General features: G+C 67.4%; 54 protein-coding genes, 1 tRNA gene and 1 pseudogene (1 of these 56 only partly in view). 25 read left to right on the forward strand and 31 right to left on the reverse strand.

What is annotated here, in order from left to right; genetic code table 11:
- Positions 1–480: 480 nt before the first annotated feature.
- Positions 481–1,752 (reverse strand): tyrosine--tRNA ligase, encoded by a 1,272-nt coding sequence (tyrS, locus tag ABTX24_RS13315; protein WP_350840194.1) that lies wholly within the window; start codon positions 1,750–1,752, stop codon positions 481–483.
- A gap of 134 nt (positions 1,753–1,886) precedes the next feature.
- Here tyrS and ABTX24_RS13320 point away from each other — a divergent pair, with 134 nt between their 5' ends.
- Positions 1,887–3,347 carry a serine/threonine-protein kinase gene (locus ABTX24_RS13320; RefSeq protein WP_350840196.1) on the forward strand — a complete coding sequence of 487 codons (1,461 nt, stop codon included), beginning with the start codon at positions 1,887–1,889 and terminating at the stop codon, positions 3,345–3,347.
- Between the two features lie 23 nt (positions 3,348–3,370).
- On the opposite strand, the gene ABTX24_RS13325 is transcribed toward ABTX24_RS13320, so the two are convergent.
- From ABTX24_RS13325 to ABTX24_RS13335, 3 genes are all read right to left on the reverse strand, one after another.
- Positions 3,371–5,716: a diguanylate cyclase gene (locus tag ABTX24_RS13325; RefSeq protein ID WP_350840198.1), complete on the reverse strand. Its 2,346-nt coding sequence runs from the start codon at positions 5,714–5,716 to the stop codon at positions 3,371–3,373.
- 77 nt (positions 5,717–5,793) lie between these two features.
- On the reverse strand, positions 5,794–6,171 hold the full coding sequence (locus ABTX24_RS13330; protein ID WP_160028548.1) for a response regulator: 378 nt from the start codon (positions 6,169–6,171) through the stop codon (positions 5,794–5,796).
- Positions 6,168–9,041, reverse strand: a complete 2,874-nt coding sequence (locus ABTX24_RS13335; protein ID WP_350840200.1) for an ATP-binding protein — start codon at positions 9,039–9,041, stop codon at positions 6,168–6,170. The genes ABTX24_RS13330 and ABTX24_RS13335 overlap by 4 nt, the downstream gene beginning before the upstream one ends.
- Before the next feature lie 209 nt (positions 9,042–9,250).
- Here ABTX24_RS13335 and ABTX24_RS13340 point away from each other — a divergent pair, with 209 nt between their 5' ends.
- Both ABTX24_RS13340 and ABTX24_RS13345 read left to right on the forward strand, forming a co-directional pair.
- On the forward strand, positions 9,251–11,329 hold the full coding sequence (locus tag ABTX24_RS13340; protein WP_160028544.1) for a glycosyltransferase family 2 protein: 2,079 nt from the start codon (positions 9,251–9,253) through the stop codon (positions 11,327–11,329).
- Entirely contained in the window at positions 11,316–12,149 is an 834-nt protein-coding gene (locus ABTX24_RS13345) for an EAL domain-containing protein (protein WP_160028542.1), read from the forward strand. The genes ABTX24_RS13340 and ABTX24_RS13345 overlap by 14 nt, the downstream gene beginning before the upstream one ends.
- A gap of 63 nt (positions 12,150–12,212) precedes the next feature.
- Here the strand turns inward: ABTX24_RS13345 and ABTX24_RS13350 are convergent, their stop codons facing one another.
- Genes ABTX24_RS13350 through ABTX24_RS13405 form a run of 12 tightly spaced genes read right to left on the reverse strand, consistent with a single transcriptional unit; the run spans position 12,213 to position 18,414 of the window.
- Positions 12,213–12,548: a gas vesicle protein K gene (locus tag ABTX24_RS13350; protein ID WP_350840202.1), complete on the reverse strand. Its 336-nt coding sequence runs from the start codon at positions 12,546–12,548 to the stop codon at positions 12,213–12,215.
- Entirely contained in the window at positions 12,545–13,204 is a 660-nt protein-coding gene (locus ABTX24_RS13355; RefSeq protein ID WP_350840204.1) for a GvpL/GvpF family gas vesicle protein, read from the reverse strand. Before ABTX24_RS13355 ends, ABTX24_RS13350 begins: the two co-directional genes overlap by 4 nt.
- Positions 13,201–13,398, reverse strand: coding sequence for a gas vesicle protein GvpJ (gene gvpJ / locus ABTX24_RS13360; protein WP_160028538.1), 198 nt, complete (start codon positions 13,396–13,398; stop codon positions 13,201–13,203). Before gvpJ (ABTX24_RS13360) ends, ABTX24_RS13355 begins: the two co-directional genes overlap by 4 nt.
- Positions 13,395–14,198 (reverse strand): GvpL/GvpF family gas vesicle protein, encoded by an 804-nt coding sequence (locus ABTX24_RS13365; protein ID WP_350840206.1) that lies wholly within the window; start codon positions 14,196–14,198, stop codon positions 13,395–13,397. Before ABTX24_RS13365 ends, gvpJ (ABTX24_RS13360) begins: the two co-directional genes overlap by 4 nt.
- Complete coding sequence (locus tag ABTX24_RS13370; protein ID WP_350712773.1) at positions 14,185–14,547, reverse strand: gas vesicle protein; 363 nt, start codon at positions 14,545–14,547, stop codon at positions 14,185–14,187. Before ABTX24_RS13370 ends, ABTX24_RS13365 begins: the two co-directional genes overlap by 14 nt.
- Positions 14,544–14,816: a gas vesicle protein GvpO gene (locus ABTX24_RS13375; RefSeq protein WP_350840208.1), complete on the reverse strand. Its 273-nt coding sequence runs from the start codon at positions 14,814–14,816 to the stop codon at positions 14,544–14,546. Before ABTX24_RS13375 ends, ABTX24_RS13370 begins: the two co-directional genes overlap by 4 nt.
- Entirely contained in the window at positions 14,809–15,045 is a 237-nt protein-coding gene (locus ABTX24_RS13380; protein ID WP_350840210.1) for a gas vesicle protein GvpG, read from the reverse strand. The genes ABTX24_RS13375 and ABTX24_RS13380 overlap by 8 nt, the downstream gene beginning before the upstream one ends.
- Entirely contained in the window at positions 15,036–15,785 is a 750-nt protein-coding gene (locus tag ABTX24_RS13385; RefSeq protein WP_160028528.1) for a GvpL/GvpF family gas vesicle protein, read from the reverse strand. Before ABTX24_RS13385 ends, ABTX24_RS13380 begins: the two co-directional genes overlap by 10 nt.
- Before the next feature lie 2 nt (positions 15,786–15,787).
- A complete protein-coding gene (gene gvpJ, locus ABTX24_RS13390) occupies positions 15,788–16,240 on the reverse strand; it encodes a gas vesicle protein GvpJ (RefSeq protein WP_160028526.1) in 453 nt (150 codons plus the stop codon).
- A gap of 3 nt (positions 16,241–16,243) precedes the next feature.
- Entirely contained in the window at positions 16,244–16,495 is a 252-nt protein-coding gene (locus tag ABTX24_RS13395) for a hypothetical protein (protein ID WP_160028524.1), read from the reverse strand.
- Between the two features lie 2 nt (positions 16,496–16,497).
- Entirely contained in the window at positions 16,498–17,772 is a 1,275-nt protein-coding gene (locus ABTX24_RS13400; protein WP_201451277.1) for an SRPBCC family protein, read from the reverse strand.
- A 3-nt stretch (positions 17,773–17,775) separates the two neighbouring features.
- A complete protein-coding gene (locus ABTX24_RS13405) occupies positions 17,776–18,414 on the reverse strand; it encodes a hypothetical protein (protein ID WP_350840213.1) in 639 nt (212 codons plus the stop codon).
- A 133-nt stretch (positions 18,415–18,547) separates the two neighbouring features.
- Here ABTX24_RS13405 and ABTX24_RS13410 point away from each other — a divergent pair, with 133 nt between their 5' ends.
- A complete protein-coding gene (locus ABTX24_RS13410; protein ID WP_350840215.1) occupies positions 18,548–19,816 on the forward strand; it encodes an RsbRD N-terminal domain-containing protein in 1,269 nt (422 codons plus the stop codon).
- Between the two features lie 88 nt (positions 19,817–19,904).
- A complete protein-coding gene (locus ABTX24_RS13415; RefSeq protein ID WP_350840216.1) occupies positions 19,905–21,905 on the forward strand; it encodes a fatty acid desaturase in 2,001 nt (666 codons plus the stop codon).
- 77 nt (positions 21,906–21,982) lie between these two features.
- Here the strand turns inward: ABTX24_RS13415 and ABTX24_RS13420 are convergent, their stop codons facing one another.
- The gene (locus ABTX24_RS13420) at positions 21,983–22,312 is read right to left on the reverse strand and encodes a hypothetical protein (protein WP_350840218.1); all 330 of its coding nucleotides are present in this window, start codon (positions 22,310–22,312) and stop codon (positions 21,983–21,985) included.
- A 104-nt stretch (positions 22,313–22,416) separates the two neighbouring features.
- Between ABTX24_RS13420 and ABTX24_RS13425 the strand changes: the two genes are divergently transcribed.
- The 3 genes from ABTX24_RS13425 to ABTX24_RS13435 all read left to right on the forward strand — a co-directional run bounded on the left by ABTX24_RS13425 (position 22,417) and on the right by ABTX24_RS13435 (position 24,257).
- The gene (locus ABTX24_RS13425) at positions 22,417–22,839 is read left to right on the forward strand and encodes a hypothetical protein (RefSeq protein WP_160028514.1); all 423 of its coding nucleotides are present in this window, start codon (positions 22,417–22,419) and stop codon (positions 22,837–22,839) included.
- A gap of 480 nt (positions 22,840–23,319) precedes the next feature.
- On the forward strand, positions 23,320–24,024 hold the full coding sequence (locus ABTX24_RS13430; RefSeq protein WP_350840220.1) for a hypothetical protein: 705 nt from the start codon (positions 23,320–23,322) through the stop codon (positions 24,022–24,024).
- Between the two features lie 32 nt (positions 24,025–24,056).
- Positions 24,057–24,257 (forward strand): hypothetical protein, encoded by a 201-nt coding sequence (locus ABTX24_RS13435; RefSeq protein ID WP_350840222.1) that lies wholly within the window; start codon positions 24,057–24,059, stop codon positions 24,255–24,257.
- A 16-nt stretch (positions 24,258–24,273) separates the two neighbouring features.
- Here the strand turns inward: ABTX24_RS13435 and ABTX24_RS13440 are convergent, their stop codons facing one another.
- The 3 genes from ABTX24_RS13440 to ABTX24_RS13450 are packed head-to-tail and all read right to left on the reverse strand — an operon-like array spanning position 24,274 to position 29,937.
- A complete protein-coding gene (locus tag ABTX24_RS13440) occupies positions 24,274–25,056 on the reverse strand; it encodes a GIY-YIG nuclease family protein (protein WP_350840224.1) in 783 nt (260 codons plus the stop codon).
- On the reverse strand, positions 25,043–25,189 hold the full coding sequence (locus tag ABTX24_RS13445; protein WP_350840226.1) for a hypothetical protein: 147 nt from the start codon (positions 25,187–25,189) through the stop codon (positions 25,043–25,045). The genes ABTX24_RS13440 and ABTX24_RS13445 overlap by 14 nt, the downstream gene beginning before the upstream one ends.
- Complete coding sequence (locus ABTX24_RS13450; protein ID WP_502890783.1) at positions 25,186–29,937, reverse strand: DEAD/DEAH box helicase; 4,752 nt, start codon at positions 29,935–29,937, stop codon at positions 25,186–25,188. The genes ABTX24_RS13445 and ABTX24_RS13450 overlap by 4 nt, the downstream gene beginning before the upstream one ends.
- A 433-nt stretch (positions 29,938–30,370) precedes the next feature.
- Between ABTX24_RS13450 and ABTX24_RS13455 the strand changes: the two genes are divergently transcribed.
- Positions 30,371–31,654 carry a hypothetical protein gene (locus ABTX24_RS13455; RefSeq protein WP_350840230.1) on the forward strand — a complete coding sequence of 428 codons (1,284 nt, stop codon included), beginning with the start codon at positions 30,371–30,373 and terminating at the stop codon, positions 31,652–31,654.
- A 75-nt stretch (positions 31,655–31,729) separates the two neighbouring features.
- On the opposite strand, the gene ABTX24_RS13460 is transcribed toward ABTX24_RS13455, so the two are convergent.
- The 3 genes from ABTX24_RS13460 to ABTX24_RS13470 form a co-directional block, all read right to left on the reverse strand.
- The gene (locus ABTX24_RS13460) at positions 31,730–32,080 is read right to left on the reverse strand and encodes a hypothetical protein (protein ID WP_350840232.1); all 351 of its coding nucleotides are present in this window, start codon (positions 32,078–32,080) and stop codon (positions 31,730–31,732) included.
- On the reverse strand, positions 32,077–33,618 hold the full coding sequence (locus ABTX24_RS13465; RefSeq protein ID WP_350840234.1) for a helix-turn-helix domain-containing protein: 1,542 nt from the start codon (positions 33,616–33,618) through the stop codon (positions 32,077–32,079). Before ABTX24_RS13465 ends, ABTX24_RS13460 begins: the two co-directional genes overlap by 4 nt.
- 102 nt (positions 33,619–33,720) lie before the next feature.
- Positions 33,721–34,068, reverse strand: coding sequence for a GntR family transcriptional regulator (locus ABTX24_RS13470; RefSeq protein WP_350840236.1), 348 nt, complete (start codon positions 34,066–34,068; stop codon positions 33,721–33,723).
- A 120-nt stretch (positions 34,069–34,188) separates the two neighbouring features.
- Here ABTX24_RS13470 and ABTX24_RS13475 point away from each other — a divergent pair, with 120 nt between their 5' ends.
- The 14 genes and pseudogenes from ABTX24_RS13475 (at position 34,189) to ABTX24_RS13540 (ending at position 44,585) form a co-directional block, all read left to right on the forward strand.
- On the forward strand, positions 34,189–34,407 hold the full coding sequence (locus ABTX24_RS13475) for a DUF6284 family protein (RefSeq protein ID WP_350840238.1): 219 nt from the start codon (positions 34,189–34,191) through the stop codon (positions 34,405–34,407).
- Between the two features lie 16 nt (positions 34,408–34,423).
- Complete coding sequence (locus ABTX24_RS13480; RefSeq protein ID WP_350840240.1) at positions 34,424–34,636, forward strand: hypothetical protein; 213 nt, start codon at positions 34,424–34,426, stop codon at positions 34,634–34,636.
- A complete protein-coding gene (locus ABTX24_RS13485) occupies positions 34,633–34,998 on the forward strand; it encodes a hypothetical protein (RefSeq protein ID WP_350840242.1) in 366 nt (121 codons plus the stop codon). The genes ABTX24_RS13480 and ABTX24_RS13485 overlap by 4 nt, the downstream gene beginning before the upstream one ends.
- Position 34,999: 1 nt before the next feature.
- A complete protein-coding gene (locus ABTX24_RS13490; RefSeq protein WP_350840244.1) occupies positions 35,000–35,437 on the forward strand; it encodes a hypothetical protein in 438 nt (145 codons plus the stop codon).
- The gene (locus ABTX24_RS13495) at positions 35,434–35,682 is read left to right on the forward strand and encodes a hypothetical protein (protein ID WP_350840246.1); all 249 of its coding nucleotides are present in this window, start codon (positions 35,434–35,436) and stop codon (positions 35,680–35,682) included. Before ABTX24_RS13490 ends, ABTX24_RS13495 begins: the two co-directional genes overlap by 4 nt.
- The gene (locus ABTX24_RS13500) at positions 35,679–35,915 is read left to right on the forward strand and encodes a hypothetical protein (RefSeq protein ID WP_350840248.1); all 237 of its coding nucleotides are present in this window, start codon (positions 35,679–35,681) and stop codon (positions 35,913–35,915) included. Before ABTX24_RS13495 ends, ABTX24_RS13500 begins: the two co-directional genes overlap by 4 nt.
- A 1-nt stretch (position 35,916) precedes the next feature.
- The gene (locus ABTX24_RS13505; RefSeq protein ID WP_350840249.1) at positions 35,917–38,094 is read left to right on the forward strand and encodes a cell division protein FtsK; all 2,178 of its coding nucleotides are present in this window, start codon (positions 35,917–35,919) and stop codon (positions 38,092–38,094) included.
- A 267-nt stretch (positions 38,095–38,361) separates the two neighbouring features.
- Entirely contained in the window at positions 38,362–39,462 is a 1,101-nt protein-coding gene (locus ABTX24_RS13510) for a helix-turn-helix domain-containing protein (protein WP_350840251.1), read from the forward strand.
- Positions 39,459–39,674: pseudogene (locus ABTX24_RS13515) on the forward strand (WhiB family transcriptional regulator); the annotation flags it as partial. The gene ABTX24_RS13510 and the pseudogene ABTX24_RS13515, both read left to right, overlap by 4 nt.
- Before the next feature lie 273 nt (positions 39,675–39,947).
- Positions 39,948–40,937, forward strand: a complete 990-nt coding sequence (locus ABTX24_RS13520) for a bifunctional DNA primase/polymerase (protein ID WP_350840253.1) — start codon at positions 39,948–39,950, stop codon at positions 40,935–40,937.
- Positions 40,934–42,667 (forward strand): hypothetical protein, encoded by a 1,734-nt coding sequence (locus ABTX24_RS13525; RefSeq protein ID WP_350840255.1) that lies wholly within the window; start codon positions 40,934–40,936, stop codon positions 42,665–42,667. The genes ABTX24_RS13520 and ABTX24_RS13525 overlap by 4 nt, the downstream gene beginning before the upstream one ends.
- Positions 42,668–42,860: 193 nt before the next feature.
- The gene (locus tag ABTX24_RS13530; RefSeq protein ID WP_350840257.1) at positions 42,861–43,067 is read left to right on the forward strand and encodes a helix-turn-helix transcriptional regulator; all 207 of its coding nucleotides are present in this window, start codon (positions 42,861–42,863) and stop codon (positions 43,065–43,067) included.
- Positions 43,064–44,470: a tyrosine-type recombinase/integrase gene (locus ABTX24_RS13535; RefSeq protein ID WP_350840259.1), complete on the forward strand. Its 1,407-nt coding sequence runs from the start codon at positions 43,064–43,066 to the stop codon at positions 44,468–44,470. The genes ABTX24_RS13530 and ABTX24_RS13535 overlap by 4 nt, the downstream gene beginning before the upstream one ends.
- 41 nt (positions 44,471–44,511) lie before the next feature.
- Positions 44,512–44,585, forward strand: a tRNA-Ile gene (locus tag ABTX24_RS13540).
- A 124-nt stretch (positions 44,586–44,709) separates the two neighbouring features.
- On the opposite strand, the gene ABTX24_RS13545 is transcribed toward ABTX24_RS13540, so the two are convergent.
- The 6 genes from ABTX24_RS13545 to ABTX24_RS13570 form a co-directional block, all read right to left on the reverse strand.
- Entirely contained in the window at positions 44,710–46,257 is a 1,548-nt protein-coding gene (locus tag ABTX24_RS13545) for a restriction endonuclease (RefSeq protein WP_350840261.1), read from the reverse strand.
- 264 nt (positions 46,258–46,521) lie between these two features.
- Positions 46,522–47,484, reverse strand: coding sequence for a GNAT family N-acetyltransferase (locus ABTX24_RS13550; RefSeq protein WP_160028512.1), 963 nt, complete (start codon positions 47,482–47,484; stop codon positions 46,522–46,524).
- An 89-nt stretch (positions 47,485–47,573) separates the two neighbouring features.
- Complete coding sequence (locus tag ABTX24_RS13555; RefSeq protein ID WP_350840263.1) at positions 47,574–49,850, reverse strand: transglycosylase domain-containing protein; 2,277 nt, start codon at positions 49,848–49,850, stop codon at positions 47,574–47,576.
- A 185-nt stretch (positions 49,851–50,035) separates the two neighbouring features.
- Positions 50,036–50,461 (reverse strand): ribonuclease domain-containing protein, encoded by a 426-nt coding sequence (locus tag ABTX24_RS13560; protein WP_160028510.1) that lies wholly within the window; start codon positions 50,459–50,461, stop codon positions 50,036–50,038.
- Between the two features lie 110 nt (positions 50,462–50,571).
- Positions 50,572–51,225, reverse strand: coding sequence for a response regulator (locus ABTX24_RS13565; protein ID WP_350840265.1), 654 nt, complete (start codon positions 51,223–51,225; stop codon positions 50,572–50,574).
- Entirely contained in the window at positions 51,222–52,505 is a 1,284-nt protein-coding gene (locus ABTX24_RS13570) for a sensor histidine kinase (RefSeq protein WP_350840267.1), read from the reverse strand. Before ABTX24_RS13570 ends, ABTX24_RS13565 begins: the two co-directional genes overlap by 4 nt.
- Before the next feature lie 118 nt (positions 52,506–52,623).
- Here ABTX24_RS13570 and ABTX24_RS13575 point away from each other — a divergent pair, with 118 nt between their 5' ends.
- Both ABTX24_RS13575 and ABTX24_RS13580 read left to right on the forward strand, forming a co-directional pair.
- A complete protein-coding gene (locus ABTX24_RS13575; RefSeq protein WP_350840269.1) occupies positions 52,624–53,196 on the forward strand; it encodes a GAP family protein in 573 nt (190 codons plus the stop codon).
- Entirely contained in the window at positions 53,196–53,375 is a 180-nt protein-coding gene (locus ABTX24_RS13580; RefSeq protein ID WP_350840271.1) for a hypothetical protein, read from the forward strand. The genes ABTX24_RS13575 and ABTX24_RS13580 overlap by 1 nt, the downstream gene beginning before the upstream one ends.
- A gap of 3 nt (positions 53,376–53,378) precedes the next feature.
- Here ABTX24_RS13580 and ABTX24_RS13585 read toward each other — a convergent pair whose 3' ends face one another.
- Together ABTX24_RS13585 and ABTX24_RS13590 are read right to left on the reverse strand one after the other, a co-directional pair.
- Positions 53,379–54,221: a hypothetical protein gene (locus tag ABTX24_RS13585; RefSeq protein WP_350840273.1), complete on the reverse strand. Its 843-nt coding sequence runs from the start codon at positions 54,219–54,221 to the stop codon at positions 53,379–53,381.
- A 31-nt stretch (positions 54,222–54,252) separates the two neighbouring features.
- On the reverse strand, positions 54,253–56,493 hold the 3' portion of the coding sequence (locus ABTX24_RS13590) for a family 78 glycoside hydrolase catalytic domain (protein ID WP_350840275.1). Its footprint extends 528 nt past the window's final position; the window shows 2,241 of its 2,769 coding nt (coding positions 529–2,769); its start codon lies off the right edge, out of view; its stop codon occupies positions 54,253–54,255.

Here is a 56,493-nt window from a genome sequence, read left to right on the forward strand (position 1 = left end):
TCTCGCGTTTCCTTGCCAGCTCCAGAAGCCTTTCTTCCGGTCCTGCCCCGCAGACTTTATCAGAGCCACTCTCGCTTTACCAACTCGGCGCTTTCACGCTTTCCGCTGGATTAGCAGTTGTGTTTCTGCCTTGTCCTGGAGGACTTTATCGGATCTCGCTTTGTTGTCCAATTCGGCGAATTCTCGCTCTTATCGGATAAAGACGATATCCACGCCGACACAGCACAAGACAATCAAACTGCGGTTCGTCACGGTCTTGATGCCTGATCCGAAGACCTGACTGAGACTCTGAACCGAGCTGAAGCTCGAGAATGTTGGCGGCCGACTCAGGGGCCGGAAACCCGCTCGAAGACTCGAACTTGCTTCCCGCCGCACCCCGGCGACCAGATGAACATTACGCCTCAGTGACGCGCTTGCCAAATCGAGGAACGCCCCCGGGAAGGCGGTCACCTTCGCGGGGGCGTTCTCGCAGGTCAGAGGCTACTTGAAGCGCACGCCGGCGAACTTCTTCTTGCCCCTGCGCAGGACGACCCAGCCGTCACCGAGCAACTCTTTTTCGCCGAGCGCGCTCTCGGCGTCCTCGACGCGGACGTTGTTGACGTACGCCCCACCCTCGGAGATCGTCCGGCGGGCCTCCCCCTTGGAGGAGACGAGGCCGGCGGCGACGAAGAGGTCGACGTACGTCGGCAGCTCCTCACCCCGCTCCAGCTCGACGGCACCGGCCTCCGTGATCGCGGCGGCCAGCGTCGTACTGCTCAGAGTGGCCAGGTCGCCACCGCCGAAGAGCGCGGCTGCGGCCTGCTTGGCCTGCTCGGTCTCCCCCGCCCCGTGGACGAGAGTCGTCATGTGATCGGCGAGTGCCTTCTGGGCCACCCGCAGGAACGGCTTCTCGGCGTGCTGCGCCTCCAGGGTCTCGATCTCCTCGTGGGACAGGAAGGTGAAAACGCGGAGCATCTCCCCCACCTTGGCGTCCTCGACGTTGAGCCAGAACTGATGGAAGGCGTAGGGCGACATCATCGTCGGGTCGAGCCAGAGGGCGCCGCCCTCGGTCTTGCCGTACTTGGTGCCGTCGGCCTTGGTGATCAGCGGAGTGGTGAAGGCGTGGACGGTCTCGCCGGTGACCCGGCGGACCAGCTCGACACCGCCGGTGATGTTGCCCCACTGGTCCGAGCCGCCGAACTGAAGACTCACGCCGTGCGTACGGAAGAGGTTCAGGTAGTCCATCGACTGCAGGAGGATGTAGGAGAACTCGGTGTAGGAGATGCCGTCCTCAAGACGCTTCTTCACCGTGTCACGCGCGAGCATCCGGTTGACCGGGAAGTGCTTGCCGATGTCACGGAGGAAGTCGATCACCGACAACGACGCCGTCCAGTCGGCGTTGTTGACCATCGTCGCGGCGGTCTCGCCCTCGAAGGAGACGAACCGCTCGATCTGGCTGCGCACCTTCCCGACCCATTCCTTGACGGTCTCGGGTGAGTTGAGGGTGCGCTCCCCCGAGTCGCGCGGGTCACCGATCATGCCGGTGGCGCCGCCGACCAGTACGTAGGGCGTGTGGCCGGCCTGCTGCAGGCGCATCGCCATGGTGATCTGGAGAAGGTTGCCCATGTGCAGGCTCGGCGCGGTGGGGTCGAACCCGATATAGAACTTCACACTCCCGCCGGCGAGCGCTTCTCGGAGCGCGTCGCGGTCCGTCGAGTCGGCGATGAGGCCTCGCCACTCGAGGTCGTCGAGGAGTGTGGGATCGATGGACACGTGGTGCCTTTCTCAGATCGTTCTCAGATGGTGTTTCCGGGGCCCGGAACGGGCTGTCCCGGAAGCAAGGGTAGTAGGCGATACCCCCTAGAGTTGACCACTGGCGTTCGCGACGAGATTTTGAGGGGACCTGGGTGATCGCAGGGAGGTACCGGCTCGAGAGGGAGCTCGGCCGGGGAGCGATGGGAGCCGTCTGGCTGGCCACCGACGAAGTTCTGGGGCGTTCGGTCGCACTCAAACAGCTGATCGCACTCGACGGCGTATCGGATGCCGCCGTCGAACGCGAGGCGCAGCTCGCCGCACGACTGGTCCACCCGAACGTCGTCGCCGTCTTCGACCTGGTGCGCGACGACGACAAGCCCTGGCTGGTGATGGAGTACGTCGAGGGCAAGACCCTCGCCCACATGGTGCGCGACGACGGCCCCCTGCCCGTCGAGGACGCCGCGAGGCTGATCGGTCAGATCGCCTCGGCTCTGCGCTCGGCCCATGCCGCCGGCATCGTCCACCGGGACGTGAAGCCCGCCAACATCGTGGTCGGCCGTGCCGAGCGCGCCAAGCTGACCGACTTCGGGATCGCGCGCGGCGTCGACTCCCAGACCACCCAGACCGGACAGGTCACCGGCTCGCCGGCGTACCTGGCTCCGGAGATCGCCACCGGTGGGCGGGCCACCCCGGCCAGCGACATGTGGTCGCTGGGGGCCACGCTCTTCCAGGCGCTCACCGGCGAGCCTCCCTACGGGATCGGCGACAACGCGCTGGCGACGCTGTATCGGGTCGTGCACGAGGACCCGCCGCGTACGCCGCTGGCCGGCCGGCTCGCGCCGCTGCTGGAGCACACGATGGCCTACGACCCCGCCGAGCGGTGGTCGGCCGAGGACGTCGTCGACTTCCTGGCCGGGCGGTTGGCAGCCGAGAAGCTGGAGCCGGTGGCGCTGCGTACGCAGACGCTCGCCGCGGTCGCGGCACCCGCGCCTGCGCCTGCCGCGCCTTCGGGACTGGCACAGTCGACGAGCACCCCGACGCGGCGCCGCTGGTGGCCGATCGCGCTCGTCGCCGCTACGGCATTGGTGCTGGTGGTCGGCGGAGCCCTGTGGGCCAACCGCGGCGACGAGCCGAGCGCGAAGCCGAATCCGGTCGCGTCCGGATCACCGCTGTCGGAGACGACCGACAAGGCCACCGACGACGCGGACGACCAGGAGTCGGAGGAGGCCTCCGAGAAGCCGTCGCCCAGCGAGACGGCCAGCGAGTCTCCGAGCGAGAGCCCCTCGGCCAGCGAGACCGCCGGCCCGACCGCCGAGGGGATCGACGCCTTCATCCGCAGCTATCTCGCCACCGCGCCCGCGAACCCCGACAGCGCCTTCGGCTCGATGCTGACCCCGGCGTTCCAGGCGAGCAGCGGAGGCATCGAGGGCTACCGCGCCTGGTGGACCACCGTCGCGAGCACCAGCGTCGTCTCGGTCTCCCCCAGCGTCGACCCGCTCAAGGTGACCTACACCTACAAGTACACGATGAAGGACGGCCGCCAAGAGGGCAGCACGGTGACCTTGGGGCTCGTCTACGCCGACGGGAAATACCTCATCGACAGCGAGGGCTGAGCACGCCGGCGACCGGAGGAGCCTCAGGCGCTGCCGGTGGCCAGCAGGTGCGCGCTGGCCGGGAGCATCGCGGCGTCGCCTTCGAGGGCGCGGGCACAGACCACGGCGCTTTCGGTCAGGCGATCCAGGTGGAGTGGGTCGGTGCAGGTCTTGACGCTGGTCCACAGGGGCCCTTCGATCGGCAGGACCCGGACGTCGCGGAAGCCGGCCAACCGTAGCTCGGTCGCGATCTCGTCCGGTGAGTGGAAGTACGCCGTGGTGAAACCGAGCTTCGGGTCGTACCCGCCGTGGGCCAAGGTGTTGATGGCGAGATCGAGCCGTTCGGCGTCCTGCTCGGCACGCGTGGCGTAGGCGAGCAAGGCCGCGTGCCGGCTGACGACGGAGGCGGCGAGCGTGCCGCCCGGCCGCAGCACCCGCCGAGCTTCGCGCAGAGCCTGGACCCGCTCTGTCCGGGTGAGCAGGTGGTAGAGCGGGCCGAGCAGGAGCACCGCGTCCGCGGAGTCGTTGGGCTCGTCGAGGTGGCGGGCGTCGCCGAGCGCCGCTGTGAAGGCCGATCCGTCGCTGAGTGCCTCCACGACGTGCTCGGGGACGACGTCGATGAGATGCACCTCGTTCCCGGCCTCTGTCAGCCATCGCGCGTGGACGCCCGTGCCCCCGCCGACGTCGAGGATCCGCGCCGGTGCCGGCGGCAGCACCCAGCTGAGGAGCTCATGGGTTCGGAGACGTTCCAGCCGACCATGGCCGGTGATCTCGAGCCTCTCGCGTTCGACCATCGTGGCGTAGTAGTCCCGGACTGCCGGGTCGACGGGCAGCGGCGCCTCGACATCCGCTTCGGGCGCAGGCGCCTGCGGATGGCCTTCTCGGTCTGCGATGCTCACCCGCCCGCGACCGGAGCGCTTGGCTTCGTACAGTGCGGCGTCTGCGGCCCTGAGCAAGGTGTCGAGCGTGTCGCCGTGACCATCGAGCTCCGCAACGCCGGCGCTGACTTCGATGGTCAGCGGACGCTGCGGTGCCTCCGGCGGGCTGATGACAAGGGCTGATGAGCCGAGGACGCTTCTCAGCCGCAGCCCTGCGTCAGCGGCCGACATCCCGAACGCCAGCAGCGCGACCTCGTCGCCGCCGAACCGAGCCACCACGTCCTCACCACGGAACTCCTTGGTCAGATGGTCGGTCAGACGGACCAGCGCCTGGTCTCCCACAGCGTGGCCATGGGTGTCGTTGATGCTCTTGAAGTGGTCGATGTCGAGCATGGCGAGCGACAACCGCTGATTGTGTCGGCGCGCCAGAGCGCACAGCCGATGGAAGTCGCTCTCAAAGCGGCGCCGGTTGGCCACGCCGGTGAGTGGGTCGGTGTCGGTGAGGCGCCGGTACATCTCGGCGCGCTCGAGCCGGTTGCGGATCCTGGCCCGTAGCTCGTTGGGGTTGAACGGCTTGGGCACATAGTCGTCGGCCCCGGCGGCGAAGACGGCGTCGACTGCCGCGGGGCCGGTGCGCGCGGTCAGGAACAGGACCGGCAGGGCGGACCAGTGCGGGTCGGTGCGGATGGTGCGACACAGCTCCATGCCGTCCAGGTGCGGCATGTCGACGTCGAGCACGACGAGGTCGGGTCGTTCACGATCGAGGGTCCCCCAGAAGGTGCGCGGGTCTTCGAGGGTGCTCACCTCGACCGGTTCGGTGGCCAGGGTCTCGCGCAGCAGGGCCAGGTTGAGGGGGTCGTCATCGACCGCGAGTACGTGGAGGCGGTCCTCACGCCGCTGGCCGAGCAGCGAGGTGACGGCGTCGATCGGTGCGGCGGCGGGACCGTTCCGAGGCAGTACCAGGTGGGCACCCGCGGTCGCGGCACGGAGCCGGTCCTCCACGGATGCCGTCTCCGCCAGGGCGACGACGGGGACGGCAGGGCGCGCCGTGCCGCAGCGCTGGATGAGCGCCTCGGCGTCGGGGACTTCCAGGTCGACGATTGCCGCCTCGATGTTCTCCTCGGCCCTGTCATCGGTCACGGCTAGGCCACGCGAGGTCGCGACCGAACCCATCCTGGCTGCCGCCGATGGAGCGGCATGGATCGCCAGGAGCCGACCGGTCGGGTGTGGCTCGGACGCGGAGGACGACTCCGTGTCGGCGGCGGCCAGCCCGCTGCGCAGCTCGGCGACGTGGCGGAACACCCGGCGGGGGTCGACTCGTGCTTGGCCGGCGAATGCGTCCTCGAGCGCTCTGGCCGGATCGGTGGCGTCCGGCAGCCCGACCGTTCCGGCCGTTCCTGCGATCCGATGGGCGGCGCGCTCGGCCTGCCGCCTGGTCTCCTCATCGAGGGCTCCCCCCTCGAGGCCGCGGACGGCGGCCTCGATCGTCGCGAGGTTCTCCGCGAGGGTCACCCGGGCTCGTACGGCGATCTCACCCAGTCGAGCGCGCGCCTGGCTGAAGGCTGACGGGGACGGATCCGACTGAGGGGTCACTGGTCCCACCCCAGAAGCTCTGCCACCTGGTCGGACAGGGTGAGCGGGTCGAAGGGCTTGCTCAGTACGCCTGCGACTCCGAGGGCCTCCCAGCGTCGTCGCTCGCTGGGCTGCACCTTGGCGGTCAGCAGCACGACCGGGACGTGGCGCGTGCGGGTGTCAGCTTGGAGCCGCGCGAACGTCGTGGGGCCGTCCATCCTGGGCATCATGACGTCGAGCAGGACGGCATCGGGCGGATCGGACGCGCATCGGTCGAGCGCCTGCAGCCCCGTCGAGGCGACCTCCACCTCCCAGCCGCCGACCAGTTCGAGGCTTGCCTGGGCCACCTCGCGGATTGCGTCGTCATCGTCGACGACCAGCACGCGGCGACTCATGAGGCCGCTCCTGCCACCACCGTTGCGAGCAACTTCATCACCTGCTGCTCAACCTCCTCCGGGTTGCTCTTCGCCTTGGTGAGGAACTCAGTCGGCCCCAGCCGCAGGCGCTCCTTGTCGTGCTCATCGACGTCCAGCGCCGTGTAGACCACCACCGGCACCTGACACAGGCGAGGGTCTTGGCGGAGCCAGCCCACGAGCGAGAAGCCGTCGCTGTCGGGCAGCAGCAGATCGAGAAGCAGCAGGTCGGGTACGAGGTCGCGTCCGAGCCGCAACGCATCGCGGGCAGTGTGCGCCGGCACCGCCAGCACGCCGTGCTCGGCAAACAGGGTGGTGAGCACATGGGCGAGCGACTGGTCGTCCTCGACAACGAGCACGCAGGGCTGGGATCTATCGCCTGAGATGGCCTCTCTCAAGGCGGTCAGCAATGTCGTGAGGTCGAGCGGCTTGCTCAGCCAGGCGGCCACGTCCAGCGGGGAGGTGCTGGGTGGAGTGCTCGGCGGGGACCCGCTGACGATGAGCACCGGGACGTGACCGGTCCGGGAGTCCGCTCGCAGCTGGGCGATGGCGGTCCAGCCGTCGATGCCGGGGAGGGCAAGGTCCATGAGCACGGCGGCCGGGGCCACTTCGGCTGCCCGCGCAACCGCCTCCTCGCCCGACGCGACGCCGACCACGGCGTACCCGTGAGAACGAAGCATCTCACCGATCACGGCACGAGCCTGCGGATCGTCCTCGCACACCAGCACGGTGGGCATCGCCGACCGCTCCTCGGGAGACGGCTCGATGGCCACGGCGGGATCCGCAGCGGGCAGAGTGAAGTAGAAGGTGGCGCCCTGGCCCGGCTCGCTGTGCGCCCAGATGCGCCCACCGTGCTGTTCGACCAGTCCACGGCAGATGGCCAGTCCCAGACCTGAGCCCTCCTTCTCGCGGGTGTCGGAGGCGTCGACCTGCGCGAACCGACCGAAGATTGCCTCGAGCTGGTCAGGTGGGATGCCAGGGCCCTCATCACTGATGCTGAACAGCAGCTCTTGGTCCTGCTCCGCGACTCCCACCCGGACCGCGCCCCCGGGAGGGGAGAACCTGATCGCGTTGCTCAGCAGGTTGGTGAGGGTCTGCACGATCCGGTCGGGATCGGCGTCGGCGCTTCCGGTGATGTCCTCGACCTGCACCTGAATCTGTGCTTGCTGTGCGAGGCCACGCATCTCTGCCACCGCCCGGTCGACCACGTCCGCCGCGGCAACGGTCCGCCGCTCGAGCGTCACCTTGCCGGCCGCGATGCGCTCGACGTCCAGGATGTCGTTGATCAGCCTGATCAGCCGGTCTGTGGACTCCACCGCGATCTGCACCATGCGCTGCACCTTGGGTGGCGTCCCCTCCAGTAGCCCGCCCTGAAGCAGTCCGAGCGCGCCGCGCAGCGACGTCAGGGGGGTGCGCAACTCATGGCTCACCACCGAGACGAACTCGTCCTTCATCCGCTCGATCGTCCGGCGTTCGGTGACGTCGCGGAAGATGAGTACGCCACCGGCGACACCACTCTCGCCACGGGCCGGCGCGACGGTGAGCTCCACGGCGAAGCCGGTGCCGTCCGCCCGCTGGTAGGTCGCATTCGTCACGGTGCGGACCCCCTCGTCCTGCAACGCAGCCGCGACCGGGTCACCGGCGGTGGCGATCGGCTCGCCGGCCTCGTTGGTCGCCCCGGTCACCTCGTTGAACCGGGCGCCTGCCAGCTCGGTGGGAGAACGACCGAGCAGCGCGCCTGCCGCTGGGTTCGCGAACGTCACCCGGCCCGACCTGTCGAGCCCGACGATGCCCTCGCCCGCACTGTCGAGGATCGACTGGTGGCGCATGGTGAGCTGCTCCAGGTCATGGGTCCGCTGCGCGACCAGCCGCTCCAGGCCGCGGGTCAGCCGGACGTTCTCCGCCAGCGTCAGCAGCTGCCGCAGGACCAGAAGCGCCGCAACCGTGACCAGGAGCAGAGCCAGGACCCAGTCCCCGAAGCGGTCCGGGTTGCTGGCCCTCACGACCAGCACGACAACGACCGGCACGTACGGCAGCAGCTCGGGAAGCAGGGTCCGCCGGGACGGTTCACCGACAGCGTCCTCACTGGGCGGGACCAGTGCCGCCAGGGCCAGCAGCATGTACCCGATCGTCCAGCCCAGGTCCAGGCCGCTTCCGGCCGCCTCCCGGCCGTGCAGTGCCAGATAGCCGATACCCGTGTCGGCGCATGCGATCGACACGAACGCGGCACCGACCAGCAGCATCGGGAGGCGTTGTGCCCCAGTGGCCCGGGTGGCCAAGGTGACGGCGATCGTGATGATCAGGATGTCGGTCAACGGGTAGTACAGATACACGAACAGATAGATCCAGGTGACCTCGCCGAGCTGTGCGACGAGCGGCCCGACGAGCAGGATCCAACTGATGAACAGCAGCGCCGCACCCATGATCAGTCCGTCTACGATCGCGCGCACCCGCGCCGCGGCGGAGAGTGGGCGGACCGGCAGGGAGAGCATCGCGGCGAGGGCGAACGGCACCACCGCCACGTAGAAGACGTCGGCGGGGCCCGGGAAGGTCTGGGCCTCAGGTGCCAGGACCTGGTAGTAGAACCAGATGGCGTTGCCGGCCGCGTAGCACGTCGCTGCGACACCGAGCAGCCACCACGGCAGCCGCCTCCCGGCCGTTGCCTCCCTCGCGGCGCCGAAACAGGCGACGGCCGCGACCGCCGAGAAGACCACGAAACTGCCATCGGACGCCGCTCGGATCGTGATCCGACTGCCGAGACCCACTGCCCCGAACACGGCCAGCGCCGCCGCCGCAACCGCGAAGACGATGCACGCGTTCCGGAACCGCGACCACGACCCAGCCCGAGACATCATGGACCCCCCACTCACGTCCAGTTCGACAAAGGGCAAAACATTCGTCTCCCGGATGCCATCTTGGCACGATCTCCACCAATATGCCTCTGGGCTGAGAAATCGGCCGCAGACAACGGCAAGTGACGCTATTCGGAAGCGAAGGGCTGCATGTCGGCGATTTCGCACCTAGCATGGTGTGTTCAAGCCGACAACGAGGGAGTCTCGGGATGAGTGGATCGACGTCGCCCGGTGGCAGCCGGCCGAGGCGCGCCTCCCACGCCGGGCCTCCGCAGATCGCACGAGTCGGGGCGTCGGCCGCCACCGTAGAACCCGGCGGCAGCCTCGCTGGATGGGCGTTCCTGCTCGGGGCACCCCGACCCGAGCGACGCCGGTCTCAGCTGCTGGCGCACGTGGGCGGCCTGACGGCGATCGGCGCGCTGTTGGTCTACCTCACGTGGCGAGCGGCGTTCACCATCCCCGCAAGCGGATGGGACCGGACGGCCGCGTGGCTGCTCGTGGTCTTCGAGGGGCTTCCCCTCCTGGGGCTGCTCGTCCGCCTGGTGACGCTGTGGAACGTGGACAGTCGCGCCCCGCGCCCGGTGACCGACCTCCCCGAGGGCATGCGCGTCGCGGTGCTCATCCCGACGTACAACGAGCCGGTGGAGGTGATCGCGCCGACGATCGCGGCCGCATGCGCTCTCGAGCCTGCCCATGAGACCTGGGTGCTGGACGACGGCGAGCGCGACTGGGTCCGACTGTTGTGTGAGGAGTACGGCGCCCGCTACGTACGTCGCCAGGTGCACGACCACGCAAAGGCGGGCAACCTCAACCATGCCCTCGACCTCATGGCGAGGGAGGCTGAGGACGGGCGGGACGTCGACGTCATCGCGGTCCTGGACTGCGATCACGTGCCGCTTCCGACCTTCCTCACCGCGACGCTGGGATGGTTCGACGACCCGGACATCGCGCTGGTGCAGGGGCCGCAGACGTTCTACAACTCCGGCGCGTTCGACGACGACGGGGTCACCGGCGAGCAGGGCATCTTCTTCCACGTGCTGATGGCGTCCCGCAACAAGGACGGCGCGGGGCCGTTCTGGTGCGGGTCCACATCGCTGCTGCGCACCCGTGCGCTGCGTGAGATCGGCGGCATCGCCACCGACACCATCGTGGAGGACATGCACACGACGCTCGGCCTCATCCGGGTCGGATGGAAGACCGTCTACCATCACCAGACGCTTGCCGTGGGGCTGGCACCGCAGACCCCCGAGCAGTACCTGCTGCAGCGGCGTCGCTGGGGTCTCGGCGCGATGCAGGTCCTCGCCAAGGAGCGACTCTGGGCGGCCAAACGGTGGATGTCGTGGCGCAACTACTACGAGTACCTCAGCGGCACGCTGTGGTGGCTCGAGGGCGTCGCCACCGTCGTCATCTTCGTCATCCCGGCTGCCATCCTGCTCAGTGGTGCCCAGACGTCCACCGCCGGGCCGGGCACCTTCGCCGCGGTCTTCCTCACCATGCTCGTGCTCCGGTTGTGGGGCGTCCGCCAGCTGTTCCGGCACCACCTGCACCTACCGAGCGCCTTCGCGCTGCGGATCTTCCGGATACCCGTCGGCATCTCCTGCCTGTGGTGGCTGCTCACCCGCCGTACCCTCGAGTTCGCAGTCACTCCCAAGGCCGGTGCCGAGCAGCGGGCCCGCGGACGAGTCCCGAGAGTGGTCATCGTGCTGATCGTCGCGGTCTTCGCAGTCCTGGGCTACTCACTGGCCGGTGCCCTCGGGCTCGTCCCGTGGCGCGCGACGGATGGCGCGACCGTGGCCTCCGCAGCCTGGCTCCTGCTCGCGGGGATCGGACTGGTGCTCGGCGCGATACGAGTCCTCTCACCGGCGTACGCGACCACCCGCCGCGACGCACACCGCATCGCGCTCCGCGCACCGGTCTCCATCGACGGCACCGACGGCGAGCTGATCGACATCTCGGTCGGCGGCGCCGCCGTACGCCTGCCCTCCCGCACCATGCCGATCTCCGACGGCGCCGAGCTCGTGCTGCCCCGGGCAGCTCCGGTGCGCATGCGCGTGGTCCGACGCAGCGACCTCCCGGGCGACGCCGGGTCGGTCGTGGCTCTTCGGGTGGCAGACGACGACTGGGCTGCCCTCCGCACCATGTCGCTGTGGCTGTTCCACACCCCGACCGGCGTCATCAACGGCATCCCACCCGGCGTCCCTGCCGTGGCCGCCATGAGACGAAGCCACCGGTCGCGAGCCCTCGGCCACCTGATCGCAGAACGCGAGGATGCCCATGTCCGTTCATGACACCAGCGGGACACCGGACCGCAACCCCGGCGAGACCGACCTCCAGTCATCCATCACCCATGCCATCGCCCATGCCATCGAGCACGATCAGCTCGTGCTGCACTACCAGCCGATCCTGGACCTGCGAACCGACTCCGTCCACGCCTACGAGGCGCTGGTGCGGTGGAACCGCCCCGACGTCGCACTCGTCCCACCTGCCGAGTTCATCCCCGTCGCGGAGACATCTGATCTGATCTGTCGGGTCGGCGCCTGGGTGATCGACCGCGCCGCCCGCCAGCTCGCGGACTGGAACAACGACACCGGAAACCGGCGGCTGGTCGTCGCGGTCAACATCTCGGGGCGCCACATCAACACCCCACGGATCCGAGACGACGTGGCGGCGGCCCTCCAGGCACACGACATCGACCCCGGCCAGCTCGTACTCGAGATCACCGAGACCGTCCACATCGACGAACACGCCATGGACCACCTGAACGAGCTGCGAGGACTCGGCGTCGGGCTCAGCCTGGATGACGTCGGCACCGGCCACAACACCATCGACCAGGTCTCCCGGCTCCCGCTGGACAGCATCAAGATCGACTTGACCTACATCGACCCGACCACACCCGCACTCCGCGAGACGCTGCAACAGCTGGTCGATGTCGCGCACTCGCTCGGCCTCGCAGTCTGCGGCGAATGCGTCGAACGCGATGACCAGCTGGCCCTGCTCCGATCGTTGGGGGTGGAGGCCGCCCAGGGCTACCTCCTCGGTCGCCCCACCACCGCCCAGGAACTCGACGGTCGACTCTCGCCACAGGAACCACCGCCGCACGTCCGATGACGTAGCGGGGTACGCCGGAGATCACCACCGGCGGGCGAGCCACCGAGCGGCGAGAGTTGATCCTCAGAGGAGCTTGCCCAACGGGCCCAGGTCGATGTTGAGATCCTCCGCCGTGAGCCCGAAGTGGTCACGCAGCTCGGTCATCTTCTCGTCCAGCAGCATCAGGGTCTGCCCCAGCCGCTCGATGTCCTCCTCGCTCAGGCCTCCCGCATCCATCCGTCGGATCGCCTGACGCTCCATCAGCTGGCGGAGCAGTTCCACCAGGGTGAGCACGAGCTGTACGAGCCCCTTCTCGACGGACTCGGGGTCGGCGTCGATCCGCCGGCTCAGCGCCGACGGCAGGTCCCGCTCGTCATCGAGGTCCAGTGGCCAGGGAGCTCGGTCTTCCGGATCCGTCACGCGCCGACCTCCTGACAGAAGCTGAAGGGGGGCCAGGGGCCGGTGACGGTCGCACCGGCCCGGCTCGTGGCCCACCGCTCGACGGCCGCCAGGACCTCCTCCACGACCTCGTCGGCCACCAGGACGGACAGCCGCGCCTCGCTCGGGCGGACCTGTGGCAGCGGCGTGATCTCCGAGGCGTACGGAGCGAGCAACGCCTTCAGCTCGGCGGTCTCGTGATCGTGCGATCTCACCTCGGCGGCGCGCCGGCGAAGATAGTCCGTGCCCGTCTGCTCCGCGTTGTCGGTGCTGTCGGTGCTGTCGGTGCTGTCGGCGGCACCGCTCGGTAACGGCAGGTGCACGATGCACTCGCTGCGCCCCGCGACCGCGGTGAGCCTCTCGGTCCATGCGCTCTCGTGCTCCGCAGCGAGCTGCTCGAGCTCCGTCTCGTCGCTCACGACCGTCCCGAAACGGACCGGAAGAACGGGAAACCGGGTCCACAGCTGGTGGAGTATCCGCCCGTACGCGAAGACCTCGTGGGTCGATCGCTCGGGTGCCTGGGTGCGCGGTTCGACGAAGACCGTCACCTCGCCGTATCGGTGCGCCCGCAGCGGCGTACCTTCCGTGGCGGCGGTGCTGTCGGCGTCGCCGGCGGCGACGGCGTAGAGCAGCATCATGACTGCCTCCCGGCTCCGGGCAGCTGGATCCTGTGCGCGGGGGCGATGACCAGGCGCAGGCCGACGTAGACGAGGTCGACGCCGGCCAGCGACAGCACCAGGTCGCCGCCCACCACGACGCCGCCGTCGATCAGCCGGTCGACGAGGTCGACGAGCGAGGTCTCGTCGAGTGCGGGAGAACGCTCGAGCGTCATGACACCAGTCCGGTCAGGTCGTCGTCGTGCGGCTCTTCCGCACCGACGAAGCTGTAGGGCGGCCACGGCCCGGTCACCTCGATACGCATGCCGGCTGTGGCGACCAGCTGGTTGTGGAGCTCTTCGGCAAGGCCGAGGAACCGGTGCTCCTCGTCCCGCGCCACGAGGTAGGCACTGTTGAGCAGCATCGGCTCGTCGCGGCCGGTGACGGCAGCGTCGAGCGGGGCGCGTACGACGCTCGCGGCCGCGCTGCGAGCCAGCGTCTCGTGCGTCTGCGTCACTGCGGCCTCGCGCCGTCCTCGTTCGGTGTTGCGGGCATCCTGTTGCGACCGGCGCCGTTCGAGGTACTCACGGCCGCTGCGCGGCGACGGCTCCTCCGGCGCGGCAGGGGCCGATGTCGGAAAGATCTGGAGCGACCACTCGACGCGACCTGCCACGAGCTCCCAGACGTGTTCGAGGCGGGCGCGACTCGACTCCAGCGCGTCGATCAGCGCCTCTTCGCTCGGGTAGATCCCGGGTAGCTGCAGCGGCAGCACGTCCCCGTGCTCGACCAGGTGCTGGAGCACCTCGTGGTGGGCTGCGGCGACGGGCGTGACCCAGTGAGTGTCCTCCCCGTGCTCTGCCCAGGCGCGCTCACCGAAGGACGCCTCGGGCAGATCGCTGACCACGATCTCGAGGTCGTGGAACGCGCAGGTCCGTACCTTCGCATCCGCGATGCCGCGGTCGGGGAGGGAAGGCGTCCCATCGCCCCGAACCAGTCCGTACGCGTGGACGACTGTGGTCGGCTCAGCGGCGCTCACGGCTCGTCTCACCTTCCACGATCTCGGTCTCACCGCCGACACTGCGCTCGAGCGCCTCGAGGCGCCGGCGGAGGTCGAGCTCTTCGTTCTTCTTCTCCTCGTCCTCGAGGTTGCTGACGAACGGGTCGCCCTCCCACCAGTTGATGCCCATCTCTCGCGCGCGGTCGACGGAGGCGACCATGAGCCGCACCTTGATGGTCAGCAGCTCGATGTCGAGCAGCCTGACCTGGATGTCGCCGACGATGACGATGCCCTTGTCGAGGACGCGCTCGAGTACGTCGGCGAGGCTCTGCGACGACGCTTGCGGGCGGTTGTTCACGAAGACGGGCGTGCGCTGTGTCTCGGTCATCGATCCTCCACCTGGGCTCGGGTGTAGCGGTGGGTACGGCGATAGCCCGTGAGCTCACCGTCCTCCCCGACCGTCACCTCGTACGACGCCAGGACATCAGTGGTCTCCGGCACACGCTCGAGCTCGAGGATCTCCGCGGTGACGACCCAGCCGTCGTCGTCGCGGCGGATCGCCGTGACGCCCTCGGCGGGACATCCCACGAGCGCCTCGAGCTCTTCGAGCACCTGCTCGGCGATCGAGGACAGCGTGGGTTTGTTGGACTCATTCATGCCAGCCTCCGGCGATCAGGCGCTGCACCAGATCCCCCTCGAGATCGGCAGCCTCCTCCTCGGTCAACAGGCCCGCCTCCCGGCGGGCGTCGACGTCCTCGAGAGCGGCTTGGATCGTGGCCGGGTCGAAGTACTGGCTCTCGGCCTCGTCGCGGATCTGTTCCGCCACCCAGACCACACCGCGCACGGGCGCGATGGGCAGGGTCAGCAGCTGCGTGATCAGGCCCATGCGAGCTCCTCCGACGAGGCGGCTTCGAGAAATGCGTACGGCGGCTGCGGACCGACGTACCGAAGCGACGCCAGTGGTGCCAGGTCCTCGCGCAGCGTGGTCACCGTCGCGTCGACCTCGCTCTGTCGGTCACGCTCGACCAGCAGGAAGACCTCCGCCGCCTGCAGCGCACCGCGGACCTCGCCGAGGGAGACCGCGCGGGCGGTCGGGGCCAGCCGATCGACGACGCCGTCACCGACGCCGGCCCGAAGCGCGTCGAGCGCGGCCGCGATGGCCTCGCCCAGGCGTACTTCCGCGGAGTGCCGCTCCTGCGGGCTCGCTCGCTGTACGTGGTCGCGCAGCGCGACGAGGTCCTGGTCCCGGCGCAGCACCTCCCTGAGCGCTTCGGGCTCGATCAGGTCGACCGAGACGGTGAGCTGCAGCAGACCGTCGAACCGTTCCAGCAACGGGCGGATCTCGTCAGCGCGGCTCTCGATCAGCTCGTGGCGCACGGTGTCGTCATCCGGCATCTCCACACCGAACTGCATCGGCAGCACCGTCCCGAGCGCGGCCACCGCCTCGAGCGTATGGGCATGTGCCAGCAGGTCCTCGCGCAGCACGCGCGAGTCGGCGTCCACGTCGCTGACGAGCACCCGAAGGCCGTCGCCGTCGATCTGGCGCAGTGGACGTCTCGACCGTCCCGTCCGGTCCGAGGGGATCGTGACCGATGTGTCCGTGACTCCGTAGATGTGGACAGGCACGGTCAGTCCTCCTTCTCCTTGGTCTGTCTGGACGTGCTCTTACGGGTGCGACGAGCGGGCTGCTTGCGACCCTCGTCCTTCTCCTCGTCAGCGTTCTCGTCGGAGTCCTCGTCGTCGCTCGACAGGATGCTCCCGAGCTTCTCCTTGGCCCCTTCGATGGCTCCCGACGTCTTGCCCTTGGCCCCGGACTCCGTCACGCCTTGGATGAGCTCCGGGATGCCGTGGGTCTGGGTATCGGTGAGATCCAGACGATTGACCGCCTCGGCGAAGCGGAGGTACGTGTCCACGCTGGCGATGACGATGCGCGCGTCGATCGTCAGCAGCTCGATGCCGACGAGCGAGACGCGTACGTAGATGTCGATCACCAGACCCTTGTCGAGGATCGTGTCGATGACGTCGGCGAGGCTGCTCGGAGCCGGACGGTCGAGGTACCGGTTCTGCTGGGTGATGGTCATGACTCAGTCGCTTTCTTTCGGTGTCCCCGCGGGCACGGGCTGCTCGGCACGCTCGAGGAGGTGCCTGCGGATGTAGCTCCGGTTGGCGCCGAGCGACGCCGCCAGGCGTGACTTCCCGCTGCCCACGAAGTAGCCGATGCACCAGTCGAGCTGCTGCAAGGCGTCCTCCGCGGCGGTTCGGTATCGGTCGACCTCCTCCATGAGGTGCTCGACCTCACGCTCGAGCTCCTGGACCTGGCTGTCGTCAGCGGCCATGCTCACGCCCCCTTGGCGGAGGAGCGGGAAGACGTACGCTTGCTCGCGCTCTGCTTGCTGGCGCTCTGCTTCCTCGGGCTCCGCTTGGTCGCGCTCTGCTTCGTCGGGCGCTGCGCGCTCGTGGTCTTCTTCGCGGCTGTCTTCTTGGCCGTGGTCTTCCTGGCCGTCGTCGTCTTCTTCGCTGCAGTCTTCTTCGCTGCAGTCTTCTTGGCCGGGGGCTTGTCACCGGACTGACCGTTCCCGGAAGAGCTGTTTCCAGAACTCTTGCCGGACGACCCGCTGCCGGACGACGACTTCTCGGAACCGCGCGAGCTGCTCGACGTACGGCTGTTCGCCTTGCTGCTCTTCTCCTGGTTCTTCTCCTGGCTCTTCTCCGAGCCTTCGTCCGCGCCGTCGTCCACGACCTGCTTGTCATGGATCTCGCCGGTCCAACCGTCGATCTCGTCGCGATGGAGAAGGGTGTGGTTGGCGACGTGACGCCGGAAGTGCTTCATCTCCAGACGCACCCGGCGACCCTGAGCACGCCAGAGGTTTCCGGTGTGCTCGAAGAGGCCCTTCGGGTGGTACTCGAGCGAGACCAGGATCCGGGTCAGGTTCGGCGCGAGCTCGTGGAAGGTGACGGCGCCGTCGACGCGCCCCTTCTCGCTCTGGCTGGTCCACACGATGTGCTCGTTCGGGACCTGGTCGAGGATGGTGGCCTTCCAGGTGCGGTGGGACCAGAACACCTGGGCCTGCCAGGTGATGACCTCGTCCTCCTCCTGCGTGACGTTCTCGACCTTCTTCATGAAGGTCGGGAACTCCTCGAACTGAGTCCACTGCTCGTAGGCGACGTCCCGGCTCACGGGTACGTCGATCGACTCGACGATGTTCGTCACCTTGAGCTTCTTGCCGGTGGGCTGCTCGCTCTTGCCGAGATTCCCGGCGACCTGGCCGACGGTGTCCTTGACCTGGGTAGCCGTCTCCTTGACCTGGGCAGCGGTGTCCTTCACCTTGCCGACCGGGGCCGTGACCTTGTCAGCGGCCGCCTTCGCGCCCGCCTTCACGGTCGAACCGGCCTTGGACGGCTTCACATCGCCCTTCGTGGGAAAGCTGTCGGCGAAGCCGGTCAGCCGATCGGTGATCCCTTCGACACCGTTGCCGATCTTGTCCAGGCTCCGCTTGCCGAAGGCTCGACCGAGGCCCACGGCCTCGTGTCTCAGCCGGTCGATCGGCAGCTGCGACAGAAGGCCCGAGTCCACCTTGTCCGTAGCCGCGTTCTTGCGAATCTGATCCGTCATGACTCAGGCACCTCCGGTCGGCGCACCTGCGCGACGACGACGGGAGCTACGCGCGCCTCGGCGCGGCTTCTCCTCTTCGTCCTCGTCCTGCTGGTCCGTCTCGTCGTACTCGTCTTCGGGCTCTTCCTCCGGTTCTTCCGCTTCCTCGTCGTACTCGTCTTCGGGCTCTTCCTCCGGTTCTTCCGCTTCTTCGTCGTACTCGTCCTCGGGCTCTTCCTCCGCGTCCTCGGCTTCCTCGTCGTACTCGTCCTCGGGCTCTTCGTCCGGTTCGTCCTGAGCCTCGTCTACGGGCTCTTCGTCCTCCGGAACCTCATCGGTGTCCTCGTCGGATGACGACGCGCCCCAGAGCGTGCTCTGCTCACGCAACCGATCGCTGAGCTTGTCGATCTGGCCCGCGGCCGCGGCGACCGCGGCTGCCTTGCCGGCCTGAACGAGCTTTCCGCTGACCTGCTGCCCGAGCTTCTGAACGTCGGACGAGCCACCGAGGCTCTGCGTACCGATCTTCAGCATCTCGAGGCTGCGTTCGCGAACGGCGCTGTTGCTGAGCGCCGACGCAACGACCACAGCGAGTCGCAGTTTCTTGAATCTCCCGAGCACATAGCCAGCCGCTACAGCGGCTCCCACGCGCGTGGTGACAGACATGTTCGTGCTCCCTCCTCGGGTGGCCCTCCAACCACCCACGTACCCCCGGTGGTACCCGTAGCGCCGCGGGACATACCTCTCATCTGCGGGTTCGTGCCGCGGGATGGCAAGGAACCGTGGATAGTCTCCGAACATGGGCACGAGCACGGGACAGCAGGAAGACCTGCCCGAGTCGGTCGTCGTCGAGCTGCGCCGCACCGCTGCCGAGCTGCTGGGACACGTCGCGTCGTACGCCGATGACATGCTCGCCCACATCCTCGAGCGGATCCCGGAGGCGAGCGCGGATGACGAGCTCCGCGGGCTGACGCTGGGATCGTGCTCCTCGAATCTCGAGGCCGCGCTGTCGATGGTGCGGCACGGTATCGACGTGAGTGCCGCCTCGGCGCCGGTCACCGCGCTCGAGCATGCGCGTGCGATGGCCGGCCGGGGCTACAGCGTCGATGTGATGCTGCGCTTCTACCGGATCGGCCATGCCTACTTCAGCGAACGAATCCTGACCGGGCTCGCCGACTCGGTGAAGGATCCGGCCCTCGCCCTCGCGGTGGTCGCACACCTGCAGCACTACGCCTTCGCCTACGTCGACCGCATCTCCAGCGAGGTCGCCGCAGAGTACGTCGCTGAGCTCGACCGGATCCAGACCCAGGCCCGTGCGGCCCGGACGGACGCGGTCCGCACGTTGATCGCCGGCGGACGGATCGACCTGCGCCGTGCGGAGCGCACGTTGTCCCACCGGCTCACCGGATGGCAGACGGCCTTCGTCTGCTGGACCGATGGCGACGACGTCGATCTGGCGCGCGTCGGTGAGACGGTCGGCGCCCACTTCGGATCACCTCATCCCCTGCTCGTCCCGGACGGCGCTCGGGCGTTGTGGGGCTGGGTCTCCACGACGGGAGCTCCTGGCATCGCACCGGCGGACCTCAGGCCCCTGGCCGGGAGAGTCCCGGACACGGTCCGGGTCACGCTCGGCACGCCGGGATCCGGTGCCGCTGGCTTCCGCGACTCCCATGTCCAGGCACAACGCGGCCGTCGGATCATCGAGCTCGCGGGTCGCGGAGCAGCGGTCACGACGTACGCCGAGGTAGCGCTCGCGGACACCATGAGCGGCGACCTGGAACTGACTCGCGCCTTCGTCACGACCGAGCTCGGCGGGCTGGCGGTCACCGGGCGTCGGGAGGAGGAAGAACGGCGGGCGCTGCTCGCGGTGCTCGACGCACAGGGTGGGCTGGCGGCCGCGGCCGACGAGCTCGGCGTACACCGCAACACCGTGCTGCAGCGGGTTCGCCGGGGTGAAGAACGGCGTGGGCGTCCTGCGACCGAGCGCGTTGCCGAACTGCATGCTGCGTTGCGCTTGGTGAGCGTCCTGGGCTCACACGTGCTCTCTCCGGAGCACGACCAGGTCTGACCGGATCCGGCTGGGATGTGCTGCGCGCACATCGTCATGGGCTCGGCACCTCTCGCGGGGTGCGGCTCGCGGTTCGTACGTTTCGAGCATGTCAACAACGACGGAGCCCGCATCCACTCGTCACGCGCTTCCCGACCCGGGCGAGAAGGTCCCGACGATCTCCTGGCCCATCGTCGGCATCTTCTCCGGCGCGATCGCGCTCTTCACGGTCTCGACCTGGGCGGCGTTGGCCGAGCGCCTTCCGGTCCCGGTGACGGTCCTGCTCAGTGCGGCAGCGATCTTCGTGCTGTTCACCGTGCTTCACGATGCCGCGCACTACTCGATCAGCACCCATCGCTGGGTCAACGTCGCCTTCGGCCGGGTCGCGATGTTCTTCGTGTCGCCGCTGATCTCGTTCAGGTCGTTCGCGTTCATCCACATCGAGCACCACCGCAACACCAACGACGACGACAACGACCCCGACCACTTCGTCAGTGGCGCTCCGTGGTGGCAGGTGCCATTCCGGTTCCCGCTGATGGACGTGCCGTACCTCTCCTTCCTGGTGCGCAACGTTCGGCGGCGTCCGCGGGCGGAGGTGGTGGAGACCTCGTTTCTGCTGGTGATGAGCGTCGTGGTGATCGTGACGGCCGGTTTCACCGGACAGCTGTGGACGCTGGCGGTGCTGTACCTGATCCCCGAGCGGGTCGCGATGTTCGTTCTGGCGTGGTGGTTCGACTGGTTGCCGCACCACGACCTCGAGGACACCCAGCAGGAGAACCGCTACCGCGCCACCCGCAACCGCGTCGGCTCGGAGTGGGTCCTGACTCCTCTGCTCCTCTCGCAGAACTATCACCTCGTCCACCACCTGCATCCCTCGATCCCGTTCTACCGCTACGTCGCGGCCTGGAGACGCAACGAAGAGGCCTACCTCGAACGCGATGCCGCGATCGGGACGGTCTTCGGCCATCAGCTCGACGCGGACGAGTACCGCGAATGGAAGACGCTGAACGGCAAGATGGCCCGGCTCCTCCCGGTGCGGATGCCGAAGCGATCCTCTGCCCGTGCCGCGGAGTTCCACCCGGTTCAGGTCGCCGGCGTCGACCGGCTGACCAATGACAGCGTGCTGATCCGCTTCGCCGTGCCCGACGAGCTGCGCGAGAAGTTCTCCTTCGAACCCGGTCAGCACCTCGCCGTCCGCACCGACCTCGGCGGAGAGGGCGTACGTCGCAACTACTCCATCTGCTCCTCGGCCACCTCCGACACACTGGCGATCGCCGTCAAGCACATCCCTGGCGGTGCCTTCTCCACCTTCGCGATGGAGCAGCTCCGAGCCGGCGACACCCTTGAGCTGATGACACCGACCGGTTCGTTCGGGACAGCGGTCGACCCGCTGGCCACGAAGAGCTATGTGGCGATCGCCGCCGGCAGCGGCATCACCCCCGTCCTCTCGATCCTGCAGACCACCCTCGCCGTCGAGACCGAGAGCCGCTTCACCCTGATCTACGGCAACCAGGACGCGGACAGCACGATGTTCCGCGACGAGCTCGACGACCTCGAGACGCGGTACGCCGATCGGCTTCGGATCATCCACGTACGCTCCCGCGACCCGCGGCACCCTGCCCCGCTCCGCGGTCGCATCGACCGCGCGAAGCTCGAACGGTGGATCGGCTCCGACCTGCCCGCGGCGTCGGTGGACGAGTGGTTCCTGTGCGGACCGGTCGAGATGGTGACCGACCTGCGCGACCTGCTCCTCGAGCGCGGCGCCGAGCCGGACCACGTCCACGTCGAGCTCTTCCACGGCTACGCCAAACCCCGGGTCGCTGATGGCTTCGCCCCGGCCACGGTCACCGTCGGCCTGCGCGGCCGACAGCACGAGGTTTCCCTCACCGCCGGCGACACCGTGCTCGAGGCCGCGTTGAAGGCCGGGCTGGACGCGCCGTACGCCTGCCTCGGTGGAGCCTGCGGCACCTGCAAGGCGAAGGTGACGCTGGGGTCGGTGGCGATGGAGCAGAACTTCGCTCTGTCCTCGGCCGAGGTCGACACCGGTCACGTTCTCACCTGCCAGTCTCGCCCAACCACCCCGGCGGTCACCGTCGACTACGACCACTGAGCCGACAGCTGGGCCCCGCGGCTAGCTGCCGTTGCGTACGGCGCCGTAGAAGTCGCTCAGGCGAGTAATCAGCTCTTCTACCGCATCTGGGCTGGGTCCGGCGGCAGGTACGTCGAGGACCAAGTCGCGAAGATGTCGAACAGGCCGCCGATCAGGCCGATCGCGATCCCGTGATAGCGCTCGGTCGGGACCTCGGGATTGGAGGAAGCGCGCAGCGCCGTTGGTGGTCGATCTCCCTCGTCGTCGCCGCGGCGTTGGCGCTGGTGGTCGGCGGTTCGTCCATAGATCGGATCGCATTCCACGAACTCGGCTACACCCGGTGACTCGGTACGGCCCGGTCGCGAACAGGTACGGGGAACGTACGGGTTCTGCAGACGCCGCAGACCCGCAAGATTTCGTTGAGTCATCGCTAGGGGGTCTCCCCTGAGGCTGCCTGCACAGGCATCGTGAGCGCCATTCACGAGCGATGAACCGACATCCCACTTCTCCGGCAACAGAAAGCACTTCGCTCATGAAACCAAGTCTGATGCGACGAGTCTCTGCCGCTGCCGCGGCCATCGGAGCGGCAACCGCCGTGCTCGGCCTCACCACCGCAGCACCGTCGATGGCAGACAGCTACGGCACGTGCCCTTACCCGAACGTCTGCTTCTACGACGACCAGCCATACACCGGTACATACTTCCGCCGCTATCAGGACGTGACCGATTACTATCAGTCGGTGCCGATTCGCTCCGGGCGAATCCGAGTCTGGAACACGCGCAATGACGACGTCGCGTTCGTCCGAGTCAGGAACACGAGTACTGGCGCCATCTACACGTGGTGCATGATCCCCAACAGCGGGCTCGACCTCAACAACAACTCGATCCCCACGGGTATCAAGATCCGCCCCAGGTCCGACTGCCCTAGCCCCGGCCTATACCCCGGCGAGTACTAGGAACCTCTCCCCCGGTGCGTTCTCGCCCTCTGTGCTGTCAGCGGAGGGCGAGTGCCACTGACCTGCTGACGATGTGCCGACATCGCGCGCGAACGCCGGGGCTGCGGCACGTTTTTCTGTAAGCCCGGCAATGGGCGAACCGGTCTGGGACTGCCAACGCACGTGGTGTCCTAAAACTCGGAACTGCCATGCCCGCTAGGATCTGCGCGGGCCGTTAGCTCAGTCGGTTAGAGCAGAGGACTCATAATGCCGAAAGCGCCTCATGTCGCGGGCGGCGGTCTGACCCGGATTCTGATTCAGTGACGGCTGTTTCTCCTGTTCAGAGAACGATTGATTCTGTCCAGATCGAACGATTGTTCGACATATGTCGCGACGTGGCTACGTACTATTCGCGTACGTGGCGTGCCTCCGGTCGTTTCGCTCCTGGCCGCCCTACGCTCCCCGGCGTTGATCGATTGACACCTAGGAGTCAACGCCACCTTGGACGCCAGTGCGCTCGTCGCAGCGCTGGAGGCGACTTGGTCTGCCATCCAGCTGCGACACCCTGATATCCCCGACGTCGTCGTCACCCTCGGCGCGGGCAGCATCGGCGTACCCGCCGGCGCCCTCAAGCTCGGACACTTCGCGGCCGAGCGCTGGATCGCGTACGACAACAAGGACCCGGTCGGCCTGGCCGAGCTGTTCGTCGGCGGCGAAGGTCTCCGCCGCGGTGCTGAACCAGTGCTCGCCACACTCCTCCACGAGGCTGCCCACGGCGTCGCTCACGTACGCGGCATCAAGGACACCAGCCGGCAGGGCCGCTACCACAACACCCACTTCAAGCTCCTCGGCGAGGAGCTCGGGCTCACGATCACACAGGCACCGACGATCGGCTGGTCCAGCACAGAGCTCGCTCCAGGCACCGCGGTTGAGTACGTCGAGGAGATCGAGGCGCTCGCTTCGGCCATCGTCGCGTTCCGCAACACCGAAGGCGCTGCGACGGTCGGGCCGACTGGCGGCGGGAAGCGTGGGCCGCCAGGTGGAAACGGCGGTGGTGGCGGTTCGCGGCGGCCGAAGAACGGTCTCGTCCTCGTCTGCGAGTGCTCCCCCGGCCGCCGGATCCGGGCGTCGGCCGCCGTCGTCGAGCGCGGACCGATCACCTGCGGCGTCTGCAGCGCCGACTTCATCGAGTCTTCAGCGGCGTAAGGCTGTCGGTGCTCAGCGCCATGATGGAGGTCATGAGCGACTACATCATCGACGCATCGATCGACCACGAGACAAGCAAGGTCTACGCCGTGAACGTCTCAACTCCGGACGGCAAGCACGTCGGCCGCTGGGAGGAGCCTCACGCCGGACCGGTCGTTGCCGATTTCAAGGACAAGGACGAGGTCCGCCGGGTCGTCGACGAGATCCGCGCGATTCGATTCCACCTATCGTGATCGCCTGACTATGGGGTCATTCCTCGCCGATCTGGAACTGGTTGACCTCTTCGACGCTGAGACCCATCGATCGAGCCACACGGTCGAGAAACTTGGTTGAGGTCACGAACCATTCGCTCCCACCGCGACGAGCACGACTCCCGGGGTGGTCAGCATCACGAAGCCACGCGTGGAACGCGCGCTCTGCCAGGGCCGAGTTCTCCACCGGGTAGATACGCAGCAGGATCGGGTCTTCGGGCAGCGCGGTCAGACGCCCTTGCGAGCCAGCACGGAAATACGCGTCGACCGAGGAATGTCCGACTTTCAGCAATGTGCGCCCGGTGGCTGGGTCGTACGGGTGCCGCAGATAGTGCGGCAGTGTGTACACGTAGATACCCGGCGTGTTGTTTTCCTCTGCCTGCTTGCTGATCTCCGCCGCATGCTCGACCTCTTCGGCTTGGGCCGACCGGTCCTCAGCACGGGACATGATCAGTTCTTCCTGCGCGACCAGCGCCTCACGAAGCTGGGGGCTGAGGTCCAGGCCCTTGAGCCAGGCCCGCACTTTCCGGCCCGCCGCTTGGGCGACGCTCGGCGAGGTCGGCACCTCACCATCACGGAGCACACGAACCAAGGTGCGATAGCTCGATACCCAGCCAGTTGACGCGGTTCCTTCCTCGTCCGCCATCTGCTGCGGGGAAAGATTCCGCTTCTCGTACTGCCAAAGCCTGCCCAGAACGGTCTCGTCAGCCTCCAGGAAGCGGTCGACTTCCACCTTCCGATCGAACTCCGGCAAAGCCTCTTCCAGCTCAGGCTCGTTCATCCGGCGATCCCGTCAACTGCTGCTTGTCCCCCAACCGCCGCATTCGGATCGCGACTCCATTTGGTTCGCCAGTCTCCACGTCGACAGGCGTATTGACCCGCTCGATCGCCGGCCAATCGAACTCCAGGGTCACTTCGTCTCCTCGATGATGTCCAGTGGCGGCAGCCCGTCGACGATCTTCATCGTTTCCAGGCTGACCGTGACGATGCGCGCGAGCAGGTCGAGGATGTAGCGCGGGTCGCCGACCTCGCGGGACCAGTCGTTGGGGTTGTTGACGATGCCGGATGCCTTGTCGGTCTTGATCCAGTAGCGGTCGATGATCCACTCGATCGCCGACCGGCTGCCTAGCATGTACCGATACGCCTCCTCCGGGATCCCCGACACCGTGATCCGGTCGTTGTACTTGATCGTCGATCGGTCCGCGACCAACTTCCCGTCCACCCGCACCTTCGCGAACGCCATCTTCTTTTCCTTGACCGCGAAGAAGTCGTACGGGTCGCCGACCGGCTTCACGCGGAGCCCGTCGAGCGGGTAGGGCTCCACCGACTCGTAGCCCAAGTGCAACTCGCTCAGCCGCCGGCCGGCTTCCGCGTAGTCGGTGAAGTCCCGCACGAACGGAATCCGCGGCAGCATCTTCTTCAGATCCGCCGCGTACGTCTCGCGGTACTCCGGACTATGCAGCAGTCCATAGGCGTAGAAGAAGATGTCGTCCTTCGAGATCGACGACCTGCTGCCGCCGGCCCCGTATGCCGCCTGGAACCGCTTCAGCGCCTCGTCGGTGATGTTGTCGATCTTGCGATATCCATCGACCACCTCGCCCTCGTCGCCGAGCTCGAGCATCCCAGAGCCGTCCGCCGGCTCGTATCGCCACCGAGGGAAAAACTGGCCGGTGTCGAGGAGGTGCAGATCTGGGACACGGTCGGCGACCAGAGTGCAGAACTCGTAGTGGGATGCCGGCCCAGTCAACTCGATCCCGAAGTTATCGCTTCGAGGCGTTGGGAAGAACGTGAACTGCCTCGACACACTGTCGTTTAGGGTCCGCGAGAAGTACATGTGTTGCGGCGTGAATGGACGATACGCGGCTCTGGTGAGGGCTGTGTCATCGAAAGACAGCGGCCTCCCCTTGTCGAACGTCGCTCGCAGACCACGGCTCCAGCCAACTCGCGATTCGTCGCTTGACGACACACCTACCGCTCTGTCGACCTCGTAGTTCTCAACGAGACGACTGATGGCGTTCGACACGTCCGAACGCGAAAAACCATATGTCCATGCGTCGCGGTTCGTCTTAACTCCGTCGCCATACGAACCGAAGATTGAATCCGCCGGCGCTCTCTTGTCACCGATTGCTGTAAACGTCACGAACTCGTCACGACGCTGACTGAGCCAGTCGCCATGCTCGTTCGGCACAATGTGAGTCACGGGTTCGAGCCCCGTGACTAGCCCCGCGGAGGCTACCTTCGCAAGCTTCTGCCCTGCGGTGAGGTAGTCGCCGATGTCGGTGTAGTGGATCGTTGCGGAACCGGACTTCGCTGGATCTTTGACGAGCACGGTGATAGCGACGGTGGCCCGACTGCCGCCACCGAAGACCTTGCCACCCTCCCTGCGGGACTGCTCCCCGGCGGTGCGCTGGTTTCCGCGGAGGTTGAAGACGTAGATCGAGGAGAACTCCTCTGCAAGTGTCTTGCGCATGCCATCTGCGGTGTTGGAGTCGAGGAAGCCACCGTTGGTGACGTACGCGATGACGCCTCGGTCCTGGATCCGAAGCGTCGCCCACTTGATCGCGCGGATGTAGGAGTCGTAGAGGGAATTCTTGTTCGTTGCCGTTGAGCGCTCGGCGTACGTCTTGCGGATCTCTCCGTCCAGGGAAGGGTACTTTTCGTTGGCGTTGTTGTCATTGGCGCTGTCCTGGCCAGACGAGTAGGGCGGATTGCCGATGATGACCGTGATGGCGAGGTCCTTGAGCTGCTGGAGGCGCTCGTTGTTCTCCGCAAAGATCTCCAGGTCGGGTGTGTCGTCGGGCTCCCAGGATTGGAAGGTGTCCGTCAGGACGAGGCCGGGGTATTCCTTGGTCTCGCCGGTGAGGTCGGCGTACGTCGTCTCGATGTTGACCGTGGCGATGTAGTAGGCCAGAAGCAGGATCTCGGAAGCATGCAGCTCGTTGGCGTACTTGCGGGCAAGGTCGTGAGGCTCGATCAGGCCGGACTGCAGGAGGCGGACCATGAAGGTGCCGGTGCCGGTGAAGGGATCGAGGATGTGGACACCCTCGTCGGTGAGCCCCTGGCCGAACTCCTGGCGGAGCACATCGTCGGCTGACCGCAGGATGAAGTCGACGATCTCGACCGGGGTGTATACGATGCCGAGCTTGTCGACGGTCCGCTTGAACGCGGTGGCGAAGAACTTGTCGTAGAGCTCGATCAGGATCCGCTGCTTGCCCTCGGCGTTGTCGACACCGGCGACCCTGCGGCGTACGGAATCGTAGAACGCCTCCAACGGAGCGTTCTCCGCGGCGAGCGGATGCTCATCGAGCGAGGCGAGCATCAGCTCCATGATCCGGGCGACCGGGTTGGTCTTGGCGAACTGGTAGCCCTCGAAGAGGGCTTCGAAGATCGGCCGGGTGATCAGGTGCTGGGAAAGCATGTCGATCGCGTCGACCTCGCTGATCGACTCGTTGAGTGACCCTCGAAGACCGGCCAGGAAGGCCTCGAACTCCTTGGCTTGATTGGACTCCTTGTCCGCGAGAAGGCCCTTGATCCGGGTGACGTGCTTCTGGGCAATGTCGGCGACGTCCTTGGCCCAGGAGTCCCAGTACTTCCGCTCTCCAACCTTCTGGACGATCCGGGCGTACATGGCGTCACGGAAGCCTTCGAAGCCGAAGTCGAGAGCCATCTGCTCCGAGCCATCACCGAGGGGCTGATCGGTGGGATCGCCGTCGACGGTGGGTGTGACGTTGTCGATGATCATCCGATCCGAGCGCTTCTTGTTGAGCTCGATCTGATTGATCATCGCGTGGAACCGGTCGTCGTGTGACCGCAGCGCCTGGAGCACCTGCCACACGACCTTGTAGCGCTCGTTGTCTCTGAGAGCCTCCTCCGGCGCTACGCCAGAGGGAACGACGATCGGAAGGACGATGTAGCCGAGTTCCTTGCCCGGAGCCTTGCGCATGACTCGCCCAACTGACTGGACGACGTCGACCTGGGAGCCGCGTGGTGTGAGGAAGAGGACTGCATCGAGGGCGGGTACGTCGACGCCTTCGGAGAGGCATCGCGCGTTGGTGAGGATGCGGCAGGTGTCCTTCGGGGCTTCGTCCTTCAGCCACGTCAGGTGGCCGTTGCGCTCGTGGATGCCCATCGTGCCGTCGACGTGCCGAGCCTCGACACGAAGCGTGTTGCGGCCGTCGTCCCCGTTCTCGTCCCGGAGCGCGCGGTCGACAAGGATGGGGAAGCTGTTGGCCGCGAGTTGGGAAGTCTTGATGTCCTTCGCGAACGCGACCGCCGTCTTCATCGGCGTCAGATCCAGGTCGCCGGTCTCGTCCTGGCGAAAGTGCTTGGACAGCCCGTTCCAGCAGCCGATCAGCTTCGCCGCGTCGTCGAGCTTGATCTCCCCAGACTCGGCCATCGCCTGCTGGAAGTTCTCCGCGACGTACTGCTCATCGACGGCCAACACCAGCACCTTGTAGTCGGTAAGCAAGTTCGCCTCGACCGCATCCCCGAAACCGAGCCTGTGCAGCTCCGGGCCGTAGAGGCTCTCGTCGTTCATATCCGCGAGGACAGCCTCGGACTCTTGGGCCTTGCGGCGTACGTCCTCACCAAACACCCGCGGTGTCGCGGTCATGTAGAGCCGCTTCTTCGCGCGTACGACCTGGTTGTCGTGGATCTTCACGAACGACGAATCGTCCCCGCCAGCGAGGGTCACCCCGGTGGTGCGGTGAGCCTCGTCGCAGATGACCAGGTCGAACTCCTCGAGACCTTGCCTCTGCGCCTCGGCTATCACGTCGACGGACTGGTAGGTCGAGAAGACGACCGTCATCCGCTCCTTCGCATGCCTGCCGACCTGGAAGCGCTCGATCAGCGTCTTCGCATCTGTGGTCGCCGGCTCAGTCAGATCGACCGTCGACATGTCAGCGTCTTCTATGTTCACCCTGCGGCCAACGCGTACGTCGCTGCAGACCGCGAACGGGCGGATCTCGACCTCGGAGTTGGCCATCCACTCACGGAGCGTCTGTGACAGCAGCTGGATGCTCGGGACGAGGAAGAGCACTGACTTGCCCGCGCCGGCCATGTGCTCGGCGATCTTCAGGCTGGTGAACGTCTTGCCCGTGCCGCAGGCCATGATGAGCTTGCCGCGGTCGTATGTCTGCAGCCCCTTGAAGACGTCGTCCATCGCGTTCTTCTGGTGCGGCCGGGGCTCCTTCTTGCCCGTCGGGACCAGAACCTCCGGGGTCTTCCAGTCGTACGCCGACCAGTCGAACGCCGCCTCCTGGAGGTAGCCGATGTCGACCCGCTGAGCGACGCCCTTGAGCTCCTCTTCGGCGTTGCCGGACCAGTTGGCGGCGGTGTCGAACAGGTAGCGCTGAGCGAACCCGAACTCTGGCCGCATCGATGCCGCGAGGAACGAGTCGATGTCCTTCTTCGACACCGTGTGTCCAGCGTCGTAGAACTTGCACTGGATCGCCGCGAAGCTCTCGGTGTCGCGGATCTTGGCCACCAGGTCGATACCGATGTCAGTGGTCTTGCCCCGGTTGGGCCACTCGCTCCACAGCCACACGTCCTCGAACTTCGCCGCCCACTCCGGGTCGTTGCGAAGGTACGCCTGGACGAGGCGTTCGAACTTGTCCCCCTGGTCCCGCTTGTCGAGGGCCGTGGCCCTCAGGTTCCCCAACACTTCATGGATCGACACCGACACCCGTCAGATCATGCCGTATACCGACTTTGCTTACAGCACCTCTGGGGATTGACACCTAGGAGTCACAGCCACTTCGGACGCCTACAGTGCTCACAGCGCTCGAGGACACTTAGCCCGCCTTCTAGTTCCGGCACGCTCATGTGCCAGACGTCGCGGTCGCCCTCGGAGCCAGGCTGGGCCGCTCCGCTGAACGGCCGGCAGGCGCATCGACGGCGGTGAGAGAGCGTTGCCCGACAGTCTGTGCGCCGCGGTACCGAACTCCCCGGGGACGGCCGCGTCGATCCTGTCAGGCCTCGTAGTTCACACCGCACGACCGTAGACAGCGACAACGGGTTCGCTCTAGGTTCAGATCACCAAATCTTGCAGCGGTCCCGGACCATTGCATGGGCGCGTTGGGCGATAGAACAGTCACATGAAGGGCGACTTGGTCGAGATGAAGAAGGTCCACCTCACCCGCGAGGTGTTCGTGGCTGGCGGCACTCCTGTGGCGACGTACAACCCTCGTCAGGGCCAGCGTATCGAAGTCATGGTACGGCAGTATCTGTCGGAGCGGGGGAAGGCGCTGACGATCCACGGTGCGAGCAAGAGTGGCAAAACGGTGCTCGTCGAAAGACTGGCGCCTGCCGGCTCAGCGTTGTGGCTTCACGGGCAGGACATCAACGACGTGGCCGACTTTTGGACCCAGCTTGGGACGCGGCTCGGCATCGCCAATTCACGGACATCGGGCGCCGAGCGGGAGACATCCCTCGACACGAAGTTTGGGATGGCCGCGCACATCGGATCGCTAGCGGACGGCAGTTGGCAGCGAACTGACGGGGAACGTGACAAGAAGAGCGAGAGCGCGACGGTTCCGCAGCACGCTGCCGACGCCGTGCGGGAGCACCTCGCGTCGAGCCATGCCACCATCGTCGTCGACGACTTCCACTTCATCCCAGATGCGGCGAAGAGGGCTATCGCTCGCGCGATCAAGACACTCATCGCGAACAGCCCGGTGATCCTCATCGCAGTACCCTCCGAGGCCTTTGAGGTCGTCCGAACCGAGCCAAACATGGAGGGTCGAGTTTGGTCCCTCCCTATTCCCGCGTGGAACGCCGACGAACTATCCGCCATTGGCAGCGAGGGGTTCCCCCTGCTCAACCTTGTCGATCCTGGTGGCAGCGTCGCCAGGAAACTTGCCGAGTGCAGTTACGGCTCCCCGTTCCTGATGCAGCAACTCTGCCACGACCTGGTGCGCTGGGAACTCGGAGTCGAGGAAACGCTGGGATCCCCGCTCGCCCTCGCACCGCCGGTCGACTTCGACCGGTTCCTAGCAGGCTGTGCCGACCGCATGGTTCCTTCGATCTTTCCGCGGCTCCTGGCAGGTCCCAACCCGAAGGGCACTGAGCGTGCGCCCATCAGACTCAAAGAAGGAGGCATATCTACCGACATCTACGGCACCGTCCTCGTGGCCATTCGAAACCTCGTCCCTCCCATGACGCTGTTGGAGCGCGACGTGAGCACTGAAGTCCAGAGGGTCACCTCCACCAACGTAGTCCGCGGGCGGGTTACTAGCGCGCTGAACCAGATGAACACCATCGCGTTCGAGCGCCGTGGTGACAGCGATCCAGTCATTCGGCTGCGTGACCAGCAGCTATACATCCAAGATGCCATCCTCACCTTCTACCTGCGGCACGGGAGTTGGTCGCCAGCCAAATAGGCTCACCGGGCTCCGCTCATACAGCGCCATGGCCGCGGCCACACTCCTTCTATCCCGAGATCGTTCGCCCAGAGGTCACACGACGGATGGCCATCGGACTGTGAGGACGATCGAGTCGTCGAAGGCTTGCCATGAGTGGGACGTGCCAGGACCGAAAACGACGAAGTCACCTTCGCGCTTCATCTCTTGGTCACCGTCCGGGAGGCGTACGGCGAAGTGGCCGCGGAGGAGCATGACCATGGTTGTGCGGACCTCCTCCTCGGCGACGGTCCACTCGTGGCGCTCCTCGCCAGCCGTGTGGGTGCCCCACTTGATCTCGACATCGGTCGAGTGGAGAGGGCTGTTCTCGGGGTCGATAAAGTGGCCGATGAGCCAGCCGCGGCGCTCTGCGCCGTCGTCGTACGCGTTGCCGGTCGCGGTCGTCACTGGGTGAATCCAATCTCGAGGTGGGGCAGCGCTACGCGCTCGGGGTGCAGCTCGTGGAGGCGTCTCAGACCTAGCACGAACGCGAAGAGGCCTTCGTCAGACCAAGCGGGGTTGCGGGCGAGAGACCGTAAGCCGGCCCGGTCCTGGGAAGAGACGAGGGTGATCCGCTCGGACTCCCAGTTGCTCTCGACGTCACCTCCGCAACGGTGCCAGAAACCCTCGTCGTGCACTGCGACAAGACACGGAAATTCATAGTTTCCGGTGAGGAGGTTGAAGCCGAAGCCGGTGCACTCCATCGACCAGCCGGCAGGGCTGGTCTCGGTCAGGTAGCGCATCGGGCCGGTAAGGAGATCCGGGTGCATCGGGTCGACGGTCCGGCGGGTGTCGAGAGTGGTGTCGACCTCGGGCTTGCCGAAGAGTTCCTCCTCGAGCTCCCTCGCGAGCGAGGTTCCGACGCTGACGTCCCAGGTGGGCTCCGATGTCGGCTCGTGGAAGCACTTCGGGATAACGGCGAGGCGCCGCGACGCGTTGAGCACCTTCGCGCCACGTTCCTGGACCAGGAGGGCGAAGTCGGCCGGGCGTGCGCCCTGCGCCGGCCGTGCGAAGGCGGTCAGCGCGAGTGCACCACCCATGCAGTTACGTGAACCCGGGTCGAGCACCGAGTCGACGGTCGGCAACATCAGGTCGCGCAGTGGGAGCGCCTCTCCCCCGGTTTGGACGGCCGCGAGTGTCTCGGCCTCGAGGAGATCGACCGTGAGCGCGTACTGGGCGAATGACCCGGTCGTGAAGGACGTACGCACTCCGTCCGGCTGCGATTCCCAGCCCGTCATTCGGTAGAGCTGGCCGTCGACGAAGCGGGTCTCCTGGACCAGGCACTCGGCGAGCCTCGTCGCCGCGGCCAGGCGCCACGTATCGGACTCCGGTTGCGGTACTACGGCCGCGTCGTGGTCATAGGTGAATCGTCCGGCGGCCTCGTCCGCACGGAGGTCGAGCGGACGGCTGAGCCAGTCAGCTCCGCTGAGGATCGTCAGAGCGATCGATGCGTTGTCCAGGTCGATCTGGACCGGTCGACGGTCACCGAAGCCGTCGGCGTAGTACTGGTGCAGCCGCTCGGCCACGGCCGAACGGTTGGTCTCAGCCGTGCGCCAGCGAGGGCCGGCGGCCGCGTCCAACTGCGCCGCTGCGGCGAGCACACCCGCCGCAGCGTCATCGTCGCGCCCACCCTGGAGCCAGCCAACCGCACTGTGCAGGTTCGTCGATGCCTCGAGGCGCCTGCGCAGCTCGTCACCGTCGGCGGCCGCGGCTCCAAGACCTGCCAACCGTTCGAAGCGTTCGCGCTCAGCGTCGGTGGCTCGCTCGAGGACCGTGTCGAAGATGCGCTGGATCTGCAGTGAGATCGCGCTCTCGCCGCCCTTGCGCCAGTTGGCGACGGCACGCACGGAGACGCCGAGCTGCTCGGCGAACTCCTCGTTGGTGAGCCGCAGAGCTGCGCGTAGCGCCTCTGCCTCTCGCGGGCTCCACTCGACGACGCTCGTCATAGGCGATCGCATCCTTTCCCGACGACCAGCCAGCGGATTGCACTGTGAGTGCACAACCGGTTCATGGTGAGAAACGCCTCGTCGCGGCTGACTAGAGGCATGTCAAGCACCCGCCGAATCGGCGCCACCCACAAGCTTCTCCAGCCGCTCCACGCGGCTCGACAGGCTCGCGAGGTCACGGCGAAGTTGGTCGACATCATCGCCGCTCCCCTGGCTCGCAGGGAGCGCGCTGACGTACGTTCCACGGCCGGCGCTCGACACGAGGACGCCCTCGCGCTGCAGCTCGCGGATGGCGTTGTGCACCGTGACCTCGGCGACGCCGTACGTCTCCCGAAGCTCACGGAGCGGAGGCAGCTTCGCGCCGACCTCGTATTCGCCGTCCCGCACTCGCTGCCGGATGTCCTCGGCGACCTGCTCCTGGAGCGGGATCGCGTTGTCTCTGCTGATCATGCGTCCAAGGTACCGACAAATGCCCTGGTGTGCGTGGAGGCATTGACATTCCGTATTGCCCTAGTGCACCCTAGTGCACATCGGGGTAATGATGTTCACTCCTACGGAAGGCATCAACCGATGATCACCGCACCTACGCACGACGACCTTGCGGAGATCGAGACCGAGTGGCCTCTGATCGCCGCTGAGAAAGCCCTCGCCGAGGCCGAGATCCGCCTCGCCAACTTTCCCGATGACGTGCTCGCTGAGCGCGCCCACAGACGAGCCGTACGCGCCCTCCTGGCGCTGATCGCTCAGCAGACCTCAACCACGGCCGGGCAGCAGCCCGAGGCCTCCTGACTCGGAAGGAAATTCGATGGTTACCGCACCTCTGTTCATCATTTTCGCGATCGCCCTGTTCTGCATGGTCAAGTGGGGCGGAACGCACCCCGGCGTGCTCGCTATGGGCGCGCTGTTCGGTCTCTCGCTCGCCTCGACCACGTTCGGCGCCCCGATCCTCGACGGGATGGAGACCGCGATGACGTCGGCCCTCTCGGCTGTCTCCAACATCGCCGGAGGTGCCCGATGAGCGCCATCAAGTCCCGCGTGATGACGTGGGCGGCCAACCTCCTGGAGTGCCTGCCCGACGTCGAACTCCACGGCTTCGACATCGAAGCCGACTACGTCCCCGCCCTCAACGCGAAGACAAAGAAGCTGCAGATGGTTCCGGCCGTCACGCTCTCCGTCCGCCCGGCCGGCTACGACGCCGCGAAGGTCCTCGCTGAGTCGCTCTCGCTGCCCGAGTCAGACCCGTCGGTCAAGGAGGACGGCCTCGGCCTGTTCGCCTGGCACACCTGGCAGGGCTGGGTGCCGGAAGCGTCGACCGAGGTCGCCGTACGTGTCGAGATCACCACCACCGAGCGCCTCTGGCTGGCCGAGGAGGTGGCCTGAGATGACGCGCCACACGAATGCCGAGATCACGGAGCTGCTGCGCAGCTGGGCATCGGGCATGTACACCTACGGTGCCGCAGCCGAACTGCTGATCCGCTTCAACCGCGGACGGCTTCTGACCGGCCCGTGGGTCGAGTGGGACGAGGGCCGCCAGCGCTACTGGTTCAACACCGACCGCGTGCGAGAGAGCGGCTATCTCTCGAGCGGCGAATCCCGGGTGCTGGCGATTGCGGCCGCAATCTCCTCGGACACTTCGACGGTATCGTTCAGCGATGCCGTGCCCGGCCTGGACCGGGACACACTGGCCCTGGTGCTGGCCGCGATCGCGTACGCCGGAGGCTCCCACGATCATTCCGAGTGGACCTTCGACGCCGACGGCAAGCCTCTTGGTCTCCAGCGGCTCTCGCCGCTGTATCCGTGGCCGCAGGTGGCGGCATGAACACCGCGACCGGCTTCGTACGCATCGTTCGGCTCAACCGGCCGACCCGGCGCCGGATTCACATCAACGGCTACGAGGGCGCCGACGGCATCCAGACGCTCTGCCGGGTCTTCATGCCATGGTCGGCTGGCCTGGTCGCCACGTTCGACGTGGTCGAGCGGCTGAACCAGCGACATGTTCCTGCATGTCCCCGCTGTCTGACCGCACTCAAGGAGCGCGAGACCAAGAAGGAGACCAACCGATGAGCAGGATCACGAAGAAGCCCGCTCCAGCGGCTCGGCGCAAGCGTGCGCCGTCGATCGACGAGCTCAACAAGATCGTGGCGACCAACCAGGCCCTCACCGAGGGTGACGAGGTCGGCGTGATCCTCGGCGAGCAGGGCATCGACACCAACGACCCGAAGGTCCGACAGCGGCTGCGCAGGGCGCAGCGCAACATCCGTCGTCTCAACAAGCGACTCAAGAAGGGCTGGCTCTGAGATGACGACCGATCAGCACGGACCGTCCGAGGTCTACGACCTCGAGGCGGTACGCCGCGCCCGGGAAGCCGCGGCGGAGGCTCCTGAGAGCCTCGAGCCTGCGGTCGACACGGACGGCGTCGACCAGGACGCTCCGAAGACCGTCGACGGCCAGGTTCTGGCCGTGGTTGACGAGCGCCCGAAGTCGGCCCAGCGTGCAGCTGCACCGCGGCGCGAGGTCCTGCCCGGCTGGGCGAAGGATCGCGAGTCGGCCAAGGCTGCAGCAAAGTGGGCAGTTGACTACTACGGCCATGCGACGACCTACCACGGCGTCCGACTCCCGTCGTACTACGCCAAGCTCGCCGCCCGCTCCCCGCTCGGCCTCGGCCGGGTGCTCGCGGCGACGTACGGCTGGATCTTCGACACCTCCGACCGGGATACCCGCGCGCATGTCTTCGGCACCGTGAACGACGCCAGCGCCTACCTGCGACTGCGGCAGGACCGCCGCACGCAGGTCCGCGCCCGACTGTTCCTTACGCTCCTGGTGCTTCTGGTCCTGTCCGGGATCGGTGCGTACGTCGTCTACGGCATCGACTCGCTGATGGTCCAGCTCGGGCTCGGCCTGGCCGCGCTCGCCGGCCTCGGACTGCTCGGCCGGAACCCAGATAAGCCGATCACCGGCCGCTCGGTGGACGCGAGCAAGGAGCCGCGGCTGACGTCCGAGCTGATCGTCAATGCGCTCGGCTCGCTCGGGCTCGCACGGCTGAACCAGGCAATCAGCAAGGACGGGTCGAAGGCGATCGCGTTCGTATCGCCGATCATGCGCGACGGCGCCGGCTTCCGGGCCGAGATCGACCTCCCCGCCGGCGTCACAGCGACCGAGGTCATCGAGCAGCGCGAACGCCTCGCCTCCGGTCTGCGTCGCGGTCTGGGCAAGGTCTGGCCCGAGAGTGACCCTGAGGTCCACTCCGGCCGCCTGGTCCTCTACGTGGCCGACAAGTCGCTGGCGCAGTCCAAGCCCGCGCCGTGGCCGCTGGCCAAGACCGGCAAGGCGAACGTGTTCGAGCCGGTCCCGATCGGTGTCGACCAGCGCGGCCGCCCAGTGACACTGACCCTGATGTTCGCTTCCGGCCTGATCGGAGCCATCCCGCGAATGGGCAAGACTTTCACGCTGCGCCTGCTCACCCTCGCGGCCGCGCTGGACCCGCGCGTCGAGCTGCACGTCTACAACCTCAAGGGCGGGTCCGACTTCATCCCGCTCGAGCCGGTCGCTCACGCGATCCGGTCGGGGGATGACCCCGAGGACGTCGAATACCTCGTACGCGACCTGCGCGCCGCTCAGGTCGAGATGCGTCGCCGCTACAAGCTCCTCAAGACCCTCCCCCGCGAGGTCTGCCCGGAGTCGAAGGTGACCGACGCGCTCGCCTCCGACAAGCGCTACGGCCTGCACCCTCTGCTCTACGTCTTCGACGAGTGCCAGTTCATGTTCGAGCACGACATCTACGGTGCCGAGATCATCGAGCTCGTCACCGACCTGGTCAAGCGCGGCCCGGCCGTCGGCCTGATGGTCTGGGTCGCCACCCAGCGCCCCGACGCCAAGTCGATCCCCACCGGCGTCTCCGCCAACGCCGTCCTCCGGATCTGCCTCAAGGTGACCGGACAGATGGAGAACGACATGGTCCTGGGCACCTCGATGTACAAGGCCGGCATCCGCGCCACCCGGTTCGGGCGCAAGGACCTCGGCATCGCCTACCTCGTCGGCGAGGGTGACGACCCCGTTATCGTCCGTTCCTCGTTCGTCGACGCACCTGCAGCCGAGGCGATCGCCGCTCGCGCCCGAGCCGCGCGTCTCGCGGGCGGCTGGCTGTCGGGGATGGCGGCCGGCGAGGAGCTGCCCGACGACGACACCGGCTCGATCCTCGACCACCTTCTCGCGGTCTGGCCCGAGCACGACCCTGAGTGGTCCAACGGCAAGGTCTGGTGCGACGAGCTCGCACAGCGTCTGGCCACCTCGCAGCCGTCGCTGTACGAGGGTTGGACCGGCGAGCAGGTGACCGCAGCAGTCAAGCCGCACGGCCTGCGCACCGTCCAGGTCAAGAAGATGATCGACGGCGGCCAGGTCAACAAGCGCGGCCTGTCCCGGCGCGACTTCACCAACACGCTCGGACACACCGAGATCGGAGGCCCGGATGAGCCCTGAACCGGCCCGAAATCGGCCCCGATCGGTAGCCGTAGCACCTGCTACCCGTAGCGGCCCTGCTACTACCGAAACTGCTACCTGACCTGCGACGTAGCGGAGTAGACCTCCGTTTCGCACGCCCGTTCGAACACTGGGTCCGGGCCGATCCGACCCCTCCCGCGCTCGCTACCGCTACCCGCTCCCTGCGTAGCGGAGAAACCCTCCGAAACCGCCTCGCTGGCCCAAGTCCCTACCCCACCCATGCCTGAAACAGGAGCAATCACCGTCATGAACGCGCACACCAACTACACCGAGGGCCGTCCCCACGGTCACGCACCCACCACACCAACCAAGACTGCCCGCCCGATCGGCCACCCCTCGGGTCTGGCTGTCGTCGGATACGGCATGACTGCCGTTGGTTTCCTCCAGGTCGCTGTCACGATCGCACCCCAGATCGCCGCCTTGATCCCCGCAGCGGGCGTGGCCGCACCCGCTATCGGGGTCGCCGTCGCCCTCGCCGCCGACGTCGTGTGGGCCGCCCTGGGGCACACCACGATCAACGCCTACAAGACCGGTCAGCGAGCCGCCGCGTACGGCTTCGGTTCCGCCACTGCACTTGCTGTGGCCGCCTCGACGGTCCTACTCGCTGCAATCGGCCACATGGGCCCGTGGTCAGCCATCCCGGCGCTCGCCGCGCTCCTTCTGGTCGCCGACGCGATCCGCGACCAGGTCACCGTCTCCCCCGAGACGGCCACCATCATCCGGACACGCTCCGCGCAGATCCGCGACCAGCGAGCTCTCGCCGAGATCGAGGCCCGCCACGAAGCCCACATGGAGACCATCACCGGCTACGGCGAAGCCGCCCGCCTGGCCGCGCGTACGCACGCCCTGGCCGAGATCAAGGTGACCGTCGAACGCGCCGAGAACCGCGCAGCAAAGCGGCTCACCACCTCGGCTGAGAAGCACTCCGCCGGGGCCGAGACCTACCGCGAGCTCATCGCCGGCCAGGTCGCTGTCACCCCTGACACGGCCCCTGACATCGAGGCTGACAGGACCCCTGACAACCGGCCCAACTACGACCCCTGGGCGATCACCTCACGAACCGCTGATGTCACCCTCGATGTCAGTGCGGCACCGACCCTGACGGTCATCCCTGACACGCTCGATGAGAACGACGAGCAGGACGAGAGCACTGGCCTGTGTGCTGTCTGCTGCGAGCCGCTGAGCACCGAGGACGGCGACCAGGTCCACGACGCCTGCGCCGCCACCAAGCTGCGCGCACACGGGCTCTCCGTGCCCGAGGTCGCCCGTCTACTCGACGTCTCCGACCGGACCGTCTATCGCTGGACCAACGCAGCGGCGACCGAGCTTGCCGGAGGTGCCCGATGACCACCGACATCCATTGGCGCTCCTCCGCGCTCTGCGCCCAGACCGACCCCGAAGTCTTCTTCCCCGAGCCCGGCGGCAGTCCCGACCTCGCCAAGCGCATCTGCGCCGCCTGCCCCGTCCAGGCTGCCTGCCACGAGGACGCGCTCGCCTGGGGCGACGTGATGGGCGTGTGGGGCGGCCACACAGAAGCAGACCGCCGACGCATCAAACGCGCCCGCGGACCCATCTGCCGCAGTTGCGGCGGCTCGTTCACTCGGACTGGGAACAACACCGTCTATTGCAGCGACATCTGCCGCCAGGCCGGCCGTCGCCAGACCAAGGCCGGCTACGACCTTCGACGAGGAGGCCGAGCCGCATGAGCGCACCGCGCACCTCGAGCTGCAGACCAAGTGCACGCCAACTGCACACCCGGTTCATGGTCCGACGCCGCGATCCGCGGCTGACTGGAGTCATGCGACACATCCGCCCGAAGGGAGCCCGAGCTCATGTCTGAACTGCTCACCGCAGCCCTCGAGTACGCCGCCCGTGGCTGGCACGTCTTCCCGCTCCATCCCGACAGCAAGCGCCCGGCTCGACCGTCCCATCGCGCTGCCGACTGCGCCTCCGGCGGGTTCGGAGGTCAGGGCGGAACCGACCCGCACTGCCGCGACGGCCACACCGGCTGGGAGCAGCGCGCAACGATCGACACCGATCGGATCCGCCGCGCGTGGATGCGCACGCCATACGGCATTGGGATCGCCACCGGTCCGTCCGGCCTGGTCGTCGTCGACCTCGATGTCCACAAGGCCGGCAGTGAGATCCCCGAGCCCTGGAATCGGTTCGGGATCGCCAACGGCGGCGAGGTGCTCGACCACCTCGCCGGAGCCAACGGCGGCACCGTCACGCCGACGTTCGCCGTACGCACGGCGTCGGGCGGCCACCACCTCTACTACCGGGCTCCTGAAGACGTCCGGTACGGCAACACCGCCGGAAGCATCGGCTGGCTCATCGACACGCGTGCCTATGGCGGCTATGTGGTCGCTGCGGGCACGCAGATCAACCACCAGCCGTACGTGGTCATCGACGACCGGGCGCCGGCTGCGCTCCCGATGTTCCTGGTCGATCTCCTCGGCCGCGACCGCCGGCCATCGTCGACCACCGCCGTCGGCCTCGCCAGGTCGACGCGCACTCGTACCGCCGGATCCGGCGAGCCCGTGCAGAGCACCAACGCGTACGTCGAGGCCGTGCTCAAGAAGGAGCTCGCGACTCTCCATGCCGCACCCGAAGGCGGGCGCAACCTCGCCCTGTGGTGCTGCGCTGCGGCCGTCGGGAAGCTCGTCGTCCGCGGGCTGATGACTGAGCACGACGCGATGGACCGGCTCCTCGAGGCCGCCTCCGGGCACATCGCCGCCGACGCCTACTCCAGCTACCAGGCGGAAGCCACCATCCGCTCCGGCTTCCACCGCGCCGCCAGCCGTACGAGGAGCGCTGCATGACCACCGACCCAGCAACCGAGGCCGACGAAGAGCACCACCGCGGCCGTCTCTGGCGCCTGTCCGACGATGGCCGGCGACGCCTCAAGCTCGGCCTTAATCCCGAGACCATCCGCGTACTTACCAGAGCGCTGGACCAGGGCATCCTCGACGACACCTACGTCCACGACGGCACGCCCGTCGTCCTCGAGCGGATCTCCGGCACACTGCGAGCCGCAGCCGGCGACGAGGACGCCCCGATCCCGGTCCGCCCGTTCGAACTGCGCCCCGCACGGCTGGCCGGCCTGATCGCCGAGCAGGTCGACGCCTACCGCGTCCGCAAGATCAAGGACCGCGAGGAGACGTACGAAGAGGAAGTCATGCCCTCCAAGGCAGTCCTCGAGGCCGTGCTCGCCCGGAAGGACTGGCCCGGTCTCGCGCCACTGCACAAGGTCATCTCCACGCCAGTTCTTCGGCCCGACGGCACCTTGCTCCAGACACCGGGCTACGACGCCGCCACTGGCTACTACCTCGCCGGACGGATCGAGTACGGCGAGATCCCCGAGGACCCCACCGCGGCCGAGGTGGCCGAAGCTCGCGAGTTCCTGCTCAAGCGCTTCCTGCGCGACTTCCCCTGGGTCAGCCTCGCCGACCGAGCGAACTACCTCGCCCTGCTCGCAACGCCGATCCTCCGTCCGATGACCCGCGCGCTCTCGCCGTTCGGGGTCGTTGACGCGACCATGCCCGGCTCCGGGAAGACCATCCTCACCTCCTGCGTCGGCCTGATGGTGGGTCAAAGAGTGCTCACCTGGACCGACTCCGAAGAAGAGCTGCGCAAGTCGATCACCACCGTGCTCGGCGACCCGGCCGGGGTCGTGGTCTGGGACAACCTCGTCGAGGGATCCGTCATCGATTCCGCCGTCCTCGCGCGCCTGGTGACCGAACACATGTGGGCCGACCGCCGGCTCGGGACCAACTCCGCGTTCTCAGCCGAGAACGATCGGCTCTGGCTCGCCACCGGCAACAACCTCCGCACCGGCGGTGACATGGCCTCACGTTCCGTCTGGGTGCGTCTCGACCCCGACTGCCCCCACCCCGAGGAACGCACGGGGTTCTCCATCCCCAACCTCGATACCTGGATCCTCGACCCCGCCAACCAGGCTGTTGTCCTGCGGCATCTACTCATCCTGATCCTCGACTGGACCCGTGCCGGAGCACCGCGTGCGTACGACGTCCCGGCGATGCGGCAGTTCACCACCTGGGCGCAGACCCTCGGCGGGTTCCTCCGCCACCACGAGGTCACCGGCTTCCTCGACAACCTCAACGACGCCCGCGATCTCGACGACGACCACGCCGAATGGCGCGCCTTCCTCCTTCAGTGGAACCGCGTATACGGCGACCGCCACGTCGGCGGGGCTGAACTGCGCAGAAGCGCTGAACCAGAGCCTGGGATGCCCGACCGCTGGGACGGCACCTTCCCAACCACCAACAGCGGGAAGTCGCTCTCGGTCAAGAGCCTCGGCCGGCGCCTCACCGGACAGGCCGGCCGATGGCGCGGCGACATCGTCCTCCGCTGCGAGATCGACCCCGTCACCAACTGCAAGGCGTACTGGATCGAGCACGCGCCCAAACCCGAGGAATCTCCTCCGCTCGCCGCGACTCCGGAAACAAACCCGGAAACCCGGAAACCCGGCGAAGTGCCACCTGACCTGGGACTTCTGTCACCGGGTTTCGAGAACGGGAGAACGTCGTGAAATCCGGAAACCCGGAGATCACCGGGTTCACCGGGTATTGCTCTCGGCTCGGCCGCCACAAACCCGGAACCTCTCACCCCAGGTCAAAGCACGATTCACCGGGTTTCCGGCTTACCGGGTTACCTCGCGCCCTCCGCCTACACACCACTGGTCCAGCCGATCCGCATCACCACCGATAAGGAGCACCAAGCACATGTCTCGGCACCGCTCTCAGAGCACCTCAGCACACCTCACGGTGCGCGACTTCTGCAACGAGCTCGGGATCACTCGAGCGACGTTCTACAACTGGCGCGCGAAGGGCGTCGGCCCCCGCTGCATCAAGCTCCCCGGCGGCGAGATCCGCGTACGCCGCGTCGAGCTCGACAACTGGTTGGCCAACCTGGAGGACGACGCATCATGAGCACGAGCTACGACGTACGTATCTGGAACATCGAGACCCTCACCGGCAAGCGTGGCACGACCTACCGCGTCCGCTGGGTCGTGGGCAAGCAAGACCCGTTTCCGCGAACCTTCAGTACGAAGCGCCTTGCCGAGTCTTTCCGTTCCGACCTGATCTCAGCCGCCCGGAAAGGCGAGGCGTTCGACATCGCGTCTGGGCTGCCCCAGTCGATGATGCCGCGAGCAGCAAGCCCAGACTGGCTGACCTTCGCGATGAGCTACATCGACATCAAGTGGCCGGACTTCTCGCCGAACCACCGCAAGAGCACGGCTGACGGCCTGGTCACCATCACGTTGGCGATGGTGAAGGACGACGAAACACCGCCGAACGAGGCCGTCCTACGGAAGGCACTGAGGACGTGGGCATTCAACACGCGAGCCCGCGCCCAGAACCCCGAGCCGCCCGAGGAGTTTCAGGACGCGATCGCGTGGATCTCCAAGCGTGTCCGGCTCGTCGAGGACCTCGCCGACACCGCGACGACTCGCCAAGTGTTGCTGGCAATCTCGCTCAAGCTCGACGGTCGGCCGGCGGCCGCCAAGACGACCAACCGCAAGCGCGCCGCCCTGTCTAGTGCGATCGGCTACGCCGTGGAGCTCGGGCATCTCGATTCCAACCCACTCCAGCGAGTCAAGGTCAAGCGCGCCCGCGACGTCGAGGAGCTCGACACGCGTGTTGTTGTCAACCACCGCCAGGCGAAGCGGCTCCTCGCGGCAGTCCGAGCCTCCGACCCCGAGCTCGAGGCATTCATCGGGTGCATCTACTACGGTGCGATGCGTCCGGCTGAGGTGCGCGACTTGCGTCGCCAAGACCTCACGCTGCCAGAGACCGGCTGGGGCGAAGCACTACTCGCCGGCTCCTACCAAGACCCCGGCAAGGATTGGACCGACGACGGCGAGCTCGGCGAAGAGCGCGGCCTGAAACACCGCGCGCGCAAGTCCACCCGGTCGGTTCCTCTTCCTCCTCCGCTGGTGGAGATGTTGCGCCGGCATCTGGATGCGTACGAGACCGGCCCGGACGGCCGGCTCTTCGTCACGCGCGCGGGCAAGTGGGGCCACACCCTGCCTAAGTCCCTCTCGCGGCCGGTACCGCTCTCCGCCGTCGGTCGAGTGATGAAGAACGCTCGCGCCCAGGCGTTCACCGAGGACGAGCAGAAGTCGCCGCTGGCGCGTCGGGCGTACGACCTTCGGCATGCCGCCGTCTCGACCTGGCTCGCTGCCGGCACCCCTCCGCCCCTCGTGGCCAAGTGGGCGGGCCACAGCGTGTCGGTCCTGTTGACTGTGTACGCCCACGCCGTCGACGGCCAGGAGGAGGCCGCTCGCCAGCGGATCGAGCAGGCACTCACCGATGACGACGTTCCCGCGTAGTGCGTGTGTGGTATCCCAGGCCGTGCCGCTAGGATCTGCCCGGGCCGTTAGCTCAGTTGGTTAGAGCAGGGAACTCATAATTCTCCAGGCGCGGGTTCAAGTCCCGCACGGCCTACAGACTGATGCCCCACCTCCGTTCAGCCGGGCATACACTCAACTTCATAACGTTGATGGTCGCGGGGATCAGCACCCCGCTGACCGGCTAACAGCGGGTCAGCACTCCATTCCTCAGACCATGGCTACAGTCGCGCCATCATCCGAACCCGTTCGCGCGACTCGATGATGTTACGGATGCACTCATCGAACACGTCGACGTCACGCGTTGTGCTGAGGTACTCGATGATCGCGGCGACATAGTCCAACTCCTTTGTTACCGCGTCAGATAGATAAGCCCCTCGAAGTTTGGTCGCCCGATCGACGATGGTGAAGAACGACGCAGTGGCCGCGTCGAAGTTCTGCTGTCGTTCACGCTGTACCTCCGCAACCAACTCGCGCCGGTCATCCACGACAGTTCGGAGCCGATCCGTAGCCTCGATAATTTCGCCGACGCCATCGATAAAGGCGGCGAACTTGACGGCACCATTACCAATGCGATCGAAGACCGGCTCGATAGCCTGCATCTCAGTCAGTAGCGTTGCCGTCAGGTCCAATTGCTTACCCTCCTCGAGTACATCAAAGAACGCGAACTGGACGAGGTCCGCAAAAGGCTGGCAAAGTCGGATGGCGTGCATTTCGACCTCGTCATCTAAGACGTCGCTGAACCCCAAATCTGCGAGGCGGAGGCTTTCTTTAGAAACCCGGTTCGCGGCACCAGTGAGGATCCCGACTCCCTCAGCACAGTCATCGACGGAGACCGGTTCTCTGTGGAGGAGATTCATCGCATCAAGGACGCTCTCAACCTCAGTCGTACACAAGATAATGATGTCGGTACCCACATCCTCCAGCGCATCCTTGACCACGTTGAGAAACCCTATTAGCGCCTTGTTGAGTTTCGGGTGGCGCAGACGAACGTCGCCATCTTCATCAACTACGAAATGAGCTGGGCTTCCGTTTGCCTGATGTCCTGGGGAATCGAAAATGCGTTCCGCCGCAAAATTGCAAGGGGTCATGGAACCAACGAGGTCGTACTTGAACAGGGCTACTCCCACCTCGTTGGCGTACGCGATCGCCTTGGCCGAGAAGCCGGCGCCGCTGAAGAACAGTAGATCGAGATCATGGCTCAGACCGCGTGCCCCCACGAGACGTTGGACCGCCGGAGAGCCAACTTGAGACGCCTCCCACTTCACCTGGGCGATGGCGCGACGAGCACGGACGTCCACGCCGCCGTCGGCACCGCCACCGGTCACCTCGGCATCGCCGTAACCCCAAAAGCGCATCCACTCAGCAGCGTTCGCTTCGGCGGTCTGCCATGAATCTATCTGGCGAGAACTCGGGGTCATGGGAGCCGGCTTCGGGGCGGCCAACTCCTCGCTAGTTGCGGCGAGGACGGCAGGAGTTTGACTCCCAGGAGAGGCAGGTGCAGGTGGGGCCAAGATTCCCTGCTTTTGGGCATACGCCTTCGCTCTTCCCGCGACTCTGGCTGCCGCACCTGCCAACTTCGATCCAGCTTTCGGCGTCGGAGGAGTACGCGGAGGCGCCATCGGAACCCAGTCGCTGCCGGTGAAGACGTGTCCATTGACCAAGTCACCGGGACGCCAGTGTCCCTCGCTTGCGCCGCGGGGCCGCAGAAGCACCCAGCTGCCATCAATCAGGATGTGCCCGTTGGCGATATCCCCGTTGTTCCACATGCCAAGCAAAGTAGACCACGCTGAGGGCTTTTGTAAGGAGAATCCGCAGCACCCAGCCTTCGACGACGGACCTGTCCCGGGTCGAGCCTGCTGACGCGAGCACGTTCCACGAACTCAAGGGGCTGATTGTGACGCCGCCATCTCCGGCTGTGTTTGCGTACGAGGGACGTCACAGCAAGCACCAGGGGACCCGGAACACCAGGTCAGCGCACTGCAACCAGAGGACTCATAATCCTTGGGTCGCGGGTTCGAGCCCCGCACGGCCTACCAACGATCGGTGCGCTGGACCTCGTGCATGAGCTCGATCTTGCGGAAGCCGAACTGCCTGTTGATGCGCTGCATCACGTCGTTGGACGGGTCGGTCCAGGTATGGATGCTGGTGCGTTCGGGGTGGTCGCGCTGGACAGCGGCGAGGGTGGCGACCTTGAGGGCGAGGCCCAGCTTGTGGCCGCGGTGGGCGGACTTGACGAAGGTGTCGTCCTGGATGGCCTCGTCGCTGCCGTGGGCGAGGAAGATGACGGAGTAGCCGACGAGCTCGCCGGTGAGGATCTCGCGGGCGGCGGCGGTGATGCGGTCGTAGGAGCGGGCGGTGCTCTTCTCGGCCGAGCGGATGCGGTCGGCGGTGTGGGCGACCAGGTCCTCGTGGGACTTGCCCGGCATCTCCTTGCCCATCTGGTTGCGCAGGCCGACGAACTGGGCCAGCAGGTCCTCGGGGGTGCGGTCCTCCCACATCAGGATCTCGTAGCCGAGCACGTTGAAGGGCTTGTGCGGCAGCGGGAGGTCGGCGGCGAGGTGGTCCTCGCGGCGTACGGACTTGAAGCCGAGCGCTCGCGCGAAGGCCAGGGACGACTTCGGGGGGATGGTCACCTCGGCGGTCGTCAGGGTGCGGCCGCTGGTGCGGCGTACGTCATCGGCGGCTCGCCACAGCTCGGTGCCGACTCCGCGCCAGCGGTGCACGGGGAGGACGTGGATCCCGAGCTCGACGACGTGGCTCCGCTCCTCCTCCGGGAGGTCGAGCTCGGCGATGCCGATCGTCTCGCCCTGCTCCTTCGCGGCGAGGAGTACGCGGCGGCCGTGGTCGTGCGGGGTGCGCACGGAGTTCGCGAGCGCCTCGAAGGTGCGATGCGACGCGTAGGGTCGATCGAAGGCCATCGATGCCGCCTCCACGGCGTACCAAGCCTTCAGAGCGGTGTCATCGTGGACGTCGACGGGGGCGATCACAGACACGGGCACTATCTAACCGTGTCGGGCAAGGTCGTGGGAACTGAGGTCCCCCACCAAGCGTTGACACGTCATCTGTTCGGACCGGATCCGGCTCAGACGGGCCCGGGCTCGGTCTCCGGGTCGTCGGGGTCGGGGTCCGGAGGACCTGGCGTGTTGGTCGGTGTCGGGGTCGGCGTCGGCGTCGGCGTCGGGGTGGGTGTCGGCGTAGGAGTCGGCGTCGGCGTCTGAGACGGCGAAGGCGTGTTCGACGGCTTCGGCTCCTCGGTCGGCTCGGGATCCGGGCTCGGCGGAACGTACGGCGCGTGACCTTCCTCAGGGGCGTCGCCGTCGAGCCAGGCCGGCGGGGGGAACTCCTCGTAGTCGAGCTCGTCGGTCAACGGGCCCATGATCTCGACCCAGGTGTCGGCCGGGTAGTCGGCGCCGAAGTAGGTGTCGAGCCAGCCGTCGAGGGCGCCGCTGCCCTTGCCGCGGCTGTAGGAGACGGCGGTCGCAAGTTGCGGGGTATAACCGACGAACCAGGCCGAGGAGACCTCGTCCTTGTCGTTGGTCGCTGTGCCGGTCTTGCCCGCAGCAGGCTGTACGACCGCGCTGGCTGCCTGACCGGTACCGCTGGAGACGACCTGCTGGAGCGAGTAGGAGGTGTCGTTCGCGACGTCCTCGCTCATCGCCCGCTTGCCCCTCGCGGTGTCATCGCGCTCGTAGAGGACCGTGCCGTCGGCGTCGACCACCTTGGAGACGACGTGGACGTCGTTATGTACGCCGCCGTTGGCGATCGTGGCGTAGGCGTTGGCCATGTTGATCGGGCTGGTTCGGTTCTTGCCGAGGGTGAGCAGGAAGTCCTCGGGACCGAAGTCGCCGGTGGTCATCGGGATGCCGGGGCGGGCCGGGTCAGCCTTCGCCGGCGGGATGCCGGCCGCGAGCGCCATGTCGTAGACGTCCTCGCTGCCGTTGGGCAACGAGTCGGACATCTCGACGAAGGCCGTGTTGACCGAGTCCTCCATGGCCTGGAGGCTGCTGATGCTGGACCCGTAGCTGTGACCGCTCGGGTTGGCGGCGTCCTGGCCCGAGTTGCGGATCGGGTGGCCAGGAAGGACGTCGAACTCCTTGGGTGAGTTGCCGTCCCAGCTGTCCTTGAGCGAGTAGCCCGCCTTCAGGGCCGCGGCCATCGTGAACGCCTTCATCGTCGAGCCCGCCATCGAACCTGTCGCCGCCCAGTTGGTCTGCGACTCCAAGTAGTCCTGGCCGCCGTAGAAGCCACGCAGCGCACCGGTCTTCACATCGATGGTCGCCGCGCCGACGTGGAGCTCGTCGTCCTTCTTGTTCTCGTCCTCGATGAACGCCTTCTTGTCCTCAGGACGTACGTCGTTGACCGCCTCCTCGACGGTCCTCATCGTCTTCTTGGTCAGCGTGGTGGTGATCCGCAGCCCGCCGCCGTTGATCTCGTCCTCGGTGACCAGCGGGTTGCCCTGCTCGTCCTTGAGCTTGAGGAGCTCGTCGCGGACCAGCTTGAGCGCGTGACCCTTCTGTCCGCCGTAGCGGCTGTCGGAGCGCGGCTTCTTGAACTTCGGCAGCGACTCCTTGGCCTTCTCCCCCTCGGCGGCGTCGACCATGTCCATCTTGACCATCGAGTTGATGACGTAGCGGTAGCGGCCCTCGAGCTCGGCGACCGACTCCTCGCCGTTGCTCGGGTCGAGGTCGTTGGGGTCGTTGAGGATCGCGGCGAGTGCGGCGGCCTCCTGGAGGGTGAGCTTCGCGGCCGGCTTGTCGAAGTAGGCGTTCGACGCGGCCTCGACGCCGTAGGCGCCACGGCCGAAGTAGATGGTGTTGAGGTAGCCGGCGAGGATGTCCTCCTTGGACTTCTGCCGGCTGATCTTCAGCGAGATGACCGCTTCCTTCACCTTGCGGGAGTAGGTGCGCTCCTGGGTGAGGTAGAGGTTCTTGACGTACTGCTGAGTGATCGTCGAGGCGCCGGACTGGGTGCCGCCGGTGTTGTTGTTGACCACCGCGCGCAGGATGCCCTTGATGTCGATGCCGCTGTTGGTCCAGAAGGTGCGGTCCTCCGCGGCGACCGCGGCGTCCTTCATCAGCTGCGGGATCTCGTCGTACGGCAGCGAGTCGCGGTCCTGGGAGTCGGCGATGTAGCGCCCGAGCTCGTCCTTGCCGCCGCGGTAGTAGACGAAGGAGGTCTCCTTCTCGTACGCGGCGTTGGCGTTGGGGATCGGGATGGCGTTGTAGGCCACGATCACACCCAGAGTGCCGATCAGCGCGCCCACCAGGATCACGACGAAGAAGCCCTTCAGGACCTTCTTTCCCCGCTTCTTCTTCGGCGTCGGCGTGGGTGTGTAAGGCGGATTGCCCTGCCAGCTCAAGTTGTCCCCTCCCGCGGTCACAAACGTTCCTAGAGTACGGCGGGCTCCCAGGCCCGACGCGATCGTCGGCTCCGTGTCCAGGACGTTTCAGCGGGGTCTCAGGTTGCCTCTGAGCGGGCGACGGGCCTCTGCCCTGGGCCGGCGATGCCGTGTCTGCCCAGGTCAGAGGCCCGTTGCGGGAACACTCAGACCAGGAAGTAGAAGGTGCTGTAGTGGTCGGGAGTGAAGTACACATCACCCGTTGTGGTGTCGACCACGAGCCGGTAGGACTGACGCTGCGCACCGCATTCACGCGGGGTCACGTCGAACTCGAGGTAGGAGTGGCCCGAGGGCAGCTCGCCCTCGTAGTTGTTGTAGGTGCCGCCGGAGAAGTTGCAGGTGCCGGTCGGCGGCCAGTCGTGCCAGCCACGGTTGGACGGGTAGCCCAGCGAGGCCCAGACCTCGTTGGAGTCGAGGGCCTCGGCACAGCCCTTGTGGGTGCAGCTCTCGATCCAGTCGGCCTGGGCGGCAGGGGCCAGCGCGACGCTCCCACCGAGCAGGCTGGTGGTGGCGACGAGACCTGCGAGGAGCAGCTTGATCATCGTGAGCACGGAGCGGTTCTTCCCGGACATGAATCCTCCAGTGTGTGCGTTACGGACGGTTGGTAATTCTGCTACCTGGCACGTCCGGATGGGGGCTCCGAAGGTCACGAACCGGTGAACTCTGGGGTGTGAGCGCGTCGTCAGACGATGCCCGCCTCGCGGGCCACGATCGCCGCCTGGACCCGGGAAGCGACCCCGAGCTTCGCCAGGACACGGGAGACGTGGGTCTTCGTGGTGGCCTCGGAGATCACCAGCCGCTGGGCGATCTCGGCGTTGGACAGGCCCTGTCCCAGGGCGGCGAGCACGTCCCTCTCCCGGGGTGTGAGATCTGTGGGAAGGGACGTGTCGGACGGCCCCGCCGGGGCCGATCGGTCCGGCGCTCCGGCGAGCTCGGCGAGCACCCGGCGGGTCACCTCCGGGGCGACCACGCCGTCGCCGGCGGCGACGTGCCGGACCGCGTCGACCAGGTCGGTCGCCTCCGCCGACTTGAGCAGGAAGCCGGCCGCGCCGGCGCGGAGGGCACCGAAGACGTACTCGTCCAGGTCGAAGGTGGTGAGCACGAGTACGTCGGCGAGCCCCTCCTCCACGACCTGGCGGGTCGCGGTCACACCGTCGGTGCCGGGCATGCGTACGTCCATCAGCACGACGTCGGGGCGCAGAGCCCGCGCGTTGGCGACCGCGGTCGCGCCGTCGGCGGCCTCCCCCACCACCTCGATGTCGCCGGCAGTGGCCAGCAGCATGCGCAGGCCGGCACGGATGGCGGCGTGGTCGTCGGCGAGCAGGACCCTGATCATGCGCTCGCCCCCGGCAGCGGCAGGATCGCTCGGACCCGCCAGCCGGTGCCGTCGGGGCCGGCCTCGAAGGTTCCACCGAGGGCTTCGGCTCGTTCGCGCATCGACACCAGTCCGGTGCCGGTGCCGGCCTCGGCCGCAGGCTCCTTCGCGGCGCCGGCATCGGTCACCTCGATAGCGAGGGCGTCGCCGAGGATCAGGCGAAGACGAGTGGTGCCGCCGCCGTGCTTGAGCACGTTGGTCAGGGACTCGCGCACGATCCGGTAGACGGCGTGGTCGACCGCGACCGGCAGCGCGAGGTCGGCGCCGTCGAGAAGCCCATCTGGGTCGTCGACCAGCAACGGCAGACCGGCCAGTCGCGCCTGGTCGAGGACGGGGCCGAGGTTGGCGGCACGGGAGGCGGCGGTGAGGTCCTCGGCGTCACCGGAGTCACCGTCGGAGCTCAGGACCCGGATCATCGCGCGCATGTCATCGAGCGAGGCCAGGCTCTCGGCCCGCACCGACCGCAGCGCTGCTCGATCCCGTTCCGGGTCTTGCTCGCCGGCCAGCGCCGCACCCGAGGTCAGCGCGATGGCGGACAGGTGGGACGCGACGACGTCGTGCAGGTCCCGGGCCACCGCGGAGCGCTCGGCCCGGACCGCATCGTGCCGCTCGGCATCGGCCAGGCGCAGCAGCGCGGCGCTGCGCTCCCGCTCGAGCCGGGCCCGGTCATCGGCGGCATCGGCGAGCTCGCTGCCCTGACGTATGTTGCTGCCCCACCACATCGGGGTGACGATGATCGCGAAGAGGGTGAGCGCGAGCACAACGGGGGTGCGTGGGTCGGAGGTGGCCACGGCGGAGGCGACGACCGATGCTGCGATGGCCGCCGCGACGGCGACGGTGGCGATGCGTCGCGCCAACGGCGACCCGTGCAGCTGGCCGGCGAAGAGCGCGTCCCAGAGCACCACCACCATCGCGATGCTGCCCCCGAGCAGCAGGTCTGCCCCGAAGCAGAGGGCGACCACGGTCTGCACCGCGAGCGGACGGCGCCGCTTGAGCACGAGCGCCCCGGCCGCGAGGGCGAGCGGGACGAGATGCCACCACGTCGGCACGGTGTCCAGGTCGATGCCGAACGGGTGCACGCCGCGTACGCCTCCGACCTGCCCGAGGCCGTGCAGCGCGAGACCGGCAACGAGCACGACCACGGCGTCGAGCCAGGCCAGCCGGCGGTCCGCGGCGCGCAGGCTCGTGCCACCGCCGAGAAGCGCCGCGGGCAGCTGCTGCAGCAGGGTCGGGCGGTCCACGACACCATCTCAGCACGTACGCCGCCTCCCTGGGGTCATCCGAAGGATGTATCCCTGGGCGGAAGGATCAGCGGTTCGGCCGACGCGCGCGAGGCCGGGCACACGCGAGCCTCGGGGCATGGACATCGACCTCGGCCCACTCACCGGCGACCTGGGCGGCACCGCGACGTACGTCGCACTGGCGGTGCTGGCGCTGATCGACTCGACCAGCTTCGGCACGCTGCTGATCCCGGTGTGGCTGCTGATGGCGCCGGGAAGGGTGCGGCCCGGGCGGATCCTGGTCTACCTGGGCGCGATCGCCGGGTTCTACGCGCTGCTCGGCATCGCGATCCTGCTGGGTGGCACGGCCGTGGCCGACGCGCTCACCGGGCTGAGCGACTCGCGCCCGTTCCTGTGGGGACAGCTGCTCGTGGGCGTCGGCCTGTTCGCGTGGAGCTTCAAGCTGGACCCGCCCGGTTCGGCGAAGGAACGGACCGAGGCGCCGGAACCGCCGCGCCGCCTGCTCCGCTGGCGCGAGCGGGCGGTCGCCTCGGAGTCGGGCTCGGCCTCGGCGCTCGCCGCGCTGGCGGTGCTCGCCGGGCTGGTCGAGGCCGCCTCGATGCTCCCCTACCTCGCCGCGATCGGAGTGATCGGGACCCAGGGGCCGGACTGGCCGGTGTCGGGACTGTGGGGCTCGGCTACTGCGCCGTGATGATCGCTCCGGCGCTCCTGCTCACCGCCGCGCGCGTCTTCGCCGCTCCCCTGGTGGCCAGACCGCTGGCCGTCCTCGACGGCTGGCTGGCCAAGCATGCCGCCAGCGCGACGGCATGGGCAGTGGGCATCGTCGGGTTCCTGCTCGCCCGGGCCGCGCTCGGGCCGCTCTTCGGCTGAGCCTCACTCCCAGCCGCAGTAGCCGGGCAGGAAGTCGTAGAGGGCGGTCTTCTGCACCTTGCTGAGCGGGAGGAAGTAGCTGGCGCCGTCGGGGACGTCGGGGCCGCCGACGTGGACCCGGAAGAGGCTGCCGACCTTGTCGTCGGCCAGGGCATGCGGGTCGCACCGAGCGGGGAGGATCCGCAGCTCCAGCGTAGTCGGGTCTCCCGTCATCGGAAGCGGGGTCGCTCGCGGCCAGGTCGGCGTCTCGGCCGCGAGCTGGAAGAGCACCGTGCCCTCCCAGCCGTCGAAGGTGACCTCCGGGCGAGCCTCGGTCGGGGCGAACGTGACCGGGAGGATGAAGACGCTCTGCTTGCCCTCACCCTCGACCCGGGGCTCGCCGACGGTGATGTCGGCGGCCTCGGTCAGGCTGCCCTCGGCGCAGTCGCGATCGAGGAGACGGTCGACGTTGGCGTACCTGTCCTCGGCCGTGCCGGTGCTGGTGCGCCACTCCTCCTCGTCGCCGGTCTGACGCCAGGTGATGGTCACGTCGGCGTCGCCGCCCTCGCCGCACTTCCCGCGGGGCATGTCGAAGTCGAAGTCCATCTCGGGGTCGACCGGTTCCGAGCCCGTCCATCGGGCCCGGAACCGGTCGCTGCTCACCTCGACGCGCGAGACCTCGATCGAGGTGCGGGTGTCGTTGACGAGGCGTACGAACGCCTCACCGGTGTTGCGCTGGAGCCGGGTCTGGTCGAGGTAGGCCGTGAGCCCGTCGGGCCAGGCCGTCTCGCGCGGCTCGGTCGTGCCGCATGCGGCCAGGGTCGACCCGGCCAGGAGACCCGCGGCGAGCACGGCGATTCGGCGCACTGCCGCAGGTTAGCGGAGTCATGGACCCTGGTCACGCTCCTTTCGTGACGGTCCAGGCGCCGGAGCCGATCCGGTAGGAGGTGACGCCGTTCTCGGTACCCAGGCGCTCCGGGGTCGCGCTGCCGGGACCGGTGGCCAGGTAGGAGCCTTCGGGGAGGCGTACGACGGCGGTGACGTTGACCGGGATGGTGGCGCGGAGGGTGAGGCGGTCGACGGTGCGGGTCCAGGCGGAGGCGACGCGGCCACGCTGGGTGGCCACGGAGCCCTTGGCGTGGGTCAGGCCGGTGGCCGGCACGGTGAGCTCGACCTCGGCGGCGCCCGGGGCGGTGGTGCGGATGCCGAGCACCGACTCGGTGACGTCGACGATGCCGCGCGAGCCCCAGCCGTGGGAGGCGCTGTTGGCCGAGCCGCTCAGCTCCCAGGCCTCGGGAGTGAAGGTGCCTCCGTCGGCGAGCCACCCAGCCCAGCCGTAGTCGTCCTCGTTGGTCAGCAGGTTCAGGACGCTCTCGCCGGCACCGGCCTCGGCGAGGGCCTCGAGCAGCACGTGAGCGGTCATCGGGCCCTGCTTCATCCCCTGGGAGGCGATCTGCTCACCGAGCGCGGGGACGTCCTGCTGCGGTGCGACGCCGAAGGCGATGGCGTACGAGGTCGCGTGCTGGCCGGCGTGGGCGGACTGGGTGCCGTCGGCGAGCAGGCCGTCGACGTAGGTCCCATCGGCCTTGCGCAGCGTCTGGTTCATCCGCGTCGCGAGGGCGTCGGCGTCCGAGCGGAGCGCTGCGACCTCGGCGTCGGGGCGGTCCAGCTCCTCGCCGATCAACGCGACCTTGCGGAGCACGTCGACGCCGAGGGCGTTGACCGTGGTCCTGGCGGCGGTGGTCATGTCGTAGCCGAAGCGACCGTGGGCCGGCCAGTCGACGATGCCGTAGAGATACTGGCCGGAGCCGCCGGAGAGGTTGGTGACCAGACCCTGGGTCGGGCCGCTGGTGGCGATGTGGCGGCGGATGTAGCCGGCGGTGGCGGTGAGGTTGTCGTACGCGTCCTCGAGGACGGCCTTGTCGCCGGTCTCGAGGTAGTAGCGCCAGATCCAGTCGGGGACGACCTCGGTGAAGTCGGGGATGTCACGCTTGCCGTCGCCGTTGGGGTAGACCGCGTTGTAGCGGCCGGCGTCGTTGCCGGTCCTCCAGTAGCGCTCCTGGCTGAGCAGGAACTCCCGGATCGCCTGGCGGGAGGCGACGCGCTCGCGCTGGGCGGACATCAGGCCGATCGAGATGTTGGCGGTGTCGTGCAGGAACTGGCCCTGCTCACGCGTCGGGGTGTCGACGAAGGTCTCCTGGACCGAGTAGCGCAGCGAGCGGTCCATCAGGTCCCACACGTCATCGAGGGTCGCGTCGGAGCTCTCGAAGCTGGCGGCGCCGTCCTCGTCGTACGCGGTGTGCACGACGGTGGCGGTCACGTCCTCGGCGGTGATCTCCTCCCCCGCGCCCGGGATCTCGAGGTAGCGGAAGCCCAGGTGGCCGACCGCCTGGTAGTCCTGCTCGCCCGCAGCCTGGGTGTAGGGGAAGGACATGTTGGTGCTCTGCGTCGAGAGACCGGTGGTCGAGACCCGGCCGGTGTCGGCGAGCTCGTAGCCGGCCCGGATCGGGACCTGTCGCCCGGCCACTCCGTCCTCGAAGTGCACGCCGGGTCGGGCCGGGATGATCGTGCCGAAGTCGGCGACCGGGGTGCCGTCGGCGGCTTCGAGGATGCGCTCGGGGTGGACGACGGTCTCCTCGAGCCGGGTCTGCTGGCCCTCCAAGTGGGTGAACGGCGCCACCGGGTGCGCGCCGACGACCACGGCACCGGACCACTGGGAGTCGTCGTAGCCCGGCGCTGTCCAGTCGCCGATCTGCTGGGCTGCCTGGCCGTCGAGGTGCTCGATCCACAGACCCTCACCGTTGCGGGTGCCGACGGTGACGTACGGGCCGCGGCGGACCTTCCAGGAGCCGTCAGTGACGATCGTGGTCGTCTCGCCGTCGGCGTAGGTCAGCTCGAGCTTCAGGAGTACGCCGGGGATGCCCGCGGCGCGACCCTGGCCACCGCTGAACCAGTGCAGCTTGACGCCGAGGGCGAGGGTCTCGCCGGGCGTGACCAGGTCGGTGACGTCCGCGGCCTGGTAGTAGCCCTCGCTCGGGTAGCCGAAGTTGCTCATCCGGTCGGCCTGCTCGCCGCCGAGATAGAGCTCGGCGGTGTGGCTGGCGGCCAGGTAGCTGCGGGCGCGGACGATCTTGCCGTC

The sequence above is a fragment of the Nocardioides sp. NPDC127514 genome, assembly GCF_040302125.1.
In the GTDB taxonomy this organism is placed as follows: Bacteria; Actinomycetota; Actinomycetes; order Propionibacteriales; family Nocardioidaceae; genus Nocardioides.

Bases quoted from the DNA above. Each gene is read 5' to 3' on its own strand.
- ABTX24_RS13405 (WP_350840213.1), bottom strand. From the start codon at position 18,414: ATGTCTGTCACCACGCGCGTGGGAGCCGCTGTAGCGGCTGGCTATGTG.
- ABTX24_RS13465 (WP_350840234.1), bottom strand. From the start codon at position 33,618: ATGACGAGCGTCGTCGAGTGGAGCCCGCGAGAGGCAGAGGCGCTACGC.
- ABTX24_RS13480 (WP_350840240.1), top strand. From the start codon at position 34,424: ATGGTTACCGCACCTCTGTTCATCATTTTCGCGATCGCCCTGTTCTGC.
- ABTX24_RS13395 (WP_160028524.1), bottom strand. From the start codon at position 16,495: ATGGCCGCTGACGACAGCCAGGTCCAGGAGCTCGAGCGTGAGGTCGAG.
- ABTX24_RS13575 (WP_350840269.1), top strand. From the start codon at position 52,624: ATGGACATCGACCTCGGCCCACTCACCGGCGACCTGGGCGGCACCGCG.
- ABTX24_RS13470 (WP_350840236.1), bottom strand. From the start codon at position 34,068: ATGATCAGCAGAGACAACGCGATCCCGCTCCAGGAGCAGGTCGCCGAG.
- ABTX24_RS13400 (WP_201451277.1), bottom strand. From the start codon at position 17,772: ATGACGGATCAGATTCGCAAGAACGCGGCTACGGACAAGGTGGACTCG.
- ABTX24_RS13370 (WP_350712773.1), bottom strand. From the start codon at position 14,547: ATGACCGAGACACAGCGCACGCCCGTCTTCGTGAACAACCGCCCGCAA.
- ABTX24_RS13500 (WP_350840248.1), top strand. From the start codon at position 35,679: ATGAGCAGGATCACGAAGAAGCCCGCTCCAGCGGCTCGGCGCAAGCGT.
- ABTX24_RS13525 (WP_350840255.1), top strand. From the start codon at position 40,934: ATGACCACCGACCCAGCAACCGAGGCCGACGAAGAGCACCACCGCGGC.
- ABTX24_RS13490 (WP_350840244.1), top strand. From the start codon at position 35,000: ATGACGCGCCACACGAATGCCGAGATCACGGAGCTGCTGCGCAGCTGG.
- ABTX24_RS13420 (WP_350840218.1), bottom strand. From the start codon at position 22,312: ATGACTCAACGAAATCTTGCGGGTCTGCGGCGTCTGCAGAACCCGTAC.
- ABTX24_RS13535 (WP_350840259.1), top strand. From the start codon at position 43,064: ATGAGCACGAGCTACGACGTACGTATCTGGAACATCGAGACCCTCACC.
- ABTX24_RS13415 (WP_350840216.1), top strand. From the start codon at position 19,905: ATGTCAACAACGACGGAGCCCGCATCCACTCGTCACGCGCTTCCCGAC.
- ABTX24_RS13455 (WP_350840230.1), top strand. From the start codon at position 30,371: ATGAAGGGCGACTTGGTCGAGATGAAGAAGGTCCACCTCACCCGCGAG.
- ABTX24_RS13425 (WP_160028514.1), top strand. From the start codon at position 22,417: ATGAAACCAAGTCTGATGCGACGAGTCTCTGCCGCTGCCGCGGCCATC.
- ABTX24_RS13410 (WP_350840215.1), top strand. From the start codon at position 18,548: ATGGGCACGAGCACGGGACAGCAGGAAGACCTGCCCGAGTCGGTCGTC.
- ABTX24_RS13345 (WP_160028542.1), top strand. From the start codon at position 11,316: ATGTCCGTTCATGACACCAGCGGGACACCGGACCGCAACCCCGGCGAG.
- ABTX24_RS13485 (WP_350840242.1), top strand. From the start codon at position 34,633: ATGAGCGCCATCAAGTCCCGCGTGATGACGTGGGCGGCCAACCTCCTG.
- gvpJ (WP_160028538.1), bottom strand. From the start codon at position 13,398: ATGACGCTCGAGCGTTCTCCCGCACTCGACGAGACCTCGCTCGTCGAC.
- ABTX24_RS13355 (WP_350840204.1), bottom strand. From the start codon at position 13,204: ATGATGCTGCTCTACGCCGTCGCCGCCGGCGACGCCGACAGCACCGCC.
- ABTX24_RS13335 (WP_350840200.1), bottom strand. From the start codon at position 9,041: ATGTCTCGGGCTGGGTCGTGGTCGCGGTTCCGGAACGCGTGCATCGTC.
- ABTX24_RS13580 (WP_350840271.1), top strand. From the start codon at position 53,196: ATGATCGCTCCGGCGCTCCTGCTCACCGCCGCGCGCGTCTTCGCCGCT.
- ABTX24_RS13330 (WP_160028548.1), bottom strand. From the start codon at position 6,171: ATGAGTCGCCGCGTGCTGGTCGTCGACGATGACGACGCAATCCGCGAG.
- ABTX24_RS13520 (WP_350840253.1), top strand. From the start codon at position 39,948: ATGTCTGAACTGCTCACCGCAGCCCTCGAGTACGCCGCCCGTGGCTGG.
- ABTX24_RS13375 (WP_350840208.1), bottom strand. From the start codon at position 14,816: ATGAATGAGTCCAACAAACCCACGCTGTCCTCGATCGCCGAGCAGGTG.
- ABTX24_RS13475 (WP_350840238.1), top strand. From the start codon at position 34,189: ATGATCACCGCACCTACGCACGACGACCTTGCGGAGATCGAGACCGAG.
- ABTX24_RS13495 (WP_350840246.1), top strand. From the start codon at position 35,434: ATGAACACCGCGACCGGCTTCGTACGCATCGTTCGGCTCAACCGGCCG.
- ABTX24_RS13560 (WP_160028510.1), bottom strand. From the start codon at position 50,461: ATGTCCGGGAAGAACCGCTCCGTGCTCACGATGATCAAGCTGCTCCTC.
- ABTX24_RS13505 (WP_350840249.1), top strand. From the start codon at position 35,917: ATGACGACCGATCAGCACGGACCGTCCGAGGTCTACGACCTCGAGGCG.
- ABTX24_RS13435 (WP_350840222.1), top strand. From the start codon at position 24,057: ATGAGCGACTACATCATCGACGCATCGATCGACCACGAGACAAGCAAG.
- ABTX24_RS13440 (WP_350840224.1), bottom strand. From the start codon at position 25,056: ATGAACGAGCCTGAGCTGGAAGAGGCTTTGCCGGAGTTCGATCGGAAG.
- ABTX24_RS13380 (WP_350840210.1), bottom strand. From the start codon at position 15,045: ATGGGCCTGATCACGCAGCTGCTGACCCTGCCCATCGCGCCCGTGCGC.
- ABTX24_RS13340 (WP_160028544.1), top strand. From the start codon at position 9,251: ATGAGTGGATCGACGTCGCCCGGTGGCAGCCGGCCGAGGCGCGCCTCC.
- ABTX24_RS13545 (WP_350840261.1), bottom strand. From the start codon at position 46,257: ATGTGGAACAACGGGGATATCGCCAACGGGCACATCCTGATTGATGGC.
- gvpJ (WP_160028526.1), bottom strand. From the start codon at position 16,240: ATGACCATCACCCAGCAGAACCGGTACCTCGACCGTCCGGCTCCGAGC.
- ABTX24_RS13565 (WP_350840265.1), bottom strand. From the start codon at position 51,225: ATGATCAGGGTCCTGCTCGCCGACGACCACGCCGCCATCCGTGCCGGC.
- ABTX24_RS13530 (WP_350840257.1), top strand. From the start codon at position 42,861: ATGTCTCGGCACCGCTCTCAGAGCACCTCAGCACACCTCACGGTGCGC.
- ABTX24_RS13510 (WP_350840251.1), top strand. From the start codon at position 38,362: ATGAACGCGCACACCAACTACACCGAGGGCCGTCCCCACGGTCACGCA.